This window comes from Ruminococcus turbiniformis (assembly GCF_020687545.1).
In the GTDB taxonomy this organism is placed as follows: domain Bacteria; phylum Bacillota; class Clostridia; order Lachnospirales; family Lachnospiraceae; genus Mediterraneibacter; species Mediterraneibacter turbiniformis.
The window spans coordinates 1-57,671 of the sequence record NZ_JAJEQX010000008.1 but is presented as its reverse complement, the minus strand read 5'-3'; the positions used below and the strand labels follow the sequence as shown (position 1 = coordinate 57,671).

Here is a 57,671-nt window from a genome sequence, read left to right as displayed (position 1 = left end):
ATCTCATCTTATTCTTCGCATAGTGGAATGATACACACAAAACGTATCTTTTCTGATCTCCTTTAATTTTCAGCTTTATATATACAAGTTTTCTGTTTATTTCTTTTCCGAATACAAAAAGAAGCGGTGGTTCCAAGTCATCCTTATCAATTTTAGTTTCCGAATATTCTTCGACAGTCAGTTCTTTCAGCCTGTCGGCAACATCCTTTATATCATAGTCTAAATCTAAAAGCGTATATGGTGTCGAATGTTCCAGGTCATCCTTCTTGTTTTTCCGTATTAAAATAAAATCAGTATCTATATTAAAGTCACCCTCTACAACCGGACATACGCCAATCTGGAAAAAGCGCTCGTCCAGATCGAGAACAATCTGCACACTCTTTACACCACCTGATGTTCCAGCCATTTCCCGCTTTTAAACCGCACTGTATTGACGATACACCGGATCGTCCAGTCAGTGAACATACCGATCCATACCGCCATGGGACCCATGCCGAACACTCTCGCGAGCACAATGGCGAGGCTGACCCTGCAGACCCACATGGAGATCACAGACACCGTCATGGTGAACCTCACATCCCCCGCGGCCCGGAATCCGTAAGCCGGGACAAAAGCCATCACCCAGACGAGAGGTTTGACCACCGTAATACATGTCACCATGAAGATACACATTTTCGCGCTCTCCGGCTCCATGCCTCCGAAGTAAACAATGGGGTGAAGGAGCGCGAACATGACAAGACAGGAGCCGATAATCACAAACTCCGCCACAACGCAGATCTTCTTCACATAGTAGACCGCCTCTTCCTTCCGCCCGGCGCCGAGCGTCTCGCCCACCACAGTCATAAGGCCCACGCCGATGCCGATTCCAAGTATTCCGTTCAGATTCTCTATAATATTTGTCATCCCCTGTGCCGCAATGGCCGCGGTCCCCATCAGGGAGACGGTGGACTGGATCGCCAGCTTTCCGAACTGGAACATGCTGTTCTCCACTCCGGATGGGATACCGATCCTTAAGATTCTCCTGACCTCTGTCCAGTCCGGGCGTATGGAGAGATATCCCGTAAGCGGCACGGTAAGCTTCGGGCTTCTCAGCTTATACATAACCGCCAGCATAGAGAAGATCCGCGCCGTCATCGTGGCGCAGGCCGATCCCGCCACACCGAAGTGAAACACCCACACAAAAAGAATATTGAGCACAAGATTCACCACATTTGCCGCCACCGAGATCATCATGGGGAGACTGCTGTTCTCCTGGGATCTCAAAATACACGAACCATCGTCATAAAGCGCGATAAACGGGTAGGACACCGCGGAAAACAGGAAGTAGATCCTGGCGTTTTCCATCACGGCATCCTCCACCTCGCCGAAGATGAGCTTTAAGACCGGCCCGTTGAATACCAGACAGAGGGCGGCAATTACCACAGACAGAATGAACGTAATAAATACAAGCTGCCGGGCCGCCTCCCTTGCGTGCCCTTCCTTCCCGCATCCCAGATAGTGGGAACAGACGACCGTACCTCCTGATGCCAGCGCAAAAAATGCCTGCACAATCAGCACGTTGATGGAATCTACAAGCGTGACCGCAGAGATGGCCGCGGAACCTAAGTTGCTCACGACAAGCGTGTCCACCGTTCCCATAAAGGAGTTCAAGAGCTGATCAATGGCAAGCGGTATAAGAAGCGCCGCCAGCTTTCGGTTGTCAAAAATTCTTTCCCGCATCATTTTTTCCTCATTCCTCTCACTGCCGCGCCGCGTCCCGTCCGGCTGCCGCGATGCGGCGCACACGCAGAGAAACGAAGCGGACACAGCATATCCGCTTCGTTTCTTTTTTACAGCCGGCAAGCCAGAGTCCGGGCCCGCACGGCAATACTCTGAGCTTTACTCAGTCTTGTCCTTTACTGTCTCGCGCTGAACTTTTTCCTCAATCTCTTTTCTGATCTGCGCGATAAACTCATCCAGGCCGCACTGCCCTTCATCCCCGGCGAACCTGCTTCTGACAGACACTTTTCTTTCTTCCTCTTCCTTCGCGCCTACGACCAGCATGTAGGGGATCTTCTTAAGCTGTGCCTCACGGATCTTGTATCCGATCTTCTCGGCGCGGTCATCGATCTGGGCGCGGATTCCCGCTTCTGCCAGAGCGTCCAGCACGCTCTGTCCATACTCCATATGCTTGTCGGAGATGGGGAGAACCTTTACCTGAACCGGCGCCAGCCATGTGGGGAACGCGCCCGCAAAGTGCTCGATCAGGATTCCGATAAAACGCTCGATGGATCCGAACACGACACGGTGAATCATAATCGGTCTGTGTTTCTCTCCATCTGCCCCTGTGTATTCCAGATTAAACCTTAAAGGAAGCTGGAAGTCAAGCTGGATCGTACCGCACTGCCATGTTCTTCCGATGGAATCCTCCAGATGGAAGTCGATCTTCGGGCCGTAGAATGCGCCGTCTCCTTCATTTACCACATAGGGAAGGCCGATGTCGTCAAGCGCAGCGCGAAGGGCATCTGTCGCCATTTCCCAGTCCTCGTCGCTCCCCATGCTGTCCTCGGGACGTGTGGAGAGTTCTACATGGTACTTAAATCCGAAAAGGCTGTACACCTCATCGATCAGCCTCACTACTCCTTTGATCTCATCCTTGATCTGTTCCGGCATCATGAAAATATGCGCGTCATCCTGCGTAAAGCAGCGCACTCTCATCAGGCCGTGGAGCTGTCCGGACTTCTCATGGCGGTGAACCAGTCCCAGTTCTCCCATTCTGATCGGCAGGTCACGGTAAGAACGGGGTTCTGACTCATATACAAGAATGCCTCCCGGGCAGTTCATCGGCTTGATCGCAAAATCTTCCTCGTCGATCACCGTTGTATACATGTTCTCTTTATAGTGATCCCAGTGTCCGGACGTCTCCCAGAGGTGACGGCTTAACATGATCGGCGTATTGATCTCCACATAGCCCGCTTTTCTGTGGATCTCTCTCCAGTAGTCAAGCAGCGTATTCTTCAATACCATTCCGTTCGGCAGGAAGAAGGGGAATCCCGGTCCCTCCTCACGCATCATGAACAGGCCCAGCTCTCTTCCGAGTTTTCTGTGATCGCGCTTTTTCGCCTCCTCGATCATGGTAAGGTACTCTTCTAATTCCGCCTTCTTCGGAAACGCGGTTCCGTAAATTCTCTGGAGCATTTTATTGTGCTCGTCGCCTCTCCAGTAAGCTCCTGCAAGGCTTGTCAGCTTAAACGCCTTCACCGGCTTTGTCGTCATCAGATGGGGGCCTGCGCACAGGTCGGTAAATTCACCCTGAGAATAGAAACTGATCGTCTCGCCCTCCGGCAGATCCTCGATCAGCTCCACCTTGTACGGCTCATCCTTCTCTTTAAAATACGCGACAGCCTCGTCTCTCGGCATGGTGTACTGCTTAATCTCAAGGTTTTCCTTTACGATCTTCTTCATCTCTGCCTCGATCTTCTCCAGATCCTCGGCTGTAAGAGGAGTTTCTCTGTCCACGTCATAGTAGAATCCGTCGGCGATGGAAGGGCCGATGGCAAGCTTTGTATCCGGGAACAGGCGCTTGATCGCCTGGGCCATAATGTGGGACGCAGTGTGGCGGAACGCCCCTTTTCCCTTCTCGTCATTAAATGTCAGGATATTGAGGCTGCAGTCGTTCTCAATGACTGTTCTCAAATCAACGATCTCCCCGTTCACCTCGCCGGCTGTGGCAACTCTTGCAAGGCCCTCGCTTAAGTCCTGCGCTATACCGATAACGCTCATCGGCTGCGCGTACTCTTTTACAGAGCCGTCTTTTAATGTGATCTTCATCCTTTTTCTTCCTTTCTCTTCTCTTTTTTCTTTTCGATCCTGTTTCCGTTTTTTATCCGTCCTTTTGCGAAGAAACGGCGCAGTCGCCGGAAATGCCCGACGGCACATTCCGGGATTGTAAGCGGTCGACAAAGTCCCGGGCAAGCCCGGACTTATGAGCGTCGCCTGTACAAAAAAAGCACTCCGAACGGAGTGCCTCTTGTTCACTGAACGATATATCCGCACGGAAACACTCCTGCAGGGACGGGATGTGCTCCCGCGGTTCCACCCTGCTTGTTTTCCATGGAAAACCTGCTCAATTCATCCGACGATAACGGAGTCACCGTGCCGTATTAAGGCCGCTTGGAGGTGGTTTTCAGTCAGCCCGTCCATCAGAACCCTCACACCGAACAGATTCCTCTCTGAGATGTCCGGACAGCCTACTGTCCTCGTCAACGCTTTGTCTACATCGGTTATTCTACTCCAGAGTACGCGCCCGTGTCAAGAACGATTTTCCCGCCTGCCCCGCAGAATTTTCCTTTTCGCTTCGCTCCTTTCTCTCTGCCGCATATCCCGCTTCCACTGTACAGACACACGCCGCAAGAGGAATCAGGCAAAGCCACGCCGCCGCGTATCCCATAAAATGAAGACCTGTCCACGCGAAGGCCACGCCGAAATGAAAGCACAGAAGCGTACCGCCGAAAAACTTTCCTTTCTTAAGCTTCTCGTTTCTCTCATCGTGCCTGCCCTTCTCTGTCAGGAAGTATTCCGAGAAAGACAGGACGGTCTGCTTTACATTGTTCGTGGAGAAAATCGTAGAGCACGCGTACCCGTCCGCCCCTTTAAACACACACCACTGAAATGACGTGACGAAAAAGACCGGATAGAGCGCCAGGATCGGATCCATATTCCCGGGCATAAAAGCGAGCGCGGCAATCGCAAGAAACTCAAAGAGGAACACAAGCCTCTTCAGGTTCCATTCTGTCTTTTCCGACAGCACTGCGAAAAGCACCATAGCACCCGCGTACAGTACAAGCGCTCCGCCCCTCAGGGCGATCTCTTTTGCGTCTCTTCCCAGCAGATCTCCCACAAGCTCGATCAGGTTCGCGGTCATGGCGGAACCGAAAACCTTCATTCTTCCGAATATCGCATATCCTCCGAAAAAACCTCCGCACACTGCCATGATAAAATGGGCGCGGACATCTGAATTGTTTTCCATTTCAATCTCAACTCTCCTTTGACCGCAATCCATTATAGCACCCTGTCCGGATTTGTAAAGATTTTCAGCAGAGGCTTTTTTACAAATCCGTCCTCTTTTTCAGAACGATATATGCCTCGTAGGGCTTAAGATTTTCCCCGGGAGTTCCCTCACAGTTGTGAATGAGCGTTTCTGCGTCCTTCCATTCTTCCGGCATCGTCCACTTCGCGGGTTCTCCCGAAAAGTTTGCGCATACAAGCATCCGGCTTTCATTATCCGTCCGCGTATAAGCGAAAATCTGCTCATCTTCCGGGAGGAGAAGTTCAAATTTCCCGTCCGCGAACACCTGGTACTCTTTTCTTAAACGGACGAGCTTCCGGTAAAAATGATACACCGAATCCGGATCTTTTCTCTCCGCTTCCGCATTAATCTCCCGGTAGTTCGGATTCACGGCGATCCACGGCGTTCCTTTTGTAAAACCGGCATGTTCCGTGTCATCCCACTGCATGGGCGTGCGGGCATTGTCTCTGCTCTTGGCGTAGATGGAGCGCATGACCTCTTCCTTTCCATATCCGGCTGCTGTGCGCTCCTCGTACAGGTTCAGCGTCTCGATATCCCGGTACTCGCTGATATCCTTAAATTTCACGTTGGTCATGCCAAGCTCTTCCCCCTGGTAAATGTAAGGTGTTCCCTGCATTCCATGGAGCACGGCGGCCAGCATCTTCGCCGACTCCGCCCGGTATTCCCCGTCGTCGCCCCAGCGGGAGACGATCCGGGGCAGGTCATGATTATCCCAGAACAGACTGTTCCACCCGGTTCCATACAGTTCTTCCTGCCATCTGGCAAGACACTTTTTGAGCTTAACAAAGGGAAGGGGGATGAGATCCCATTTTTCCTTTCCCTCCTCCTGATCCAGCATACTGTGCTCGAACTGGAACACCATGGAGAACTCGCTTCCGTCCGGACAGCTGTAGAGCTTCGCAAGCTCCGGCGTGGCGCCCCACGCTTCCCCAACGGTGATCAGATCGCCCTTCTGAAACGTCTCCCGGCTCATCTCCCGCAGAAATTCGTGGAGTCTGGGTCCGTTGTTTGTGATCCCCTTATCCGGCTCTTTTGCAATCTGGTCGATCACATCCAGGCGGAATCCGCCCACGCCCCGTTCCATCCACCAGAGAATCATGTCGTAGATCTCCCGGCGGACCTGTTCATTCTCCCAGTTTAAATCAGGCTGCTTTACAGAAAACTGATGGAAATAATACTGTTTTAACTCAGGCACCCACTCCCATGCCGGGCCTCCGAACGCCGCTTTCATGTCGTTGGGATATATGCCCTCCTCGCCGTCCTTCCACACATAGTAGTCATGGTACGGATTGTCTTTTCCCTTCTTCGCCTCCAAAAACCATCTGTGTTCGTCAGATGTATGGTTTAACACAAGGTCCATGATGATGCGGATTCCCCTCTTTTTCGCCTCCGCGATCAGTTCGTCCATATCGTCAAGCGTGCCGAACATGGGGTCAATGTCCTGATAATCGGAGATGTCATAACCGTTGTCATCCTGTGGGGAGCGGTACATGGGCGAGATCCACACCGCGTCGATGCCCAGATCTTTTAAATAATCCAGACGGCTTATGATTCCGCGGATATCCCCCGTTCCGTCCCCGTCCGTATCCTGAAAACTCTTCGGATAAATCTGATATACAACCGCGTCTTTCCACCAGCGGCGGCTGCCCTCCTCTCTCCCTTTGCGTCCTGTGTCCTGTATTTCTTCCATTGCTGCATGTTCCTTCAAAGTCATGAAATCCTCCTTACAAGCGTTCCGTTTTTCTCCAGTATGCCCTCTTTGTATCTGCGTGCGAAAAGAACCTCCCCGGATTCTCCCACATGCACACCCTCCCGGGAACAGTTGAGTACAATCTCCGTTTTCCCGCCTTCCCGGTCCAGCTTGATATACTCCACGCACCGGCGGTTTTCATACCGGTTCGGAAAGTGGAAATACGGACTCTTAAGCGCCGGGTATGTCTGCCGCATACGGATCAGCCTGCGCATCTGCGCGATCCGCTCCTGGTTCTCCCTGGAACCGATCTCATCCCACGGCATGCACCTCCTGCAGTCCGGGTCAAACCCGCCCTCCATGGCAATCTCCGTGCCATAGTAAATGCAGGGGCTTCCCGGCAGTGTAAACAGGATGGCGAGCTGCTGGTAAAAAATGTCCAGATCATGAAAACGGCTCATCAGCCGCTGTGTGTCGTGGGAATCCAGAAGGTTAAAAAGGACATTATTGCACTGCTGCATATACATAGTATAGCAGCGGTTTACCATGTACTCAAACTCTTTTTTGTCCATGGACTTATCCAGGAAAAAGTCGTGGATTCCGCTCATAAGCGGATAATTCATCACTGAGTCGTACTCGTCTCCCGCAAGCCACTGGCTTGCGTCATGCCAGATCTCACCCAGCAGATAGATATCCGGTTTTATTTTTTTGAGACGTTTTCTCATCCGCTTTAAAAACAGATGGGACACTTCGTTTCCCACGTCGAAGCGGATGGCGTCGATAGAAAATTCCCTGATCCATCTCTCGCATACGCCGCAGAAATAGTCAATCACTTCCTCATTGTTTGTGTTAAGCTTCGGCATCCAGTCCGCGAAGGCAAACGAGTAAAACCTGCCGTCCCTTGTGTCCCTTCTCTCCCTGAGGGCAGACCAGTCGTTGATCATAAACCAGTCCGCAAAAGGAGAGTCTTTTCCCTTCTCAAGTACGTCCTTCCACGGCGCGAAAGCCGTGCCGCTGTGGTTGAACACAGCGTCCACCATGACACGGATTCCTGATTTGTGGGCTTCTTCCACAACCCGGCGCATGTCTGCGTTATCGCCGAAGGAAGGGTCGATCTTCATATAGTCTGTCGTATTGTACTTATGGTTTGAATCCGCCTCCATCACGGGGTTTAAATAGATTCCCGTGACGCCAAGTTCTCTCAGATAGGGCAGCTTCTGACGGATCCCTTCCAGATTGCCGCCATATTTCTCCCGGTTTGTCACCGGACCGGTCTGCCAGGGCAGGACATCGGATGCGTTTTTATCCGGCGTACCGTTTGCGAACCGGTCCGGAAAGATCTGGTACCACACCGTATCATTGACCCATTCAGGCGTGCGGTTTATATCTGCGGAGTTCATCCACGGCACAATGAAATACTGGAGAATCCTCCCCGGCATGTCCATCTGTTCTTTTGTCAGGAATCCGTCCTCAAAACAGTACCAGACCTCGTCTTCTGTATGCAGTTCAAAGTAATATTTACATCTCTTATACGGAGGGACAAGCGTGGTTGTCCACCACATATGATGGGAAAGCCGTTTTTTGTACACGATCTCCTCTCTCGTCCCGTGCCATTTTTCACTTCCGCCGAGGATTCCCGCGTCGAAGGGATCACCGTGGACAATAAATACCTGCTTAACGTCAAATCCTGTCTTCAGGTTGATAATCAGTTCGTTTTCATTGAGTGCGTAGCTCATCTGCTCTGATGTCTTGTGATATACTGCTGAAAAATCCATACTCTTCTCCTAAGCCTTTTCAATCTCCCGGTATACTCTGAGAACCTCTCCCACACTCCACGCCTGGGCAAAACACCCTTTCGACACTGTGGGATTCCCTCCGTCGTAAATCTCGGGGAGCTGCCCGGCGCATCCTTCCCGCATGGCTCCCTCTAACGCGTCAAGCCCCTCTTTTACCTTCCTTAACGAGCGCTCGTCATATCCGCCGGCCCGCAGGCAGGCGATATAGAAGGCGCCCAGCGGAAAGACCCAGACTGTTCCCTGATGGTAGGCCAGGTCGCGATTAAGCATGCTTCCCGTGTAAACAGAATGAAACTCCGGGTCATCCGGCGCAAGAGTGCGGAGCCCGTAAGGTGTGTAGAGCTTTTCCTCTACTGTGTCCACCACCTGTCTGGCTTTTTCTCCCTCAAGGACGGGAAACGGCATGGACAGGGCCCATATCTGGTTGCATCGGATCTGAGTGTCCGCCGCCGTACCGGAGAGCACATCTTTCAGGCAGTGCCTCTCCTCCATCCAGAATTTCTCCTCAAAAGATTTCTTTACCTTCCGTGAAAGAGATTCATATTTTTCCCCGTCTTTTCCAAGCATCCGGCAGGCCCTGGACATAATCTCAAGAGCGTTGTACCAGTATGCGTTGATCTCCACAGGCTTGCCGTGTCTTGGCGTGGGGAGAATCTCTCCCGCGCGCACATCCATCCATGTCACCTGGTCCAGGCCGCTGCCCGCGCAGATCAGCCCGTCGCTGTCCATATGGATACTGAAGTCTGTCCCTTTTTCATAAGCGGCAACGATGCGTTCCATAACAGGAAACATTTCCTCAAGGAAGGAAATCTTCTCCGCGGAACACTGCAGCAGCCAGACACAGTTGATAAAAAGAAGGGCGGCGTCCGCCGTGTTATACATCGGCTCGCTCTTTCCTTCCGGAAACAGATTGGGCATCAGCCCCTTTTTCTCATACTGAGCGAATGTTCTCAGGATTGATTCTGCCTCTTCATACCTGTGTGTAGCGATGCACACCCCGGGAAGGGCGATCATCGTGTCTCTCCCCCAGTCTTCAAAGAAGGGAAAGCCCGCGAGTATTGTACTTCCTTTCGTCGACTCCCTGCGGGCAATAAACTGGTCTGCGCTTTTCGCGAGAAACGAAGCCGTCCTGTCGCGAAATCCCGCCTTTTCTTCCAGCATCCGACGCCTGCGGACCGTTTCTTCTATCACTGTTTTTGCAAGCCTGGCCGCCTCTGTATTTTTTGGGGCTTTTCCCCACTGTGCCCGGCAGGCTTCATCTGCGCAGAACACAAGGCAGAGTTCCTTTTCTTCTCCCGCTTCCACATCCAGGCCGATTTGAATACACGCTTTCGAAAGTCCCGTCTCTCTCCTGCCGTCGCAGACATCATACGCATATCTGTACGTCTCGGATATTTCCGGGATATCCTTCACCACCCCGTCCGTCAGGAAGGCCAGAGACATTTCTTCGCTTTTAATCATATTTCCGCTTCTGACAAATGTTTTCCCGGGAGGCATATCCTCCCCTTTTGGCATAAACTGAAAAAAGGGCGTCACGCGAAGCTGTATGCCGCTTCTCCTCGCGTTTCTCACACGGTAGCGCGCCACAACTGTATTCTCCCCATGCCTTAGGGCAGCCTCCTTCACCACCTCTACGCCGTCCGCGCAATAGGTCCAGACAGGATAATCCTCATAGCAGAATTTCCAAAGCAGGCGGTACCCTTCCTCTTTTGTCCCGTCGGCAAATTCCTGGGAGGAAAGCGTCCATGTGCCCCCGTCCCGGTCCGTAATTTTTTCAGACAGACGGTGCACCATGTTGACGCGGTTGTTCGGGGCGTGTGTGCAGGCCATAAGGAACGCGTGGTCATTGCGGGCCGCGGACCCTGCCGCGGTCAGGGAGGAAAAACCTCCCAGAGCGTTAGTCATAAGATAACAGTTTTCCTGTGCCCGCTCTAGTGTCTGATAATCCTGTCTTCCATAAATCCATTTCATGCCCATGGGTTTTTTCTCCTTGATAATACAATGTTATAATCTGCCGCAATCACACCGCCTTAAGCGTGTTTTGCGCCGCGCGCATCCGGGGCCTCCCGAGAATCAAAACGCTCTGGGGAAGAATCCGCGTTTCTCCCTCCACGTATCCCGGAGACTGCCAGAGCCTGCTGTCTCTGCCGTCGCAGAGCACCTCCCACTTTTCTCCTCCCAGGGAAACCTTCTTCGTCTTTCTGCTGCTGTTGTAGACAATCTTCAATATGCTCCATCTCTCCTGCGGACGGTTATCCACAAGAAAACTTACAGCCCCCTCCTCCTTTGCTATACCAAAGATCCGCGCGGAAGCCTCTTCTGACTTGTCACAGAGGCCCGGAAGCTGTTTCCTTAAGGCGATCAGTCCCTGATAGTATTCCACGAGAGAGCGGTTTTCCCACGCCTGCTCCCAGTCCAGCCTGTTCAGGCTGATCGGCGCGTTATATGAGTCTTCCATCCCTTCCTTTGTCCGGGCAAACTCTTCGCCGGAGAGAAGGAACAAAGTTCCCTGGCATGTCATATAGAGAGCCGCCGCCATACGGTTAAGCCGCATCTTTTCTTCCCTGTCCGATCCTGGCATGGTCTCGGTCAGTTTATCCCAGAGTGTCTGGTTGTCGTGCGCGGACACGTAAGTAATCACCTGGGAAGGAGCTTTCACCCCGTACTTTTTCCCCGTCTGTTCCCCGCACCACGCCCCGGCGCTGCTTATAATATCCTCTTCTTTTTCCTCCGCTCCGTTTATAAATCCGGGCTTTTTAACTTTAAGCGCGGAACCTTTTACAGCGTCCCGCGTATCATCGCAGAACATGCCTATATTTTCGTCCAGAAGGGAAATGTTTTTCTTAAGCGCAGGGACGGCGCCGCCTTCCATGGCAGTCTCCCCGGCCGCCCAGGGTTCTCCGAAAAGCAGTTTTTCCCCTTTACCGTACCTCTCATCCAGTTCCCTTCTAATCCGGTTCATCAGCCCTACATCAAGAAGCCCCATCAGATCAAAGCGGAACCCGTCAATATGGTACTCCTGCGTCCAGTACAAAACCGACTGGAGAATATAGTCCGCGCACATCTCCCGCTCGCTTGCCACATCATTTCCGCAGGCAGAGCCGTTGGAGATCCGCCCGTCATCAAACACGCGGTAGAAGTACCACGGCGCCGTCCTCTGAAACCAGGAATCCAGAGAATAGGTATGATTATACACCACATCCATAATCACTCTGAATCCGCGGGCATGAAGCGCCTGTATCATCTCCTTCATCTCCCTGACGCGTACCTCGCCGTGAGCCGGGTCTGAGGAATAGGAGCCTTCCGGCACGTTATAATTTACCGGGTCATATCCCCAGTTAAACTGTGTATCCTCACCCTCTTCGTCCACGGAACCGTAATCGTACGCGGGCATAATCTGAATGTGGGTCACTCCTAAGCCGCGCAGATAGTCAAGGCCCGTGGGGTGTATCCCATCATGGTAAAGCGTCGTGCTGCCGCATGTGAACGCTTTATACTTTCCTCTTACCTCCTCCGGAAAACCTCCGGAAGCATCCCAGGAAAATTCTTTTACGTGCAGTTCATAGATAACCTGCTCAGGCCCTTTTTCCGGAGATCTGTCAAACTCCCATCCATCCGGGTCCGTTAACCTTAAGTCCACAGCCATGCTTCTGCGCCCGTTGATTCCGCACGCCTTTGCGTACGGGTCCGCGCTGGTAACCGTCTCATCTTCAATCACAAGTGTGTAGTCATAATAGACTCCATGCATGTTTTCTTTGGCCGCGAAACTCCACACGCCATTTTCCTCTCCGGACATGGGAATATGCGCATACGCTTCTCCCGCGCTTCCTTCCCTGTACAGATTCAGGGTGACGCTGTCTGCCGAAGGACTCCAGAGCTTAAATAAAGTCCTCCCGGCCGTGCAGCTCACCCCCAGGTCATTTCCTTTATATATGTAATTTTCCCTGAACGAAGGGCTTTCATAATACTTTTTCCATTCCAGTGGTGTCTTCATAATCAGTATGCCTTTCTTCTGTTTATTGCAAAGCGTTCCCTCTGTCCGCCTTGATGCCCTGCCGGCCGGAAAGCCGCCCATTCTGCGGTAGACATAAGCCTGCAGGATGGATACTGCCGTCGGCATCTATCCTGCAGGCTTTCATATTTACATTGCAGACAGGCGTTATCCTTTGACCGCGCCGGACATTCCGTCCACATAGTATCTCTGCATATACAGGAACAGTGCGGCGATCGGAATCGAGATCAGCACCGCCCCTGCCGCAAAGCAGGTGTACCAGCTGTCTATGTATTCTTTCTCGAGCATCCTCCAAAGTCCGATGGCAATTGTATACTGGTCAGAGTTTGCCCGGCATATCACCTTTGCGAAGATGAAATCCAGCCATGGGGACATAAAGGAGGTAAGTACTGTATACACGACGATCGGCTTGCTTAAAGGAAGCGTGATCTTTGTAAATATCTGCCATCTTGTACACCCGTCCAGAATTGCCGCCTCATCCACCGCCATGGGGATGGTGTCAAAGAATCCCTTGGCAATCTGGAAAGAGAGCCCGGCTCCGCCCGAGTATACAAGAATGAGCGCCAGCTTGATCAGATTTCCTTCTGTCATTCCCAAAGCCTTTAAGATAAAGTATACTGCGATCATGGACATAAATCCGGGGAACAGTCCCAGAATCATAGCCATGTTCATATATGGTTTCCTCAGCTTAAAGCGAAGCCTTGACAGGCAGTAGGACACGGCCAGCACATAGAACGTCGCCAGTATGCAGGAGCAGATGGCGATAAACAGTGTGTTCATAAACATCTGCGGGAAGTTTAAAATCGTTGTATCTGTAAACAGCCTGATGTAATTGTCCAGTGTATAGGACTGGGGAAGGAACGTGGACACGTAGGAACCCTTCTCCGCGCGGAAACTGGTCAGGATCACCCACACGATGGGAAATACCCAGATCACGGCCAGGACTGCAAGAATCACATGGACAATCGTGTTGTTAATAAAACGCTTTCTGCTAGCGGACTGCATTTTCTTTCCAGCCATGTCTTAGAACCCTCCTTCTTCTTTGTATGATTTACTGTTGCGGTATGTAAACAGCGCGCCGATCGCCAGAATAATAAATGTCAGAATACCGATAACCGCGCCGATATTGTAGTATTGCTTGTCGACCGTCAGCTTGTACAGCCATGTGACAAGCAGGTCCGTCTTACCTGCCGTGGACGACAGATCGGTGACAGGATCGCCTCCCGAAAGCAGATAGATTACGTTGAAGTTGTTGACATTTCCTGTAAATGTAACAATCAGGTACGGAGTTGTCACGTACAGCATATACGGCAGCGTAATCTTCGTAAATGTCTGAATCGCGTTGGCTCCGTCCACCTGGGCCGCCTCGTAGAGCTCTCCCGGGATATTCTGGAGTACACCGGTAAGCTGAAGCAGTGTATAAGGTACGCCGACCCAGATATTTACAACGATGACCGTCACTCTCGCCCAGGTGGGGTCTGTAAAGAACGGAAGGCTTGCGTCTGAAGCGATCAGCCCCAGGTTCCTTAACAGGACGTTGACAGCCCCTTCCGGCTGAAGCATTGTCCTCATGATCAGAAGCGAAACAAACATGGGCACCGCGCAGGAAAGGACAAAGCAGAATCTCCAGAACCCTTTCGCCCTCGTTCCCTTCCGGTTGATCATAAGTGAGATGATCATTCCGAAGATATAGTTGGAAAATGTCGCGAAAAACGCCCACACAAGCGTCCATCCAAGTACAGACCAGAAGGTGCTTCCAAGAATACTGCTTGAGTCAAACAGAGCCTTGAAATTGTCAAGACCTACCCAGTCAAAAAGCATCAGATGGCTGTCAATTTTACTGTAGTTTGTAAATGCCATACAGATCATAAAGATCAGCGGCAGGATTGTGAACGCGCCGATGAAAACCATTGGCGGCGTCATGAGAAGCCGGTGCAGGTTCTCATGGAGGAGCGATTTTAAATCCTCTCTGAAACTGTTTACATGCCTGCCTTCCCTTGCCAGGCACTCTGCCTTGTACGCGCTTCTGAGAGAACACATCCAGGCACATACCATCAGTCCGGTCAGAATCACTGTTGCCACACCGTAAAGAAGAATCAGTACGGACTGGTCTCCTCCCGTATACACGTAAATCTGCTGTGCCTCATCCCACACTTCCTTCTGCTCCACTGAGCCGAGTGAAGGAAGCATTGCCAGGAATCCCGCGCCGTTTACAATCATAAAAACCACATATGCCACTTCCACAGCCAGGAAAAGAAGGCCCTTTACAATCTGGCCGTGCACCATATTTCCGAAACCCATGAGCACCATGGTAAGCTTTGTCGCCATATCGCCTTCACTGACTGCTCTTCTGCATGTATAGGGAGTCGGAAAATCATTGACTCTTTTTTTCAAAATTCCCATCCTCTTCACCTCGTCATATTCTATTGCATTCTCACGCGCCGGATCAGATACCGTCGCTGTTCATCGCTTCGTTCATCTGCTCCGTCTGCTCTTTCGCGTTGTCGTGGGTTACAGACCCGTTTCTGATTCCCTTGCCCATATTTTCAACCGGAGTCCAGCAGTTGTTCATCTGGTTTACAAGAGGCTGTATGATCGAAGTGTAGCTGAATGTATTGTTCTGTGCCGTCACAAGTTCATCTGACATAATATCCTCTTCCTCAAGCAGTTCCGTATTGCAGGGTACAACCTGGCGAAGTTCATAGTGGAGCCGCTGAGATTCCGCATTGCCGAGCCAGATGGCAAGCTCAACCGCCTGCACCATGTAATCGCTGTGGGTGTTCACGCCGATTGCCTTTGTGCCGGCATACGCGTACATCTGTTTTTCCTCTCCGTTTAATGTATAGGTAGGAAGTGCGGCTACGCCTATGTTGTCTCCCAGCGCCTCCTTCACTGCATTGGCATCCCATGAACCGGAGAAGAGGGCATTCACGCTTCCGTCTCTCAAGCCCGCCAGGCCGGAGCCCAGGTCATCAATCCTGAAGTTCGGGTTCTGTTCGAGATCGATGAGATAGTTGGTAACTTCCACCGCATTTTCTCCTCCGAAATCCACGCCTGCCTCCTCATCTTTTCCGTCCTCGCCGAACAGGGTACATCCGTTTCCGAGATAGAAGGCCGGCAGATACCATGAGTTCACGAACGGGAAGGATACAACTCCTTTCTCAAGCATTGCGTCGAGACTTTTAATATCCTCTTCCGAGAATACACTTTTATCGTAATACATAAACCATGTATTTGTTGTAAACGGGATACCGTACAGATTGTCATCCATAATCAGCGTATCCAGAACCTCCTGGCTGTTTGTGGACTCTATCTGCTCCCGGTACTTTCCTCCGAATCTTACAATCGCGTCCGCGTTTCTCATAGGTTCAAGAGAGTTGTTCGCGTACATAAATACGTCGGCGCTTGCATCCGGGTCCTGGGCAACCTGTTCTCCCGCGCTTGCCTCATCCATTACTCCATACACAAAAGTGATATCCCATTCCGGATGCGCGTCCGCAAACGCCTCGCAGCAGGTCTGCAGCCATTCTCCGCTGTCCTTAGACTGGTCTTCCGAAGGAGACCACACCATCAGACGGACGCTCTCCCCTCCTTCGCTGCTGCCGCATCCGGTAAGCCCTGTGACTGCCAGGCCGGACATCATAAGCGCAGCGAGCAGAAGTGACACCGCTCTTCTTCTCATCTTTACATCCTCCTTTAATATTGTTTCGTATTGTTTCGCTATCCTCATCATAGGCTTTCTTAACAAAATCGTCAATATTTTTTTACATATTTTTTATTTTTATCTGTTTTATACAATTTCCTTTTGTGAAATTTGTGCAATATTTTTTCATATCTCTATAATCGCCCACTCCCCGTTTTTCCTTTTTCGAAACTTTTCAAAACCGTAATATTCTGCAATGCCTTCAATATAGAAACAGCATTGAATTTCGTTTCTCTTTTCTATATAATAATAGGAGTAAAAGGCAGGGATTTTCTATGACAACAATTCAGGATATTGCTGATAAACTGGGAATTTCAAAGGGTACTGTTTCAAAAGCTCTGAACAATGCTCCTGATATCAGCGAAACATTACAAAAACAAGTGCTCGAAACAGCCGTCGAGCTGGGATATACAAGGCTCCGCCGCTATAAAAAGCCAACACGCAGGCTGTGCGTGATCGTCCAGAAAGACAACATTGAATATCTTGAGCCGCACCATTTCGCGTACGACATCATCATGGGCTTCAGGCAGATGGCCGAGCCGGCCGGATATGAGGTAGAGATCATTCCTCTGGACGTAAAATTTCAGCGTGAAATCACTTATGATATCTTCATGCTGCAAAATGACTTCGCCGGCTCCTTCATCCTCGGATTTTCTCTGGGAGAACCGTGGATGAAAGAGTTTTCATCCAGCCGCACTCCTGCCGTTCTGTATGACAATCATATGATCGGGAACCCGAATACGGCATATGTCGGGATCGACAATAACGAAGGAATGGAACTGGCCGTCGGATATCTGAAAAAACTGGGGCACCAGAAGATCGGCTATTTAAGCAGTGCTCTCGGGTCACATATCATGCAGGTCCGCCACAGGGCTTTTTTTCAGGCCATGCACAGCCACGGCCTGAAAGCTGACTCTTCTTACGCCGGATGTTCCTACTATCTCTCAGAATGTATGGAAAAGCATCTTCCCCGGCTTTTAAAGGAAGGGATGACCGCCGTCATCTGCTGCCAGGATACTTTCGCCAGCGCAGCTATCACCCAGTGCCAGCAGATGGGATACCAGGTGCCGCGGGATATCAGCATTGTCGGCTTCGACGATATTCCTCTCGCTCCCTATACGTCCCCTCCGCTGACTACTGTGCGGCAGGACCGGACTGAACTTGGGAAAAGCGGTTTCTATGCGTTAAGCAGCCTGTTAAACGGCGTGTCCATCGGCACGATGCTTCTCCACGCAGAACTGATGGCGCGGCAGTCTACAGCTCCGGTAAGATCCGAAGAGCAAGACAGGAGAATGGCAAAGGAATGACGGAAGAATGGCTGAGAAACAGACGGGGAACGGACATGCAGGCATGTCCGCTTGGCTCGTTGCCCGCGGGAATAAAGGAGGAAGCAAGAATGGACAGACTCCGGATTGCACAGGCTCAGATGCCCGTGATCACTGACCGGGACACTCTGGCGGATTATCTGAAGAAGACAATGGAAACATGCACAGAAAAAAACGCAGAGCTTCTCGCTCTGCCCGAGATGTTCTGCTGTCCCTATGATATAAAGTCGTTCCCCGTATTCGCCGAACCGGAAGGCGGCTCTGTATGGCAGCTCTGTTCGGATCTGGCACGTTCTTTCCATATCTGGCTCTCTGCCGGCACGATCCCCGAAAGGACGGCAGACGGGAGGATTTACAATACGGCATACGTCTTCTCCCCTGACGGCAGACAGGCCGCAAAGCACCGGAAAATGCACCTTTTCGATATCGGCGTAAAGGGCGGACAGCATTTCCGGGAATCTGACATACTCTCGGCAGGAGATTCAGTCACCGTCTTTTCCACCGAGTTCGGCCCCGTCGGCCTTGCCGTCTGCTTTGACATCCGCTTCCCGGAGCTTTTCCGCCTCATGGCGCTAAAAGGCGCGCGGATAGTTCTTGTACCCGCAGCCTTCAATCTGACGACAGGCCCCATGCACTGGGAGCTTCTCTTCCGCTCTCAGGCAGTGAATAATCAGCTCTTCGTCGTCGGAACATCCTCCGCCCGGGACGAATCGGCCTCCTATGTGTCATGGGGCCACAGCATTGCCGCTGATCCGTGGGGACGGATACTTTCCCAGGCAGACGCCGGGGAAGAGCTTGTATTTACGGAGCTGGATCTTACAGAAGTTGAAAAAGTCCGGGAGCAAATTCCGGTGATGAACAGTTTAAGGACGGATGTGTACCAGGTGAGGGAGGAGTCAGACCTCTGAGAGGAACTCACTGACAAAAGGCAGGGCTGCCCCGATCGCAACCGCATGCTTCCGGTCTTTACTGTCATATCCGTGTCCGTCCGTGTTCCACTTATACTTTCCTTTCGCGATCTTCAGATCCCGGTACATCGTGTAGATATTGTATGCCTGGAATGTTCCGTAAATGGCAATGTTTTTCGGGCATTCCTTCATACAGTACGCGCAGGCCGTACATGGAACCTTCGGATAGGAATTATATTTCTCCCGCGCCGAGGCGATCGCCTTATATTCTTCCTCTGTCAGCGGCTGAAATTCCTTCATATAGGAAAGGTTGTCCTCCATCTGCTCCAGATTGGACATCCCAGAGAGCACTGTAATAATGCCGTCCAGCGACGAGGCGAAACGGACCGCCCAGGAAGACGGCGACGCGTCCGGATTCACCGCTTTCAGAATATCCGAAACCTCCTTTGGCGGTTCGGAAAGGGAACCGCCCTTCACCGGTTCCATTATGATGATCGGCTTTCCGTGCTTTCTTGCCACCTCATAGCATTTGCGGGATTCGATGGTCGGATCTTCCCAGTCTGCATAGTTGATCTGAAGCTGAACAAACTCCATCTCCGGATGGGCGGTCAGGATCTCGTCCAGTACATCCGCCTTGTCATGCATGGAGAATCCCACGTGGCGGATCAGCCCCTCTTTTTTCCTCTCCTGCACAAAATTCCAGATATCATAGTCATCGAAGAAGTGGCTTCTCTGCCTCCTCCTTTGACTTTGCTCCTGCCCAGGCCGGAAGCTTCGTTGCCAGCAGATAACGGTCTCTCGGATAGCGGTCCACGAGGGCTTCCTTTGCCGCGGCCTCCGACTCCCCGTCATTATACCCGTAGGCTGTGTCAAAGTAGCAGAACCCTTCTTCCAGAAAACGGTCTACCATCTTTTTTGTCAGTTCCACATCAATGTGCTCCCCGTTCATGGGAAGACGCATCATCCCAAATCCAAGTTTCGGAATATTTTCGCCGAGATATGTTTCCATTTTTCTCCTCCTGTTCACACAATGCATTGTTTTGCTCTATTTCTGATGAATCTCTGTCTTTCTGCAAAGTTCAAACCACTGGCATCCGGCACAGATCCTCTGAAATTCATCTGTCTCAAAAATCCGCTTCCTTGCTCTCGATGACAGCTCAGCCCACGAAGCGCTCTCCCCGTAAGCGAAATCACAGACACGAAGAACAGCGTCGTCCATCCGCTCCACCTTCCCGCAGGAGGTGCAGACTCCGTCCTCATTGTTCGGGCATGCTTTGCAAAGATCATCGCACCCGTGCGCCGCCGTAATCTCTGTCCCGGGATTTTTCGCAAGCTCAGACACAGCACGGCTCATATGCGCAGTAAATTCTTCATTGTATCCGTGCCCCGTAAACTTCTGAATACAGAGAATGTGATGTGGCCTTATATACATGCCGCCTGCTCTTTTCTTCCGTTTTGCCCCGCGCACATACCCCACAAGGTTTTCTTCAAGCTCTTTCATTGTCTCTTCTGTTTCCGGATTGGAATAGGAAATCCTGTGTATAATCTTTCTCACATAGTCATTTTCTTCCACAATATCCAGACTTTCCCGAAAATTCAGATCATAAAAATACGCCAGATAAGAGATCCAGTAATCCATCGGCGTAACCCGGTCGGCAGATCTGATACTCCGGCCGGCAAGCGCGTCCTCCCTCACCTTCGGCGAGACTTCCGAAGTCCCGATCACATCCTCCGGCGCGTCCATGAATGTTTCAAAGGCGTCCTCAAGCTTTACTCTGCAGTTGTCCAGCTTGTCCGCGTCCCGGATGATTCTGGCATGAAGAAGCGTCCTCTCATCCAGGCCTTCCGTCTCATCCAGGGCGAAATCACTGTGTCTGGCGATGGCGGTCCGGATGATCTCATCCCATTTCTCTTCCGGGACAAACTCCCGGATCATCCCTGTTCTGCCGCTGTCTTCGTCTCCGAAAAGGATCTGTACGCCGTACGCCGCATGATCCATCGTATCGGGAAGAAAGCTGTCAAACCGCTTTAACTGTTCAAACCGTCCGATATCATGCAGAAGGGCGATCACCCTCGCCAGCTCCCTGTCCTCTTTTGAGAGGCCCATGCGGTCCGCAAGAGCCGTGCTCTGAGCCACCACGCCGTATGTATGAACGATCTTCAGCCTTACTTTTCCGTCCTCCCGGTCATAGTGATCCAGATATTTCTCAAATACTTTCTGCGCACGGCCGTAGTCCGGACCTTCCTTTTCTCTTTTTATCACAGCATCCATAATTCTGCTCTCCACTTAAACTATCTCTTTTTTCAACTCAGGGCATCCCCTGAGTTTTAAAAAAGAGACCGAAACTCTACCCCTCTGAACATAACTGGCTGGTAAAATTCCGATCTCTCTTTGTTTTTGCTGCCGATTTGCGGATGAAACTTCCAATTGGAAGACACAGCGCGTGACAAAGGGTATCGCGCAGCAGGCCGTAAAGAACGCCGGCATTTAGAGCGCGTCTTTTGCGCTCTTACGTGCCGCTGCGTTCGTCCCGAGCGAAAGCGGGCCTGCGAGTGATACTCTTTGTCACGCGCGTTACTTTCCATACAGCAGTTTCACCCCGCAAATCCGCAGCTACTTCCCAAGCAGATGATCCATCATCCGGTATCCTTCCGCAATCACCACACCTGTTTCCCGTCCGGTCCGCTCACAGTATGTCTCTTTTCCGGCCGCTTCCTTCGTGCTGTCATAGAGCATATACGGCACCGGGTCTGACACATGGGTACGCACCCGCACCGGCGTCGGATGATCGGGAAGCACAAGCATTCTGAAATCAACACCCGCTTCCTTCAGGGCATCCGCCACAGGTCCGATGACCTGACTGTCAATTGACTCAATCGCCTGGATCTTGTCCGGAGCACTGCCCTGGTGTCCCATCTCATCCGGAGCCTCGATATGGACATACACAAAGTCAAATCCTTCCTCTGTCAGCGCCTTCACGGCAGCCTTGCCCTTGCCGGCATAATTCGTGTGAAGTCCTCCGTTTGCCCCTTCCACTGTAATATTGTGCATACCCGCGCCCACCGCGATTCCCTTTAAAAGATCCACCGCGGAAATCATCGCGCCTTTTACCCTGTTCTTCTCCTCAAAGGAGGTCAGTGCAGGACGTGTTCCCGCGCCCCAGAACCAGGCGGAGTTTGCAGGATTTTTCCCCTCCTGACGACGTTTTACATTAATCGGATGGTCTTTCAGGATCTCATAGCTTCTGATCATCATATCCCGAAGCACAGGATCTTCCGGCAGATACTCTCCGATTCTCTTTGTGAGAATATCGTGGGGTGCCGTCAGTTCTGTGACTTTACCATCCTTTTGAATGAGCAGATGCCGGTAGCTTGTTCCGACATAAAACCGGTATCCGTCCCGCTCCAGCTCCTTTTTCAGCGCATCGATCAGGACCGCCGCGTCCTCTGTCGGGATTTCTCCCGAACTGTGATCCAGAATCCTGCGGTCCTCATACGCCTCTTCCTCCTCGGAAAGAGTAACAAGGTTGCACCGGAAGGAGACGTCCTTCTCTCCCATCTGCGCGCCGATGCTGAGTGCTTCCAGCGGGGAGCGTCCGGAGTAATATTTTCTCGGATCATATCCGATCACAGACAGATTGGCGGTGTCGCTCCCCGGCGCCATTCCCTCTGGCACCGTGCGCACCATACCGATCTCCGATGTCTTTGCCAGGCGGTCCATATTCGGGGTATGCGCCGCCTCCAGAGGAGTCTTCCCTTCAAGCTCCTCCAGCGGCTCATCCGCCATACCGTCACACAAGATCACGACATATTTCATCTTATCCACACCTTCGTCCTCTCTTTACGCCTACGCCTCTGCGCCCTGCTCCTCAAAACGGATCATGTGCAGGATTCCGCTGATCTGCGCCGCTTTCTTTCCGTACTCGCCCTCGGTCATCACTTCTGTGATAAATCCGAATTCTCCGTCAAGCCCGCTTACTCTGACAATCTCTACCGGCCCGAAGAGCGCTTCCACTTCCGCTTTCCGCGCATCCGCGCCGCCTTCCATGCGGACAAAGAACCGCTTGCTTGTATCCTCAATCGGAAGAAGCTCCAGCTTCTCGTTTTTCCACATTGTCATAATGTTTCTGTGGAGATGTTTTGCCTCGTCCACAACATCCGCGACAACCGCGCTTGCCGTCGGCAGCTTGCCGGCTCCGCTTCCGTAGAACATGGCGTCTCCCAGCATGTTTCCGTGTACGAACACCGCGTTGAATACGTCGTCCACGCTGTAGAGCGGATGTTCTTTGTTCAGAAGCGCCGGGGCCACAATGGCGTGGAGATGGCTTCCGTGGCGCTTGCTGGAGGCCAGAAGCTTGATCGTCATCCCCATCTCTTTTGCGTACATCATATCCTCTCTGGTGATCTTTGTGATTCCTTCTGTATAGATATCCTCAAAATCAACCTGCTGTCCGGAAATCAGGGAAGACAGAATCGCAATCTTGCGGCACGCGTCATATCCCTCCACGTCCGCCTCCGGATTGCGCTCCGCATACCCGTTGTCCTGCGCCTCTTTGAGCACTTCGTCATAGTCGGCGCCCTCGTAGAACATCTTGCTCATCATGTAGTTTGTCGTGCCGTTTAAGATTCCGGTAATCTCTTCGATCCGGTCAGCCGTAAGGCTTGAGTTCAGCGCGCGGATAATCGGAATACCGCCGCCCACGCTGGCCTCAAAGAGGAAGTTTAAGTTTCTGTCCCGCGCGATGGAGAGAAGCTCGGCTCCGTGCTTTGCCACGAGTGCCTTGTTGGATGTGGCAACGCTCTTGCCCGCCTCAAGGCAGCGCTTCACAAATGTGTACGCCGGCTCAATGCCTCCCATCACTTCCACAACAATGCGGATCTCCGGGTCATTGATAATGATATCCACATCATGAACGATCTTCTCCTGAATCGGGTCCCCAGGGAAATCTCTTAAGTCGAGCACGTATTTGATGTTGATCTCATCGCCTACGCGCTGGTTGATGATGTCGCCGTTCGCCCGGATCACTTCCACAACTCCGGATCCTACTGTTCCGTATCCCATTACCGCTATGTTTACCATTGTTTTCTCCTTTTTGTATCTTTCTTTTTATGTAGCCAAAACAGGCTCCCGGCTTATTTATCCGGGCGCCTGTCTACATATTTGCACTCAAATATGCGTTGATAAACGGATCGATATTGCCGTCCATAACTCCATTCACGTTGCTGACCTCGGCGTTTGTCCGGTGATCCTTAACCATTGTATACGGCTGCATGACATAGGACCGGATCTGGTTGCCGAAATTGATATCCCGGACTTCCCCCCTGATATCCGACATCTTCTCCGCCTGCTCCTGCTGCTTCATCAGATACAGCTTGGACTTGAGCATCTGCATTGCCTTGTCTTTGTTCATGTGCTGAGAACGCTCGTTCTGACACTGAACGACGATGCCGGTCGGGAGATGGGTGATCCTGACAGCGGACGAAGTCTTGTTGATATGCTGCCCGCCTGCGCCGCTGGAACGGTATGTGTCGATCTTCAGGTCATCGTCATTGATCTCGATGTCGATATCCTCCTCAATATCCGGAATTACATCGCATGACGCGAACGAAGTCTGACGCTTGCCCGCCGCGTTGAAAGGCGAAATGCGCACAAGGCGGTGAACTCCCTTCTCCGAACGCAGATAGCCGTAGGCATTCTCGCCCTTCACCTCGAACGTGACGCCCTTGATTCCCGCCACATCTCCTTCCAGATAATCCAGTTCCTCGACCTCGTATCCCTTTTTCTCAGCCCATCTTGTATACATGCGGTAGAGCATCCCCGCCCAGTCGCATGATTCCGTTCCGCCCGCGCCCGCATGGAGCGTGACGATGGCATTGTCCCTGTCATAGGGACCTGTCAGAAGCGTACTGATACGCAGCTCCTCGAACGTTTCCTCGAACTGCTTCAGCTCTTCTTCCAGTTCCTGCGCTGTCTCCTCATCCGGTTCTTCCTCTCCCATCTCAATGAGAAGAAGCATGTCATCGTAATCAGAATACAGCTGTTCAATCTGTTTCACAGAGTCCTGAAGGTTCTTCAGTTCCTTCATCACCTGCTGGGACGTTTCCGGGTCGTCCCAGAACCCCGGTTCCTCCAGACGTTTCTGGAGTTCTTCCACTCTCAGCTTCTTTGAAGCCAGGTCAAAGTGAATCCCTCAAATCTTTCAGCGGTTCTTCATATGCAGTAAGTCTTGCTTTTAACTCATCCAGTAAAACCACCTTAATCACCTCTTTCATCATTTAAAATTTATTATTCATTCTGTTCCCGGATTTACGCCGACTGTTTCCGGCCGCAGCACTGTTTGTATTTTTTACCGCTTCCGCACGGACACGGATCGTTCGGATAAATCTTCTTCTCCGCTCTCTTCTTCGGCGCCCTCACGGAACTTTCGTCCTTGTTCGTACCGGTAACTTTCGCCACTTCCTCACGCTCTACCTTCTGCTCCACGCGGACGTTAAACAGCGTGCGGATCGTTGTCTCCGCGATCATGTTCGTCATCTCACCGAACATATTGTAGCCCATCATCTTGTACTCCACGAGCGGATCTCTCTGGCCGTACGCCTGAAGTCCGATACCCTGGCGCAGCTGATCCATATCATCGATGTGATCCATCCACCTGGCGTCGATTACTTTCAGCAGGACAACGCGCTCGATCTCACGGATCTGTTCCGGTTCCGGGAATTCTGCTTCTTTCGCCTCATACGCCTTGACCGCGCGCTCCTTTAACATATGCTTTAACTCTTTCTGGCGGATATCCCGGTATTCTTCCTCTGTCGGGAGCGGAAGCTGCGGAATTACATTGTGAAGATTCACGCCGAGTCCGGTCATATCCCACTCCTCGGAATCCACGTCGGGGGAGGCGAACCGGTCTGTCACATTCTCCACATACTCTGTGATCATGTTGTAGATCGTGTCCCGCATGCTCTCGCCGTCCAGCACCCGGCGCCGCTCGCCGTAGATGATCTCCCTCTGCTCGTTCATGACCTGGTCATACTCAAGCAGGTTCTTACGGATGCCGAAATTATTGATCTCCAGTTTCTTCTGTGCGGATTCGATTGCGTTGGAAAGCATTTTGTGCTCAATCTGCTCGCCCTCTTCTACGCCGAGCGCGTTGAACACGCCCATCAGCTTCTCGGAACCGAACAGGCGGAGCAGGTCATCTTCCAGAGAGATGTAAAAACGGGACTCTCCGGGGTCTCCCTGACGTCCGCTTCGGCCGCGGAGCTGGTTGTCAATTCGTCTTGACTCATGGCGCTCCGTACCGATAATCTTAAGTCCTCCGGCCTCTCTCGCCTCGTCATCCAGCTTAATATCCGTACCACGGCCCGCCATGTTCGTGGCGATAGTCACAGCACCATGCACACCGGCGTCAGCCACGATCTCCGCCTCCTGCTCATGGTACTTGGCGTTGAGTACATTATGTTTGATGCCCTCTTTCTTAAGCATGCCGCTTAAGAGCTCGGACACCTCGATAGTGATTGTTCCGACGAGCACCGGCTGCCCGGTGGCATGTGCCCGCTTTACTTCCTCCACAACCGCTTTGTACTTCTCTTTCTTTGTCTTATACACGGCGTCCTCAAGATCCACCCTCTGGACCGGTCTGTTTGTCGGGATCTCGATAACATCCATTCCGTAAATATCACGGAACTCCTTTTCCTCTGTGAGAGCCGTACCGGTCATACCGCTCTTCTTATCAAACTTGTTGAACAGGTTCTGGAATGTAATGGTTGCCAGAGTTTTGCTCTCCCTGCGCACCTTCACATGTTCCTTCGCCTCAATTGCCTGGTGAAGTCCGTCCGAATACCGGCGTCCCGGCATGATTCGTCCGGTGAACTCATCGACGATCATAACCTCGCCTTCCTGGTTGACCACATAGTCCTGATCCTTGAACATCAGGTTATGGGCGCGGAGGGCAAGAATGATATTGTGCTGAATCTCAAGGTTCTCCGGATCGGCAAGGTTGTCGATGTGGAAGAACTTCTCCACCTTCTTCACACCGTCCTCAGTCAGGTTTACCGTCTTCTCTTTCTCATTGACAATAAAGTCTCCTGTCTCCTCGATCTCCTCACCCATGATGGCGTTCATCTTCGAAAACTCGCCGCTGGCCTCGCCTCTCTCCAGCTGTCTCGCCAGAATATCGCACGCCTCATACAGTTTCGTGGACTTGCCGCTCTGTCCGGATATGATCAGCGGTGTTCTCGCTTCATCAATGAGAACTGAATCCACCTCGTCGATGATTGCAAAATGAAGTCCTCTCTGCACGAGCTGTTCCTTGTAGATGACCATGTTGTCTCTTAAGTAGTCAAATCCAAGCTCATTGTTCGTCACATAAGTGATATCGCAGTTGTATGCGGCGCGGCGCTCCGTATTTTCCATGCCGTTTAACACAACACCCACAGTCAGGCCGAGAAATTCATGTACCTTTCCCATCCACTCTGCGTCACGCTTTGCAAGGTAGTCATTGACTGTGACAATGTGCACGCCTTTGCCCTCCAGGGCATTTAAATATGCCGGAAGCGTGGACACGAGAGTTTTTCCTTCACCGGTCTTCATCTCGGCGATGCGCCCCTGATGAAGGATAATTCCTCCGATAAGCTGAACGCGGTAATGCCGCATTCCGATACTTCGGAAAGCCGCCTCGCGCACAACGGCAAACGCCTCGGGAAGAATGTCATCCAGTGTCTCCCCCTCTTCCAGGCGCTCCCTGAACTCCCTTGTCTTTCCGCGAAGTTCGTCATCTGACAGCGCCCTCATCTCCGGGTCCAGTGCCTCAATCCTGTCCACAATGGGATAGATGCGTTTCAGTTCATTTTCGCTGTGCGTGCCGAAAATCTTCTCTATAAAACCCATATTACACAATTAACTCCTTATTGATAGATTGATTGAAATCTGGCATCGGCAAAGAATTCCGAAGCCACTTATGTTTTCCATTTTAACACTAACTGTCAGGTAATTCAACCAGTTTTGCCAAGCCGCATTCCCTGCACATTCCCTGCACATTTCCTGCCTATTTTCCGGAACCGTACTTCTTCACCGTTTCATAGGGAATATTTCCCCCGAAAAGATCCAGCGCGCTCCCGACTGTAAAGTCCACTTTTCCCCTGCCGGAGTGCTGCAGCTTTTCGATATCTTCCAGGGAACTGATTCCGCCCGCATATGTAACCGGGATTCCGTCCCAGCGCCCGAGCATCTCCACGAGTTCTTCATCCATTCCGGAACGCTTTCCCTCCGCGTCCACCCCGTGAATCAGAAATTCATCGCAGTATCCGGACAGAAGCTCCAGCGTCTCTGTGTTCACCTCAGTCTCCGCGAAGCGCTGCCACCGGTCCGTCACCACACGGTACACACCGTCCTTTTTCCGGCAGCTTAAGTCCAGCACGATATGTTCTCTTCCTACGGCGCGCACAAGTTTTTCCAGATTTTCCCTGTAAAATTTCCCGTCGCGGAACACATAGGACGTGACGATCACATGGCTGGCTCCCGCCCGCAGATACTCTGCGGCGTTGTCCGCCGTGATCCCCCCTCCCGCCTGCATTCCGCCGGGATAGGCATGAAGCGCCTCCTCTGCCTGCCGCTTCGTTTCGCAGAAGTACTCGGAATCCGGGTGATTCAGAAGAATGATATGTCCGCCCTTTAATCCGTCCTTTCTGTACATCTCCGCGTAAAAGGCAGCTCCCATCTCCGAGGAGAAATTCGTCTGCGCACGGTCTCCCTCATCCCGGAGGCTTCCTCCGACGATCTGTTTTACCTTTCCGTTATGTATGTCAATGCATGGTCTGAATTTCATTTGTCTCTCCTTTTGCCTCGGGCAGGCCCGGGCTTTGGCTCGTCGCCCATACAAGTACTGCCGCAGCGCCGGGTATTTCCGGTGTGCGGCAGCCTTGCCTGCTTCGTCAGTTTCCGGCCGTATTGTTCTTCGTTCCGTTGTCATCCGTCAGCTCATCTGCTGCCCGATCGACTCCGTCCGTCACATCGTCTGTCACGCGGTCCACTCCGTCTGTCACATCGTCCACCGCATCATCCAGGATGCCGTCCCCTTCCGTGGCATCATTCACATTGCTCTCACTGCTTCCATTGCCGTCATTTGAAGCGTTGTCGTCCATCGTGGACTGATCCGCTCCGTTATCCGCGTTATTGCTGTCCGCACAGGCTGTCGTTCCGAAAAGTACAGCCAGGCATGTCATGAGCAGCAGAAGTTTTTTCACTCTTTTCATAAGATCGTCTCCCTTTCCATAAAAATTGTTGTATGAATACTATCTGCACATGGAACAATATTTATGCATCGGGAGCTGCTGATTTTTTATTTCGTGCCTTTTCTGAGCTTCTCCATCGCTCTGGCTTCAATCTGGCGCACCCGCTCTCTCGTCACGCCGAGTATTTCGCCGATCTCCTCCAGCGTGTGCGTGCTCTCATCCCCGAGTCCGTACCGCATGCTGATGACCTGCCGCTCTCTTTCCGTAAGCTTTTCAAGCAGGTCTCTGACTTCCTCTCTCTGGGCGAGCAGATTCATGGCGTCCTCGGGCGTCGTCTCCGACCGGTCCTCCACCATATCCCCGAGACTGTTCTCGCCGTCGTCTCCCACCGGAGTTTCCAGAGAAACGGGATTCTGAAGATAAGTAAGAATATTTTTTACGTCTTCCTCCGAGCGGTCGCCGAGATTCTCCGCGATCTCACGGGGCGTCGCATCCCTTCCAAGGGTCTGCTGCAGTTCCTTCGCAGCGCGCTGGACCCGTTTCATATTTTCCGCTACGTGAACCGGCACCCGTATTTCCCGCGACTGCTGGTCGATAGCTCTCTGCATTGCCTCCTTGATCCACCAGGAAGCATAGGTAGAAAACCGGTTTTCCTTTGTGTAATCGTACTTCTCAGCGGCACGCATCAGTCCCATGTTTCCCTCCTGGATCAGGTCCATAAGCGGGACACCCCTTCCGGTATAATGTTTTGCCAGCGATACAACCAGGCGCAGATTGCCTTCTTCCAGCTTTTTTCTGGCAGAGTCATCCCCCGCTGCAATCTGTCTGCCCAGCTCCCTCTCCTCCGATTCATCGAGGAGCGGAATCTGGCCGATCTCTCTTAAATAAATCTGAAGCGGTTCCGACACTTCTTCGTTTCCAAACTGCTGTTCTCTCTCCATGATTCCTTCTCTTTCTTTGTTGTCTGCAGCCTGTTCCTCTGTCGAAGGCCTACAGCTTTTCCGTAATTTCACCGTTTCGGTACGCCTCCAGCAGACGTTCCAGATCCTGCACCTGTTCTTTCAGTATCCGTCCGGTATCCGTGTCGCCGACAAGCCTGCGCTTGACAACCCTCTTTACAACCATAAGCTCGGAATGAATGTCGCTTTCCTTTTCAATGGCAGCCTCTTCCGATTCAAAAGGCTCATGGGCCACCAGCAGGAGGCCGTATGAGTTGTCGATAAGCGTATATCCCGCAATCCCGGTCTGTTTCTGGTAAGCGCGGGAAAATCCGCCGTCGATCACCATCACCTTGCCCCCGCATTTGATCGGGCTCTCGCCGTCCTTTTTCTTCACCGGCACATGGCCGTTTATGATATGGGCCTCTTCCGGATCCAGTCCGAACTCCCGCAGAATGCCGTTCACAACCTTCTCATCCTCCAGCATGGAATAGTAGGCATTCTTTTTCTCGCCGTGGGTTTCTTTCTCCGCAAGGAAATACCGCTCAAAAGTAGCCATTTTGTCCTTGCCGAAAAGCGGGGAATCGGGGTGAAGCCAGATATACCACATAATATCCTTTCCCTCGGTCCGCTCTTTCTCATCCAGCGCGAAAAAGCCTTTCCGCACATAGGTCTCCAGGGCGTCATACAGTGCCTTTCCCCTGTACTTCTTCCCGTACACTTCGGTCTCCCTCATCTCTCCGTCTTTTGTAAGCGGCACACATCCGTGATACAGAAGATTGTTGTTGTAAACCTTATACAGACTTCCCTTCGAGAGGAGAAGTCTCATATGTTCCTGCAGCTTTTCGCATCCCGTGAACGCGTTTTCAAGCCGCTCCATAATCTCTTCTTCCTCTTCGGTCAGCGCATAGGGATCGGAGGGATCCACTGTTGGGAAATTCGTATCCAGAAGCTGATACTCTTTTCCGTCGAGAAGAATCGTTCCTTTCTCATAATCAATCCTGTGGAGTAAAGCGCGGTTTTCCAGGCCGAATGATTTTCTCCTCCGGATGATCTGCCCCTCCACCTTGAACTGAATGATGGAGATCGCCTTGTGAATCCGCAGGTTCATCTGCATTTCCTGGGAATCCGGCCGCTCCGGCACTTTCAGTTTGAAGCAGGTGCACGGATCATCCTTATATTCTCTCAGCGCAAATGTGGCAAGAGGCAGAAGATTGATCCCGTATCCGTCTTCCAGAATATCCAGGTTGCCGTACCGGGCACAGATACGGATGACGTTCGCGATGCATCCCTTCTGTCCCGCCGCTGCTCCCATCCAGAGCACGTCATGGTTTCCCCACTGAATGTCCAGCGAATGATACTTCATCAGCTTGTCCATGATAATATGCGGGCCCGGCCCTCTGTCATATATATCTCCCAGAATATGCAGGTGATCTACGATCAGCCGCTGGATCAGCTCCGAGATCGCCACAATAAACTGCTCTGCCCGTCCGATTCTTATGATCGTGGAGATGATCTCATTATAATAGGAATCCTTGTCATTCACTCCCGGCTTCTCCGTAATCAGCTCCTCTATCACATAGGCAAAGTCTTTCGGAAGCGCCTTCCTCACCTTGGATCTCGTATACTTGCTGGCCGCGCGTTTGCTCACCTCGATGAGCAGATAGAGGTGGACGCGGTACCAGTCCTCCATGTTCGTCTCCGTCTGCCTTACCATGTCCATCTTCGCCTTCGGATAATAGATCAGAGTCGCAAGAGACTGCTTGTCCCTCACACTCATCGTATTTCCGAACACATCCTCGATTTTCCTCCTCACAGATCCGGATCCGTTTTTAAGCACATGGGAAAACGCCTCGTACTCTCCGTGGATATCCGTCAGGAAATGCTCGGTTCCCTTCGGAAGATTCAGAATGGCCTGCAGGTTGATAATCTCTGTAGACGCCGACGCAATGGTCGGATACAGGTCAGACAGGCGCTCCATGTATCTTGTTTTCAGTTCTCTCATATTTCCTTTTTCCCTCCTGCCCCTCCGGGGCCTTCCGCTCCCGCAGAACATCCCCGCATTCCTTCTGTTTCGGGCATTGAAAAAGGCACGGCGGCTGTTCTGCGTTTCCCTGTCCGGGACTACAGTCCGATCACATCGCTCATATCATACATTCCGGCTTCCTTCCCCACAAGGAATTTTCCGGCTTCCACTGCACCCTTTCCAAACACGCTTCTCGAATAAGCCGAATGTTTGAACTCAATCACCTCATCCGTGCCGGCAAAGATCACTTCGTGATCCCCTACAATCGAGCCTCCGCGGACCGCTGAGATCCCGATCTCATGACTGTCCCTCTTTGCGCGCACCTGGCTTCTGTCATATACATAGCGGTACTCTCCTCCCAGCGCCTCGTTTACCGAATCCGCAAGAGCCAGCGCTGTTCCGCTTGGAGCGTCCAGCTTCTGGTTATGATGCCGCTCTACCAATTCGATATCGAATCCGGCAGGCGCCAGCACTTTTGCCGCGTTTTTAAGAAGTCCCATAAGCAGGTTAATTCCGAGAGACATATTGGCAGACTTCAGCACCGCGATCTTCTTTGAAGCCTCATCCACCTTCCGGAGCTGCTCTTCGGAAAGCCCGGTTGTACAGAGAACAACCGGAAGTCCTTTTGACACACAGTAGTCAAGAAGGCCGTCCACTGCCCCTGCGTTGGAAAAATCAATCACCACGTCCACATCCACATCGCACTTTTCGACAGAATCGAACACCGGATAGTCATTTGCAATACCTGTGTAGGAGTCCACGCCGGCAGCAATCACCGCATTTTCCTCATTCCTTACGATCTCCGTGATCATCCTGCCCATCTTTCCGTTGCAGCCATGCATCATCATTTTTATCATAATGTACCCTCCTGTTTCTCAATGACATATGAAATGATGCTGGGTTCCCAGGCTCTTTTCCCGCTTATGAGCAAGCTCATGCCGGTTCATGCCTTTTGCCGCTGGCATCATATAAATAAGGATATCATATAAGAGAATGAATCTCAATACATGATATCCTTTTAACATACTAAGGATCAGTCATCCATACACTCCAGTTTGCTCACCGACACCTCATATGCGGTCCTTGTTTCCGTCTCCGTCTCGGAAAGCTTCTTTATATATTCTCTGCTCTGAATCCTTCCGAGAATCCGCACATGTTCTCCTACTTCAAATCCTGCCGCGTATCTGGCGTTGCGCCCCCAGCAGATACACGGTATATAGTCCGACTTTCCGTATGGACGGTTCACCGCTAAAAGCAGATCGGCGATCTCACGCCCAAGAGGGGTCTTTCTGTACACCGGACGCTTGCACATGTACCCTTCCAGAAGAATATGATTCGTCCTCGCCCCGTCCGGCTCCTCGTCGATAAACTCGATCTCCCGCGCAAACACTGAGAGCACCAGCCTGTTTCTCTGCTCTTCATGGCGGTTGTACGACCGGAACTGCCCTGTTACCATAATGCTCTTTCCCCTGTAGTCCTGCGTCACATCGATGAGCCGCTCCGATACCATCACCGGGATCGTGTCATTTGAACTGCTCAGCCTCTTTACAAGGATATCGACCATGTAAAACCCTTCTCCGAATACCTCGTGGCTGTATGTAAACTCCGATACCACCGCTCCAATGACTGTTACCTGATTGTTCTCAATAATCTTATCCGACATAACTGTAGTTCTCCCTTCCTCTTACCGGTATTTTTGAGTCACTACTAAATGTATGAGCCTTGCCCGCCTGATAGAACTCTGTATGCGCGGAATCGTTCGACATGTTTCCTGAGAAGCACCGACATATTTTTTGCACCCTTGTAAATTTCGGATTTTATGATAAAATAAAAAAGTTGCAGTTATTTTTCAGTTCCAAAGAAAGAGTGCGAAAAACTATGAAGACAAAACGTGAAGATGTAAGAAATATTGCGATTATCGCCCATGTCGACCACGGCAAAACAACGCTTGTCGACGAACTTTTAAAACAAAGCGGAGTGTTCCGTGAAAACCAGGAGGTTGCCGAGCGCGTCATGGACTCCAACGATATCGAGCGCGAGCGCGGCATCACCATCCTGTCCAAAAACACAGCCGTTCACTACAACGGCACAAAAATCAATATCATCGACACCCCCGGACATGCCGACTTCGGCGGCGAGGTAGAGCGCGTGCTCAAGATGGTAAACGGCGTAATCCTTGTCGTTGACGCTTTCGAGGGCGCCATGCCCCAGACAAAGTTCGTTCTGAGAAAAGCCCTGGAGCTCGACCTTCCGGTCATCGTATGCATCAACAAAATCGACCGTCCCGAGGCACGTCCCGAGGCTGTCATCGACGAGGTGCTGGAGCTTCTGATCGATCTGGGCGCCTCCGACGAGCAGCTGGAATGCCCGTTTGTGTTTGCCTCCGCAAAGACAGGCGTGGCGTCACTGGATCCGGCGGAAGAAGGAACGGACATGAAGCCTCTGTTCGAGACAATTATCGACTATATCCCCGCGCCGGAAGGAGATCCGGAAGCCCCCACCCAGGTACTGATCAGCACCATCGACTACAATGAATATGTAGGCCGGATCGGGATCGGAAAAGTGGACAACGGCACCATCTCCGTGAACCAGGATATGATCCTTGTCAACCACCACAATCCGGATAAACAGGAAAAGGTAAAGATCAGCAGGCTCTACGAGTTCGACGGGCTGGACAAGGTGGAAGTAAAGGAGGCGACCATCGGCTCCATCGTTGCCATCTCCGGCATTTCGGATATTTCCATCGGAGATACTCTCTGCTCACCGGAAAATCCGGTTGCGATTCCGTTCCAGAAGATCTCTGAGCCCACGATCGCCATGCAGTTTATTGTAAACGACAGTCCCTTTGCCGGACAGGAGGGCAAATATGTAACATCCCGTCATCTGCGCGACCGCCTGTTCCGTGAGCTCAACACAGATGTGAGCCTCCGTGTGGAAGAGACGGACAACACCGACAGCTTCAAAGTGTCCGGGCGCGGAGAACTCCACCTTTCCGTCCTCATCGAAAACATGCGCCGGGAGGGCTATGAATTTGCGGTGAGCAAGGCTGAAGTTCTCTACCATACCGACGAAAACGGCAAAAAGCTCGAACCGATGGAAACCGCGTACATCGACGTTCCGGATGAATTCACAGGCGTGGTGATCGAGAAGCTCGGCCAGAGAAAAGGCGAGCTCAAAAACATGGGCCGTTCCAACGGCGGCTATACACGCCTTGAATTTTCCATCCCGGCCAGAGGGCTGATCGGCTACCGCGGTGAATTTCTCACCGACACAAAGGGAAACGGTATTCTGAACACAAGCTTTGACGGCTATGCGCCGTACAAGGGCGATATCCAGTACCGGAAACAGGGATCCCTCATCGCCTTTGAGACCGGCGAATCCGTAACTTACGGATTGTACAGCGCGCAGGAGCGTGGTACACTGTTTATAGGACCCGGCGAGAAAGTGTACGCCGGAATGGTCGTCGGACAGAACGCAAAAGCGGAGGATATCGAGCTCAATGTGTGCAAGACAAAGCACCTGACCAACACCCGTTCTTCCAGCGCGGACGAGGCTTTAAGGCTTACGCCGCCGCGGATTTTGAGTCTGGAGCAGGCGCTTGATTTCATCGACACGGATGAGCTTCTGGAAGTCACCCCGATCTCTCTTCGAATCCGCAAGAAAATTCTCGACTCAAGAATGCGCAAGCGCAGCAATATGAAATAACAGTACAGAACCGTACATGAAAAGAATGAAAGTGTCAGATTCCGCCGGCCAAATTTACGAATCAAGGGAGGTCCAAATGGGAAAATACGCAATCTTATTTCTCACCTATCTTACAAGAGTTTTGGAGTTCATCATTGCCGTGCTGCTGGCCTGCGGAATCATCATTATGACATTTGACATGGCTGTTTCCATCGATGCGCTCACCAATCTCTCCATCTACCCGAACTATGATGATCTGCTGACAGGATGCTTCAACCTGATTATCGGAGTGGAGCTCATCCGCATGCTTTACCTGCACACGCCGATCACTGTCTTTGAAGTGCTCCTGTTCGCCATCGCCAGACAGATCATCGTGGATCATTCTTCGCCGCTGAACAGCCTGCTCGGCGTCATCGCCATTGCCATTCTGTTCGCCACAAGACGTTTCCTCTTCTCACCCTTTGACGAAACAGACAAGACGATCTTCCGCTCCAGCCAGAAAGTGTACCAGGTCAACCGCCTGTTCGGACTTTCCATCCCCTATGAAGAAAAGAGCGACAGTCTTCTCGATGTGTTTCTTGCCAAAGCCAATGAGGAGGGCGCGGATATCGGGACCGGCGCGTGCGTTTACTTTTCCGATTTCGGTCTGCGCATCGCAAAGATGAGAGACGGAAAAATAACGCGAATTGAAGTGATTCGTTCTATACAACAATGACTCCGCATGTTATAATATTTACATAATATAAACATAGATTTTACACATGTTTATGTTAAGTATGAACAAAAAGGAGTTGAACAGCATGAATTTTATCATCAGTGGAAAAAACATTGAGGTGACAGCCGGACTCAAAGATGCAATTGAGCAGAAATTAGGAAAACTTGAAAGGTACTTCACTCCTGAAACAGAAATCAACGTGACGCTCAGCGTGGAAAAAGAACGTCAGAAAATCGAGGTGACAATCCCCGTAAAAGGCAATCTCATCCGTTCCGAGCAGACAAGCAGTGACATGTACGTCTCCATTGATCTTGTGGAGGAAATCATTGAGCGCCAGCTCCGCAAATATAAAAACAAGCTGGTCGCAAGAAATCAGGGACACCCCACAGCGTCTGTTCCTGCCGGAAGCATCAAAAAAGAATTTATTGAATCCGAGGAGGCTTCCCCCGAAGACGATGAGATCCGCATCGTCCGCACAAAAAGATTCGGCGTCAAGCCCATGTATCCGGAAGATGCCTGCCTCCAGATGGAGCTTCTCGGCCACTGCTTTTTTGTATTCTCCAACGCCGAGACGGATGAAGTCAATGTTGTATATAAAAGAAAAGACGGCTCTTTCGGACTGATTGAACCGGAATTTTCCTGATTTTACACACAGGATGGAGGGACAACCAAAAAAAGAAAGCCGCCCCGTCTGTAAACAGACAGCTGGCAGAGCGGCTGATATCCCTTGTTTTACGGGCCAGCGTCTTGAGACGCTGGCCTTTACTGTACCCAGACTGCCGCCTGAATTCTTGTTTTTCAGGCAAGGCAGCGTATTCCCGAAAATGTGCAGGAGGATTTAATTATGAAAGCCCTATTTATCGGAGGAACCGGAACTATCAGCGCAGCAATTACGGAGCTTGCTGTCAGACAGGGGATCGAGCTGACACTCCTTAACCGCGGCCGGACAGCATGCGAGCTTTCCGGGAATGTCCGGGTAATCCATGCGGACATCAACGAGGAAGAGGAGGCTTCAAAGGCTCTGAAAGATGAATCTTTTGACGTGGTTGCGAATTTCATCAGCTTTACACCCGGGCAGGCCCGGCGCGACATCCGCCTGTTCTCCGGCAGGACGGATCAGTATATTTACATCAGTTCCGCGTCAGCCTATCAGAAGCCGTGCTCCCATTATCTGATTTCAGAGAGTACGCCATTGTCCAATCCATACTGGACCTATTCACAAAATAAAATCATCAGTGAAAACATCCTCCTGGATGAATATCGGAAAAGCGGATTTCCCGTCACAATTGTCCGTCCGAGCCATACCTATGGCCGTACAAAGATTCCTGTCGCAGTGGACGGCAGAAACGGAGGCTGGCCAGTTGTCTCACGAATCATGCGCGGCAAGCCTGTTATCATCCACGGCGACGGTCTTTCTCTGTGGACCTTTACCCACAATACTGATTTTGCACGCGCTTTTCTCGGCCTGATGGGCAATTTCCATGCGATCGGTGAGGCCGTGCAGATCACTTCCGATGAGACGCTTACCTGGAATCAGGCATATGAAATCATCGGGCGCCATATCGGGAAAGCACCCGAGATCGTTCATATGTCGGTAGACTTTCTTGCAGCTTCGAATCCGGAATACCGCGCGTCACTGACTGGCGACAAGGCAAATTCCGTAGTATTTGATAACAGCAAAATCAAGCGCCTTGTTCCGGGCTTCCATGCAGATGTCCGCTTTGACCAGGGAGTGGGGGAATCAATCCGCTATATCCTTGCCCACCCGGAATATCAGAAGGAAGATCCCGGGTTTGATGTCTGGTGCGATCGCATGATCGATATATATCGGCGCGCCATGCAGGAAGCTTCCCAAATTAAAATGTAGCGGAACCCCTGTTTTTATGTCTAAACCAAAGGTTCCTTCGGATAAATCTTCAGTCCGTCCGGGGTGTCCGCGAACCAGCATTCGTCCAGTTTTTCCATCACTGCCCGGCCTCCCGTCGCTTCCATAAGCTCTTTTTCCACCGCGCTTTTCTCCCCGCTTTGAATCAGGGCATATATTTCAACGCTGTCCGTATAAAGCGTATCAAGCAGTGCGGTGCCGCGCTGCGCGAGAAGATGCTGGATTTTTCCGAGCCCCGTGTAGTCTGTCTTAATCTTCACTCTCACCCCGTAAATTTTCGTGATAATCTTTGCGTTTTCAAACGCTTCTCTGGCTGCTGAAGTGTATGCCCGCACAAGTCCTCCCGTTCCCAGCAGTGTCCCGCCGAAATAGCGGGTTACGACTACAAATACATCCGTCACGCCATACCCTCTTATCACTTCGAGAATCGGTTTTCCCGCCGTCCCCGCCGGCTCTCCGTCATCGCTTAATCGCTCACTTACCGGATTTCTTCCGGTCACATAGGCCCAGCAGTGGTGCCGGGCATCCCAGTACCGTTTTCTGATTTCCTCCAGGCACTCCATCGCCTCTTCTCCGGATGAAACAGGTATCACTTCCGCGATAAATCTGGATTTTTTCATTGTAAATTCCCCGTCTGCCCTGCCGTATACTGTACGGTATTCCATGACTTTTCCTCCTAATGTGCAGTTTCCCGCTGCCTTTTTCCGGAAGGCAGCACTGTCTCTTCACCTTATAATACAGATGCGTCTGATTGTCAATAGAAACAGATCTGCTTAACACTTATAAGGAATAATTTCCTCATTGGAAACAGAAAATAATTCTTTAGAAAATATGAAGATTTTATTTTTTCCTTTATTTAGGCTGCTATCTCTGGTATAATCTATAGGAATTGAAAAGGAGGATGCTATTCGTGAATTACGGAAAAAATAATCTTTCCCGAAAGAAGAAACGTATCTCATCCAAAAAAAGGATGAAACAGAAACGGGTTGGCGTACGTTTTTTTAAGGCCATCGTAATCTGCATGATCCTTCTGGCGGTAATCTGTGTCGTCGGTGCCGGTATTTTCGCAAAAAAGATCATCGACAATGCTCCCGCCGTATCGGCTGAAGATATTCTTCCGCAGGGATACACAACAAATATTACGGACCGGAACGGTACTGTAATCGAAACGCTGAAAGATTCCGACTCAAACCGTGTATACAAGACATACGAAGAGATTACGGCGAACTCGGAATATCTTCCTCACGCTTTTGTAGCGATCGAGGACGAGCGTTTCTACGATCACAACGGAATTGACCTGCAGGGTATTATCCGTGCCGGACTTGTAGGTATTACGAACGGATTTAACTTCTCGGAAGGAGCCAGTACGCTGACGCAGCAGCTCATCAAGAACAATTTATTTCCGGACTTTGTCAATGAGAAGACGTTTTTTGACCGTCTGGAGAGGAAACTTCAGGAGCAGTATCTTGCCCTTGAGTTCGAGAAGGAAATGAGCAAAACCGAGATTCTGGAAGCCTACATGAATACGATTAATCTGGGCCAGGGATGCCTCGGTGTACAGACCGCTTCCCTGAGATATTTCAACAAGGATGTGGCGGATCTTACGCTCTCTGAGTGCGCGGTCATCGCGGCAATCACCCAGAATCCGACAGAATATGATCCCGTTGTCTATCCGGAGGCCAACTCCGAGAGACGTGCGGTCGTTCTGAGCAACATGCTGGAACAGGGTTATATTACCCAGGCGGAATATGATGAGGCAATTGCTGATCCGGTTTACGACCGGATTCTTCAGACATCCACTGTCACGGAAGATACGACTCCTTACTCCTATTTTACGGACGCGTTGATTGAGGACGTCATTCAGGATCTGATGGATGAAAAGGGCTATTCCGAAGCCCAGGCCTACAATCTTCTGTACAGCGGCGGGCTTACAATTCAGTCCACGCAGGATACTTATATCCAGCAGATATGCGACACCGTTGTCGCGGATGAGTCCAACTATCCGATTACAGAATACGGCATCGAGTATGCCCTTACCGTGTACTGGGCTGACGGAACCGTGGAAAACTACAGCAAAGAAAACCTTGCCTCGTACCTATCGTCCACATACGGCGATTCAAACCCGCTCGTGTTCAGCAGCCAGGATGAAGCTTACGCGGCTGTCGAGGAGTACAAAAGCTATCTCGGCATCAACACAGAAGCCGGCGACAGCGTCGATGAAAACATCAATGTCACGCTTCAGCCGCAGGTTTCCGTCGTTGTGATGGATCAGTATACCGGACAGGTCAAAGCCATCGTAGGAGGACGCGGCGAGAAGACGACAAGTCTTTCCCTGAACCGCGCCACAAGCACCACAAGGCAGCCGGGATCCTGTTTCAAGGTTCTGTCCACTTACGCGCCCGGACTCAACGAGTGCGGTATGACACTGGCCACAACAATCAAGGACGAGCCCTATAAATACGCCAGCGGCCAGCAGGTCAACAACTGGGACGGCGTATACCGCGGAGACACCCGTGTCAGATACGCGATCGAGCACTCCATGAACGTATGCGCAGTCCGTACGCTGACAGAGACGGTCGGCCTGGAAAAGGGCTATGAATACCTTCAGAATTTCGGATTTACGACGCTTGTCAACGATGATCCCGATTATCCGGGCATGTCGGATATTGCGCAGTCTACTGCTCTTGGCGGAATCACGCGGGGCGTATACAATCTTGAAATGACTGCCGCATATGCCGCCATTGCCAACGGAGGGACTTATACAGAGCCGACACTTTACACACAGATCCTGGATCACGACGGGAACGTGCTCATTGACAACACTTCACCGGCCACCCACGAAGTAATCAAGGAATCCACCGCTTATCTTCTGACAAGCGCCATGGAGGACGTAATCAACCGGGGAACCGGTACAACCGCAAGATTAAGCGGTATGTCCGCGGCCGGGAAAACCGGTACGACAGAGAACAGCACCGACCTGTGGCTTTCCGCATTCACACCGTACTACACAGCTTCCGTATGGGGCGGATACGATGAGAACAAGCATATGGAAAGCATCAGCCAGTCATGGCATATGTCCATTTGGAGACAGATCATGCAGCAGATTCATGAGGGACTTTCAGATACCGGCTTTGAAGTGCCTTCCTCGGTTGTGCAGAAAACGATCTGCACACAGACAGGTAATCTGGCAGTAAGCGGATGCCCGACACTGACCGAATATTTTGATGTGGACAATGTGCCTACCCAGAGCTGTGCGGGTCACAGAACCACGACCACGGAGGAAGAGGAAGAGGATACGGATAAAGAAAAGGAAGAAACAGATACTTCCGATTCTGAGACAGAAAATACGGATCCGACGACGCCGACTGATCCGTCAACTCCGACGGACCCGACAACTCCGACCGATCCGACGACACCGACGGACCCAACCGATCCGACCGATCCGACGACGCCGACCGATCCGACAACTCCTCCTGAAACAACAGGATAAGAGAGAAAGGGCGCTGCCGCAGAATTCTGCGGCAGCGCCCTCTTTCTTCTTTTCGTTTCATACTCTATTTCAAATCAGTCTCCGAGTACAAGCTTAGCAGCTCCGCAGATCCCGGCATCGTTTCCGAGCTTTGCCAGAACGAACCGGACATCCCTGTGAGCGAAAAACGCCTTCTCAAGATAAGGCTCCTTTATATAAGACAGGAGCACTTCTCCGGCCTTGGATACGCCTCCGCCGATAACAAACACTGCCGGATCCGCTACAGCCGCAATCGTGGCAAGTCCGTGGCCGAGATACCTTCCGAACGTGACAGCGATATCTTTTGCCACCTCGTCTCCTGCTTTCACGGCGTCAAATACATCCTTTGCCGTTACAGTCTCACGGTCCAGTATCGTGGAGCGTGTCTCATTCTCAAGCTGTCTCCGGGCAAGACGGACAATTCCCGTGGCAGACGCATACTGCTCCAGACATCCTTTGTTTCCGCAGCCGCATTTCTCCGTTTCCTCATAGTTCACGCAGATATGACCAATCTCTCCGCCGGCCCCATGCGCCCCCACAAGCATTTTCCCGTCTACGATAATTCCGCCTCCGACACCGGTGCCGAGGGTCACCATGACGACATTTTTCTCGCCTTCTCCGCCGCCCTTCCACATCTCTCCGAGAGCGGCCACATTGGCGTCATTTCCGACCTCTGTCCTTAACCCGGTCGACTCTTCCAGTTCTCTTTTGACTTCCTTGTATTTCCAGCCCAGATTTGCAGTTCCGTTGACAATCCCGGCTGACGTCACAGGTGCCGGGACTCCAACACCGATTCCCGCGATTTCCTCCTTTTTCAGTCCCCGCTCAGTAATTTTTCCGTTGATGGCAGATGCAATATCGGGAAGAATCGCCGCTCCTTCATTTGCGACGACTGTAGGGATTTCCCACTTGTCTAGTATCGTTCCGTTCTCCTCGAAGATTCCCATCTTCACTGTAGTGCCGCCTATGTCCACACCAAAACAATATTTCATGGATTCTGTTCTCCTGTTCTCTGTTTATCTTCTCTTTGCAAGATTTTCCTGAACTCTCTTGTAAAGTTCCTGTGCCGCGTTGTATCCCATCTGTTTCTGTCTGTGGTTGACTGCGGCTGACTCGACGATAATGGCCAGATTTCTTCCCGGACGGAGCGGAATACTGTGGCAGACAACTTTGTTCCCGAGGAACTCTGTATACTCTTCCTCAAGTCCCAGCCTGTCGTACTCTTTTTCCCTGCTCCAGTCTTCCAGGGTGATGACAAGATCGATATTCTGAGTCTCTCTGACACTCTGCACACCGAACATGGACTTGACGTCCACAATTCCGATTCCTCTCAGCTCGATAAAATGCTTCGTAATATCCGGCGCGGAACCGACAAGCGTCTCATCGCTCACCTTGCGGATCTCAACCACGTCGTCCGTGACAAGACGATGGCCTCTCTTGATCAGCTCCAGAGCCGCCTCGCTCTTTCCAATCCCGCTCTCTCCCATAATCAGGACGCCGATTCCGTATACATCCACAAGTACCCCGTGGATGGAGATGCAGGGCGCCAGTTTTACATTCATCCAGCGGATAATCTCCGCCATGAAGTCCGATGTCTGTTTTGGTGTCTTGAATACCGGCACTCCGTATTTTACCGCCAGTTTCAGGAACTGCTCTTCCGGATCCATATCCCGGCAGTACACAATGCAGGGAATCGGATGCTGGAGCAGCTTGTCATAAATTTGTACGCGCTCTTCCACCGGGCGTGTATGCACATAAGTATACTCCACATTTCCAATAATCTGCACCCGGTTCGAGTCAAAATGATCGAAAAACCCCGCCAGCTGAAGCGCCGGTCTGTTCACATCAGGCACATTGACTTCTTTCTCAAGCATATCCACTTCAGGGGTAAGATTTTTCAAATCCATCTTCTCAACAATTTCACTTAATTTGATCCCTTGTCCCATAAATTTTCTCCTTTTCCTTCTTATCTGACTTCTTTAATCATATCACTAATGAAAGAACTTGTACACTGATTCCGCCGCTTTTTCGTTCATGGAAGGAATAGCGGAGAGCTCCTCCACATTCGCCGCACGTATGGCATCCAGGCTGAGATAATGACGCATGAGTGCCTTCCTTCTGGCAGGTCCGATTCCCTCGATATCGTCAAGGACAGAGTGTACCTGCCCTTTTCCGCGCAGCTGGCGGTGGTACTCGATGGCAAAGCGATGGGCCTCGTCCTGAATCCGCGTAATCAGGCGGAATGCCTCGGAGGACTTGTCGATCGGTATCTCCTCGTTCTGATAGTACAGTCCCCTTGTCCGGTGATAATCATCCTTCACCATTCCGCAGACAGGAATATTCAGATGAAGGCTGTCCAGCACTTCCAGAGCCACGTTTACCTGTCCTTTTCCGCCGTCCATGAGAATCAGATCCGGGAACACGGTAAATTTTCCAAGCCCCTCATTTTCCTCCCTCTCTTTCAGGCCGTGGGTAAAGCGTCTTGTGAGGACTTCACGCATACTGCCGTAATCGTCCGCTCCCTTAATTCCTCTGATTTTGAATTTTCGGTAATCGTTGCGCTTCGGCTTTCCCTTCTCATACACAACCATAGATCCCACCGATTCAAACCCGTTCGTGTTGGAGATGTCGTACGCCTCCATGCGCACGATTCCTTCCAGCTCAAGAAGCGACGCCAGCTCTTTCACCGCTCCGATAGTACGCCCTTCCTCCCGCTTCAGCCTCTCCCTGTCCTTGGTCAGAACAAGGCGCGCATTCTCGGCGGCAAGCTCCACAAGCTTCTCTTTCGTTCCTTTTTTCGGAACTTTTATCACCACTTTCTGGCCCCGCTTTGCGCCAAGCCACGTCTCAAGAAGCTGCTGATCCTCCACTTCCTCCTGAAGCATAAGCTCTCCCGGAATATAGGGCGTTCCCGCATAGTACTGTTTGATAAAACTGTCCAGAATCTCTGCCCTGCCGTCTCCTTTCGAGATGCGCAGATAGAAGTGGTCCCGGCCGATCAGCCTGCCGCCGCGGATAAAGAACACCTGGACAACTGCGTCCTCTTCCTCGGATGCCACGGCAAGCACATCCCGGTCCTCCCCGCTGGAATCTGTGATCTTCTGCTTCTGAGCCACTTTCTTTACACTGTTTAGCAGCTCCCTGTATTCGATCGCGCGCTCAAATTCCAGCGCCTCGGAAGCAGCGTTCATCTTCTCTTCCAGCTCGCCCAGAATCAGGTCGTAGTTCCCGTTCAGGAAACGGATCACCTCATTAATGGCCTTCCCGTACTCTTCCTTTGAAATATACCCCTGGCACGGAGCATCACACTGATGGATGTGATAATTCAGACAGGGCCTTTCCTTCCCGATATCCCTCGGGAGATTTCTGCTGCAGCTTCTCACATGGTACAGTTTGTGAATCAGATCAATCGTGTCTCTGACCGCCTGTGCGCTCGTGTACGGACCGAAATAGCGTGACCTGTCCTTCAGCATCTTCCTGGAAAGCAGAACACGCGGAAAGTCTTCTCCCGTCGTCACCTTGATAAAGGGATACGTCTTGTCGTCCATAAGCATTGTATTGTATTTCGGTCTGTGCTCCTTGATCAGATTGCACTCCAGTACAAGCGCTTCCAGCTCCGAATCTGTCACAATGTACTCAAACCGCCGGATATGCGTCACCATCTGTTCGATCTTGACTCCTTTGTTCCGGCTGCTCTGAAAATACTGGCGCACCCGGTTTTTCAGACTGACCGCCTTTCCCACATAGATGATGCGATCCTGCTCATCGTGCATAATGTAGACCCCTGGCCTGCCGGGGAGTTTCTTCAGTTCTTCCTGTATATCAAAATTATTATTTTCCATGCTCTTTATTATACTTGTCTCCCTGAAAAATACAAGTTCGTTTGTATGTTTTATGGAAAAAGAAGGCAGGAATTTTCCTCCTTCTGCCGGCAGCAAAAACCCCCGGCATTCCTGCCGGGGGCTTCCTGTCATTCTTCTGTATTTCTCACTTCAGTACATTCTTCTGCAGGCTGCTCCTGCTGCGTATTCTCCGCTTCAGAATTTTCCTCCGCAGGCTGCTCCTGCCCTGCATTCGCCGCTTCGGGAGTTTCCACTGCAGGCTTCTCCTGCCCTGCATTCGCCGGCTTCATGGCAATTCTCTGCTTGTGTTCTGCTTCCGTTTCCCCGTCTTCTTCATCAGGTTCCGGAATTCCCTTTACCTCCCGGAATATTTTCATAAATTCTTTTCCGGTGATGGTCTCCTTCTCAATCAGGAATGCGGCGATCTTATCCAGTGCATCTCTGTTCTCCGACAGAAGTCTCTTGGCCTCCGCATAGGCGGCCTTTAACATCTTCATAACTTCCTCGTCAATCTCGCCTGCCGTTGCGTCTCCGCAGTTTAACACAGCTCTTCCGTCCAGATAACGGTTCTGAATCGACTCAAGGCCCATCAGCCCGAACCGCTCTGACATACCGTACTGTGTGATCATGGCACGAGCGATCTTGGTTGCCTGCTCAATATCGTTGGCCGCTCCTGTCGTCACAGTGTCAAATACAATCTCCTCCGCCGCACGGCCTCCAAGTGCCACCACGATCATCGCCTCAAGTTCTTTCTTCGTATTCAGGAACTTCTCTTCCTCCGGAGTCTGCATGACATATCCGAGGGCTCCCATCGTCCTTGGTACGATCGTAATCTTCTGCACCGGTTCGGTATTTTTCTGAAGAGCGGTCACAAGCGCATGTCCTACCTCGTGATAAGAGACAATTCTGCGCTCCTCCTTGCTCATGATGCGGTCTTTCTTCTCCTTGCCGACAAGGACAACTTCCACCGCCTCAAAGAGATCTTTCTGGCTGACTACCTGTCTGCCGTGCTTTACCGCATTGATGGCCGCCTCATTGATCATGTTCGCCAGATCCGAGCCTACCGCTCCGGATGTGGCCAGCGCGATTGCCTCAAGGTCCACGCTCTCATCCATCTTCACGTCTTTCGCGTGGACTTTCAGGATGTCGATACGTCCTTTCAGATCCGGTTTGTCTACGATGATCCTCCGGTCAAACCGTCCCGGACGGAGAAGCGCCGGGTCGAGAATCTCCGGCCGGTTTGTAGCCGCCAGAATGAGGAGTCCCTTGTTCGTGTCAAATCCGTCCATCTCCGCCAGGAGCTGGTTCAAAGTCTGTTCACGTTCATCATTTCCGCCCAGGGCAGAATCTCTCGTCTTTCCGATGGCATCAATCTCGTCGATAAACACGATACACGGCGCCTGCTGCTGCGCCTGCTTGAACAGATCACGCACACGGGACGCGCCCACACCCACATACATTTCTACAAACGCAGAACCGGAGAGCGAGAAGAACGGCACTTTCGCCTCTCCGGCAACCGCCTTGGCAAGAAGCGTTTTTCCGGTTCCCGGCGGTCCCACAAGAAGCGCTCCCTTCGGAAGCTTCGCTCCGATACCGCTGTATTTTCCCGGATTATGCAGGAAATCCACCACTTCCTGAAGAGATTCCTTCGCCTCATCTTCTCCTGCCACATCCTGGAATGTAACTCCGGTCTCTTTCTCCATGTACATCTTGGCATTGCTCTTTCCGATGCCCATCATGCCGCCGCCCTTTGACATTCTCCTGAAAACGAACGACAGAAGCAGCGCCATCAGTCCGATGGGAAGAATCAGTGTGATGAACAGTTCCAGGATCAGCTGTCCCATCGTATCCGCAGGCTGGCTTCCGAACTTCACGCCCGCGTCGTTCAGCGTCTGCACCAGTGTATAATCGTTGACGTAACCGGTATAGTAATCCGGGTCCGAACTGCCCGTGCTTTCCGGGTCCGCCGCAGAGTCGGAGCTTCCCGAATCCGTACTTTCCGACGAACCGGAACCGTTCTGAAGCTGTTCCTCGATCTGCCCCATAATACTGTCTATGCTTCCGGACTGGCTTTCCTCACTCTCCGCCCGGGAGTTTCTCGCCTCATCGGTAAGCGTAATGTAGATCCGGTCGCTGTTTAATGTGACTTCCGCCACTTCCCCGTCTTCGACCATAGTCAGGAATTCATCATAACTGATCTCTTCCGGACCTGATCCCTGCATCAGGGAATAAAAACCCATCACCATAAAAGTGACCAGCAGGGTTGTAATGAGGATGATCCCCCAGCCCTGCCGGTTATGGTTCGGATTATTCTTATTATTCTGATTGTCCATTCTTTTCCTCCTAAAATCCGCTATTTTCATTATAAAGACAGGTTTTGCATAAATCAATAAAAAGATTATGAAAATATTGTAAAACCATGAGTTTTTATAGTATACTGGGTACGAAATATGTCCTGCGGCATGCCGCTTATTTCCATACTGCTGCAGCCCGGACAGACAACAGACAAAATCAGAACAAGTGGGGAATGAAAAGAAATGAGAATCGGTTTCGACAACGAAAAATACCTGAAAATGCAGTCCGAACACATCCGAAACAGGATTGGCCGCTTTGACAACAAGCTCTATCTGGAGTTCGGCGGAAAACTTTTCGACGACTATCACGCATCCCGCGTGCTTCCCGGATTCGCACCGGACAGCAAGCTGCGGCTGTTAAAGGAATTGAGCAGCCAGGCGGAGATCGTCATCGTCATCAGTGCGAAAGATATTGAGAAGAACAAAATCCGCGGAGATCTCGGAATCACCTACGACACGGACGTACTCCGTCTGATCCAGACATACCGGGATCAGGGGCTTTATGTGGGAAGCGTCACAATCACGCAGTTCTCCGGCCAGGAGAGCGCCCTGCTGTTTAAAAACAGACTGGAAAATATGGATATTCCCGTATATCTTCACTATATTATTCCGGGATATCCGTCCAACATTCCTCTGATCCTCAGCGAGGAGGGCTATGGAAAGAACGACTATATCCGGACAAGCCGTCCTCTCGTAATCGTCACGGCTCCCGGTCCCGGAAGCGGAAAGATGGCAACCTGTCTTTCCCAGCTCTATCACGAGCACAAGAGAGGAATCCGGGCGGGATATGCCAAATTTGAGACATTCCCGATCTGGAATCTCCCGCTGAAGCATCCGGTCAATCTCGCGTACGAGGCTGCCACTGCGGACTTAAACGATGTCAACATGATTGACCCCTTCCATCTGGAGGCGTACGGGGAAACGACAGTCAACTACAACCGAGACGTGGAAATCTTTCCCGTGCTCAACACGATCTTTGAGAAAATCTACGGGGAAAGTCCATACAAGTCTCCGACCGATATGGGCGTAAACATGGCGGGCAACTGCATCTGCGATGACGAGGCGTGCCGGGAGGCTTCCTGCCAGGAGATCATCCGGAGATACTATGCGGCGCTCAACGCTCTTGTCAAAGGGGATGCGTCCGACAACGAGGCACAGAAAATTGAGCTTCTTATGAATATGGCGGGAATCACTCCGGCAGACCGCAGAGCCGCTGTGAGCGCCCTCGAACGTGCGAAGGAAACCGGCGGCCCCGCTGCTGCCATGGAGCTTCAGGACGGAACCATTGTCACCGGAAAAACAACCAATCTGCTCGGAGCATCCGCCGCGCTTCTGCTCAACGTTCTCAAAGTGCTGGCCGGAATCGATCACGAGCAGCACATCATATCGCCGGAATCCATTGAGCCGATCCAGAAGCTCAAAGTCGACTATTTAAAGAGCAAAAACCCGCGGCTCCACACAGACGAAGTGCTCATTGCCCTGTCTGCCAGCGCAGCCGCAAACCCGCAGGCAGAGCTGGCTCTTTCCCAGCTTCCCAAGTTAAACGGCTGCCAGGCCCACACTTCAGTGATGCTCTCCGACGTGGACATTAAGATTTTCAAAAAGCTCGGAGTACAGCTTACATGCGAGGCAGTATTTGAACACATGATCCTCTCATAATCTGAAGAAGTTTTATAAGATTGAAAAAACTGTTGTATTTTTTTCTTCTGCTGGTGTATACTATATAAGTATTTTTACTGTGAAGCTTATACAGTCTGACCATATGTGTGATATCGCCGCAACGGCGCGGCCCCATATCATGGTCAGACTGTACTCTTTTTTGGGGAAATAAGCGGAATTACAGTGTAAATTGCAGCTAAAGAAAGATTCTACAGGAGGGCGCTATTATGGCAGTTAAATATGTATTTGTAACGGGCGGTGTTGTCTCGGGACTCGGAAAAGGCATCACAGCCGCATCTTTGGGACGCCTCTTAAAGGCACGCGGCTACACCGTCACCATGCAGAAATTCGACCCCTATATCAATATTGACCCGGGTACAATGAATCCGGTGCAGCACGGAGAAGTATTCGTCACCGATGACGGTGCGGAGACAGACCTCGACCTGGGCCACTACGAGCGTTTTATTGACGAGAGCCTGACGAAAAATTCGAATGTGACAACAGGAAAGATCTACTGGTCCGTGCTTCAGAAGGAACGCCGGGGAGATTTCGGCGGAGGAACCGTTCAGGTTATCCCTCATATCACAAACGAGATCAAGAGCAGATTTTACCGCAATCCGGCAGCAGAGGAAACAGAGATCGCCATCATTGAAGTGGGCGGAACCGTAGGTGACATCGAGAGTCAGCCGTTCCTCGAATCCATCCGCCAGTTTCAGCACGAGAAAGGGCCGGAGAACGTCATCCTCATCCATGTCACACTGATTCCGTACCTGCGCGCTTCCCAGGAGATGAAGACAAAGCCCACCCAGGCAAGCGTGAAGGAACTGCAGGGAATGGGAATCCAGCCGGATATCATTGTGTGCCGTTCAGAGTATCCTCTTGACTCCGGCATGAAAGACAAGATCTCCCTGTTCTGCAATCTGCCCGCAAGCCATGTGCTCCAGAATCTGGATGTGGAATATCTCTACGAAGCGCCTCTTGCCATGGAAAAAGAGCGTCTGGCAGAAGTAGTATGCGAATGTCTCCATCTGGACTGCCCGGAGCCGGATTTAAAAGACTGGACCGAGATGGTGGAAAACCTGCGCCATCCCACCCAGGATGTGACCGTTGCTCTCGTAGGAAAATATATCCAGCTTCACGACGCCTACATCAGCGTTGTAGAAGCGCTCAAACACGGGGGCATCTACTCTCACACAACGGTGAACATCAAGTGGATTGACTCCGAGACCGTGACAGAGGAAAACGCAGACGAGCTCTTCTCTGACGTAAGCGGCATCCTTGTGCCCGGAGGTTTCGGCCACCGCGGAATCGAGGGAAAGATCGAGGCCATCCGCTACGCCCGCACTCATGGCATTCCCTTCCTCGGCCTTTGCCTTGGAATGCAGCTTGCCATCGTTGAATTTGCCCGCAACGTGATCGGTTACCATGACGCGCACAGTATGGAGTTAAAACCGGACACGACGCACCCGGTCATTCATATCATGCCTGATCAGGTCGGCGTGGAGGATATCGGCGGCACACTCCGTCTGGGCGCTTATCCCTGTATCCTCAAAGAAGGCTCTCTTGCCGAAAAGCTCTATGGCTCAAGAGAGATCAGCGAGCGCCACCGTCACCGCTATGAGGTAAACAATGATTACCGGGAAGTACTGGAAAAAAACGGCATGTCCCTGTGCGGGCTCTCGCCCGACAGCCGCATCGTGGAGATGATTGAGATACCGTCCCACCCGTGGTTTATCGCGACCCAGGCCCACCCGGAGCTCAAATCACGGCCCAACCGGCCCCATCCTCTGTTCAAAGGGTTCGTGGAAGCGGCGCTCAAAAAGCAAAACGAACATTAAAACCATTCACTTCCGAAAATGAGCGGACGTCTCTACGACAAAACAGTTTCCGGCAGGAAGAAAAAAGATCTCTCATGAACCTGTGTTGCATGAGCGGCGAGTGGAGCGCTCTTGCGCGACTTTGAGCAAGGGAATGCAATCACAGTTTCAGGAGAGATCGTCATATAAGCCATATTCAGTTTCTATTTCCGGAGGGCAGTTTACCGGTCGGACAAAGACAGCTTCCCCCACATCTCCTCCACAATCCTCTCATACACGGCACATTTTTCCGCCTTCTTTATTTTCTTGGCGTATTTTGCGGAGTCTTCAAATATGGGTGCCAGGTAGCTCCAGAGTTCCTTCATCTTATAGAGGATCGTCCGGTCTCCGGACATCTCCCTGCAGTACCCCTCGTAAACCATATCATGGAAGCGGCGCAGTTCCTCCTTGTCCGCACTTTTTCCTCCCTTCATCTTCCGGGCAAGAGCCGGATCGGCGAGAACGCCCCGCCCGGTCATGATACCGGCAACCTCCGGATACGCTCCGGCAATGCGTTTTGCATCCTCCGGCGTTCTGATATCCCCGTTATAGCAGACCGGACTGCGGCTCGTTTCGTATGCCAGCGAAAACGCCTCCATATTTGGCGTATTCTTATAAAAATCTTTCTGAACCCTCGGGTGTACGATCAGTTCCGCAAGAGGGTATTGGCCATAAATTTCCAGCAGCCGCAGAAATTCTTCCGCATCTTCCATCCCGATCCGCGTCTTGACCGAGATGCGCAGACTGCACTTTTCAAAAACCTCATCGAGAAAACGGTTCAGCTCCTCCGGCCGGGCAAGGAATCCTGCTCCCCTTCCCTTTGTAACCACCGTCTTCGAGGGACATCCGAGATTCAGGTTGATCTCCTCATATCCGTAACATTCCAGTTTCTCCGCCGTGCGGATAAAATCCTCCGCCCGGTTTGTAAGGATCTGGGGAACCGTCTTCATTCCCTGATTATGTTCCGGCATGATGTCCTTCTTCTCACGGGCGCTTAAATGTCCCATCTGGTTCGGTCTGATAAACGGCACGAAATATTTGTCAAACCCGCCGAAACACTCGTGCAGTGCCCGCCGGTATATCCATCCTGTAATGCCCTCAAGGGGCGCCAAATAAACTCTCATGTCCCTAAGGTATTACAGCAGACATCTCCTTGTCAAGCAGAAAATGTTATGCTAAGATAGTTGCAGGCCGAAAACATCCGGGGAAACCCGATCCGAAAAATTTTCTAAAGGAGAGAGAAAATGCATACAATCAGAAAGTTCATAGACTACTATGCGCCGTATAAAGCGGTCTTTTTTATTGACCTTTTCTGTGCGGCAGTCATCAGCATCGTGGACCTCGCCTACCCGCAGATCCTCCGCACGATGACAAATACACTCTTTACAGAGGACAGCAGCGCCATACTGAAAGCCCTGCCGCTTCTTGCCGCGGGCCTTCTCATCATGTACATCGTGCAGAGCCTCTGCAAATATTATGTCAGCTACCAGGGCCACATGATGGGCGCCAACATGGAGCGCGACATGCGCCAGCAGCTTTTCGACCACTATGAGAAGCTTTCCTTTTCCTACTACAGCCGCAATAATTCCGGACAGATGATGAGCAAGCTCGTATCCGATCTGTTCGATATCGCAGAGTTCGCCCACCACGGGCCGGAAAACCTGTTTATCTCTGTGGTAAAGATCGTGGGATCTTTCATCTTCCTCTTCCTGATCAACTGGCGGCTCGCGCTTCCGCTCATTGTACTTGTGTTCTGCATGTTTGTGTTCTCTGTCCGCCAGAATCAGCGGATGCAGGAGACGTTCATGGAAAACCGGCGCAAGATCGGCGATGTCAACTCCAGTCTTCAGGATACGCTGGCCGGAATCCGCGTCGTTCAGTCTTTTGCCAACGAGGACATTGAGAGGGAAAAATTCAAAAAAAGCAACCACGCGTTTCTCATTTCAAAGAAAAACAATTACAACTGCATGGGAAGCTTTATGGGATGGAACCTGTTTTTCCAGGGCATGATGTATCTTGTGACGCTCGTATACGGCGGTTATCTCATCGCCAACGGTCTTATGGAGCCGGTGGATCTTGCCATGTACGCCCTGTACATCGGCATCTTTATCAGCCCCATCCAGATCCTTGTAGAGTTGATTGAGATGATGCAGAAAGGTCTGGCCGGGTTCCGCCGCTTCCTCGATGTAATGGATACTGAGCCGGAGATCGTAGATGCGCCGGATGCAAAGCCCCTCACAGACGTAAAAGGGCGTGTATGCTATGAGGACGTATCCTTCCACTACAGCGATGACGACACGCCGGTTCTCTCCCACGTATCCTTTGAGATTCCCGCCGGGAAGTCCATCGCCCTTGTAGGGCCTTCAGGAAGCGGAAAGACGACGATCTGCTCTCTTCTGCCCCGCTTCTACGATGTGACCGGCGGACGGATCACCATCGACGGAAAAGACGTGCGCACACTGTCCCTTAAGAGCTTAAGAAGCCAGATCGGCATGGTACAGCAGGATGTATACCTTTTCTCCGGCACGATCCGGGACAATATTGCCTATGGAAAACCGGGAGCGTCCATGGAGGAGATCATCACCGCGGCAAAGGAAGCCAACATCCACGACTTTATCCAGGAACTTCCGGACGGATACGACACCTTTGTCGGCGAACGCGGCGCCCGTCTCTCCGGCGGCCAGAAACAGCGCATCTCCATCGCCCGCGTCTTCCTGAAAAACCCGCCGATTCTCATTCTGGACGAGGCCACGAGCGCCCTTGACAATGAGAGTGAGCGCTGGATTCAGCAGAGCCTCGAGGAGCTGTCAAAAGACCGGACAACGATCACCATCGCCCACAGACTGTCCACCATACGGAATGCGGACGAGATCATCGTGATCACAGAGGACGGCATCGCAGAGCGAGGAACCCACGAATCTCTTCTCGAGAAAGGCGGCATCTACGCGCGCTATTACAATATGTAAGATTCTGTCAAACGGGTACAGGTTTCGATCCTGTACCCGCTTTTTGTACAGGCGACGCTCAGAAGTCCGGGCTTGCCCGAGACCTTGGCGGCCGCTTACGACTCATATCTGACCATCTCCCTTTTGAGTCTCTGCATGATTTTCTTCTCCAGCCGGGAAATATACGACTGGGAGATGCCGAGCATGTCTGCCACCTCCTTCTGCGTCTTCTCCTTCCCCTCCGGATTGTCCAGCCCGAAGCGCATCTTCACAATCAGTTTCTCCCGGCTGCTTAACTTGTTAAGCGCACGGACAAGCAGCCTTCTCTCCGCTTCATTTTCCAGATCCCGGTAAATCGTATCCTCGTCTGTTCCCAGTATATCGGAGAGAAGCAGTTCATTTCCATCCCAGTCCACATTGAGCGGCTCGTCAATGGACACTTCCAGCCTTGTCTTGCTGTTGCGCCGCAAATACATGAGAATCTCATTCTCAATACAGCGCGAAGCGTAAGTCGCAAGCTTGATCTTCTTTGTCGGATTGAATGTGTTGATGGCCTTGATCAGCCCGATCGTTCCGATGGAGATCAGATCCTCCACCCCGACTCCTGTATTGTCAAATTTTTTAGCTATGTATACAACCAGCCGGAGATTATGTTCGATGAGAGTCTTCTTTGCCTCCTCGTCATACTCTGTTCCCAGCCTGCGGATCATCTCGCTCTCTTTTGCCCCTTCCAGCGGAGGCGGGAGTACTTCCGTCCCTCCAATGTAGTGTATCTCTCTCCCGTTCCCGAATAACAGGCTTCTGATATCCGGTATGACCCGCATTTTGAACTGCTGCGGAACAGCTGACTTAACCACCATCTTTTCTCCTCCTAAACTCTTATTGAACGGCACATGGCTTTTATATCTCTTATTCTGACAGCAGCTCCGGATTCAGAATCATCTCATATGCTCCGTCTCCGGACAATGTCTCTTCTCCCACTCCGACAAGCGGATTCATGATCCATCTCTCCTCTTCCATGTGGATGCACATTTTCTCAATCCGGAAGACCTTCATCACACTCTCCCCTCCAACGCATCGGTATGGTATCACATGAAACCCTCTCTCCTTCTCAGGGTTCTCTGTGATCTCTTTTACAAGCTCCGGATCAAGAATACTGACGGGGTCTCCTGACACAAAATCTCTCAGGCTGTTTCCGGTGTCCAGAAGCGCGCTCACTTCTGTTTCTCCGCATCCCGTGCAGAGTGTCACGGTCCTCAGGCTGCTCTTCTGTACACACAGGCGGGACATCACTTTCCAGCTTCCGAGAAAAAGGAAAAATCCAACAGCGGCCGCAGCATAAAAGATACTGGCATACCGCATATACGGGCGGAGGATCTGCATAATTCCTCCCATGAAGACAGCAGACACATACAAAAGCAGAAACGCTCTCACAAAGCCGGCTGCGCCTTCATACCCCAGCCCGATCAGCAGCATCAGACTGTTTACCACAAGATGGAACAAAAGCATTCTGGCAGCTGCCGGGAGGGGTAACGCAATTACAAAGCAGGTCAGTACGCTGCCCGACGCTCCGCCGAGCATCAGACGCCAGTACGGCTGCCCGCGTTTGAGCACTCTGTTTACAGCTGTCAGAAGCAGACTGTCAATCATGAAATTTTCAAGAAAGAAAAGATCGATGTACAGCTCATAGTACATGGCTCACCTTCTTTCCCAGCTTCTGCCGGTTCGGGTTTTATTATATAGCTGTGACTGTCTGAAATTTGTCAGATGATGACAGATTGGAAAAAATATATTTCGACAAAGATGAAGACGGATAAGAGAAACGATTTTCCGGCAAAGGAACAAAAAGCTCTGCAGAGGAATCCTTTTCCCCGCAGAGCTTTTGAAAATCATATGAACATGTCAGCCTGTCCCGCTTATTTCTTAAAGAAATCCGGAATCTTGATGGACTGCTCTTTTACATTACTGGACGGTGTTCTCGGCTGCAGTGTCGGCATTGTTCCGCCCTGCGGTCTTGCCGCTGTCCGGTTCTCATTATCAAGACGGCTTCTCACCGGTGATTCTCCTGACGGAAGAATGGAACCGACTTTCTGCTGTCCCTCCAGTCTCGCTTTCAGCTTGGATGCGCTGCCGCCCACATTATGTAAGCCGGTCGCGATAACTGTGATTGTACATTCGTCTGACTTCGTGTCGTCGTACATCGCACCGAAGATAATGCTTGCGCCTTCTCCTGCCAGCTCCTGCACATAATCAGCTGCATCTGATGCATCCATAAGTGTAATATCACCGGATACATTGACAATGACATTGGACGCGCCCTGGATCGTCGTCTCAAGCAGCGGGCTTGCAACCGCCTCTTTCGTCGCCTCAAGCGCCTTGTCGTCACCTCTTCCGGATCCGATACCGATATGAGCAATACCCTTGTCCTTCATAACAGTCTGGATGTCCGCAAAGTCGAGGTTGATCAGGGACGGAACATTGATCAGGTCTGTGATACCCTGGATACCCTGCTGAAGCACTTCATCCGCTTTCTTGAGCGCTTCCGGCATGGTCGTGCGTCTGTCCACAACTTCGAGAAGCTTGTCATTCGGAATTACAATAATTGTATCTACATTCTCTTTTAATTTATCAATACCTGTAAGCGCATTCTGCATTCTTGTCTTGGACTCAAAACGGAACGGCTTTGTCACAACTCCGACTGTCAGAGCGCCCTGCTCCTTCGCAATACGAGCGATTACCGGCGCTGCACCTGTACCGGTTCCGCCGCCCATACCGCATGTTACGAACACCATGTCCGCTCCCTTTAATGCGGCTGAGATCTCCTCTGAACTTTCCTCTGCTGCCTTCTCTCCTACTTCCGGCTGCGCTCCCGCGCCCAGTCCCTTAGTAAGTTTCTCTCCGATCTGCATAAGAGTCGGTGCCTTACAGAGCTGAAGCGCCTGTTTATCTGTATTTACTGCGATGAATTCCACGCCCGCGATCTGTTCGTCGATCATGCGGTTCACAGCGTTATTTCCGCCGCCGCCCACTCCGACAACAATAATTCTTGCGGCCGCTTCTGATTCGTTGGTCTTAATTTCTAACAAGAGTATTTCCTCCTTTGTCGTCTTATTAATTTCTTATACATCCCTGATATTGAACGCTATAATCCAATAAGTATATAATATAGTTTTTTTTGCAAATAATCAATAGATTTTTTCCTGTTTTACTGATTTTTTATACAACAGTTCAGCCATAGAAACACTTGGGAGCAGAAAGCATGCTTGCATGGTTTCTCTCCTGAGTGTTTCTATGGACTGAGCGCCTTCTTATGAGCAAAGCTGCGGCGTATGCCGCGGGAAGCACGCCAGTGCGGCTTTGCGAATGGCGCGGCTGAACTGTTGCTCCCTCATCCAGCCCTGAAACACTTGGGAGCAGAAAGCATGCTTGCATGGTTTCTCTCCTGAGTGTTTCTATGGACTGAGCGCCTTCTTATGAGCAAAGCTGCGGCGTATGCCGCGGGAAGCACGCCAGTGCGGCTTTGCGAA

The 57,671-nt window shown here is 51.5% G+C and carries 43 protein-coding genes (1 of these 43 running past the window's edge); 10 read left to right on the top strand and 33 right to left on the bottom strand.

The window, feature by feature from the left end; all coding sequences use genetic code 11:
• The 11 genes from LKD70_RS06125 to LKD70_RS06075 form a co-directional block, all read right to left on the bottom strand.
• Positions 1 to 406, bottom strand: partial view of a hypothetical protein gene (locus tag LKD70_RS06125; RefSeq protein ID WP_227707150.1) — the 5' portion only. It extends 14 nt beyond the left edge of the window; 406 of the gene's 420 nt are visible here — the first part of the coding sequence; the start codon lies at positions 404 to 406; its stop codon lies off the left edge, out of view.
• A complete protein-coding gene (locus LKD70_RS06120; RefSeq protein WP_407690917.1) occupies positions 382 to 1,719 on the bottom strand; it encodes an MATE family efflux transporter in 1,338 nt (445 codons plus the stop codon). Before LKD70_RS06120 ends, LKD70_RS06125 begins: the two co-directional genes overlap by 25 nt.
• 159 nt (positions 1,720 to 1,878) lie before the next feature.
• Positions 1,879 to 3,810 carry a threonine--tRNA ligase gene (thrS, locus tag LKD70_RS06115; protein WP_227707148.1) on the bottom strand — a complete coding sequence of 644 codons (1,932 nt, stop codon included), beginning with the start codon at positions 3,808 to 3,810 and terminating at the stop codon, positions 1,879 to 1,881.
• A 457-nt stretch (positions 3,811 to 4,267) separates the two neighbouring features.
• Positions 4,268 to 5,008 (bottom strand): YoaK family protein, encoded by a 741-nt coding sequence (locus tag LKD70_RS06110; protein WP_227707147.1) that lies wholly within the window; start codon positions 5,006 to 5,008, stop codon positions 4,268 to 4,270.
• A 79-nt stretch (positions 5,009 to 5,087) separates the two neighbouring features.
• Positions 5,088 to 6,758, bottom strand: a complete 1,671-nt coding sequence (locus LKD70_RS06105) for a glycoside hydrolase family 13 protein (RefSeq protein ID WP_227707215.1) — start codon at positions 6,756 to 6,758, stop codon at positions 5,088 to 5,090.
• A gap of 20 nt (positions 6,759 to 6,778) precedes the next feature.
• Positions 6,779 to 8,533, bottom strand: coding sequence for a glycoside hydrolase family 13 protein (locus tag LKD70_RS06100; RefSeq protein WP_227707146.1), 1,755 nt, complete (start codon positions 8,531 to 8,533; stop codon positions 6,779 to 6,781).
• A 9-nt stretch (positions 8,534 to 8,542) separates the two neighbouring features.
• Entirely contained in the window at positions 8,543 to 10,531 is a 1,989-nt protein-coding gene (locus tag LKD70_RS06095) for an amylo-alpha-1,6-glucosidase (RefSeq protein WP_407690916.1), read from the bottom strand.
• Positions 10,532 to 10,574: 43 nt separating this feature from the next.
• Positions 10,575 to 12,674, bottom strand: coding sequence for a type I pullulanase (gene pulA / locus LKD70_RS06090; protein ID WP_407690915.1), 2,100 nt, complete (start codon positions 12,672 to 12,674; stop codon positions 10,575 to 10,577).
• A gap of 39 nt (positions 12,675 to 12,713) precedes the next feature.
• The gene (locus LKD70_RS06085) at positions 12,714 to 13,586 is read right to left on the bottom strand and encodes a sugar ABC transporter permease (RefSeq protein ID WP_227707145.1); all 873 of its coding nucleotides are present in this window, start codon (positions 13,584 to 13,586) and stop codon (positions 12,714 to 12,716) included.
• Between the two features lie 3 nt (positions 13,587 to 13,589).
• The gene (locus LKD70_RS06080; RefSeq protein ID WP_227707144.1) at positions 13,590 to 14,969 is read right to left on the bottom strand and encodes a carbohydrate ABC transporter permease; all 1,380 of its coding nucleotides are present in this window, start codon (positions 14,967 to 14,969) and stop codon (positions 13,590 to 13,592) included.
• Between the two features lie 43 nt (positions 14,970 to 15,012).
• Entirely contained in the window at positions 15,013 to 16,248 is a 1,236-nt protein-coding gene (locus LKD70_RS06075) for an extracellular solute-binding protein (RefSeq protein WP_227707143.1), read from the bottom strand.
• Between the two features lie 296 nt (positions 16,249 to 16,544).
• Here LKD70_RS06075 and LKD70_RS06070 point away from each other — a divergent pair, with 296 nt between their 5' ends.
• A complete protein-coding gene (locus LKD70_RS06070; protein WP_227707142.1) occupies positions 16,545 to 17,576 on the top strand; it encodes a LacI family DNA-binding transcriptional regulator in 1,032 nt (343 codons plus the stop codon).
• Positions 17,573 to 18,502 carry a carbon-nitrogen hydrolase family protein gene (locus tag LKD70_RS06065; protein WP_227707141.1) on the top strand — a complete coding sequence of 310 codons (930 nt, stop codon included), beginning with the start codon at positions 17,573 to 17,575 and terminating at the stop codon, positions 18,500 to 18,502. Before LKD70_RS06070 ends, LKD70_RS06065 begins: the two co-directional genes overlap by 4 nt.
• Here the strand turns inward: LKD70_RS06065 and LKD70_RS06060 are convergent.
• The 13 genes from LKD70_RS06060 to LKD70_RS06000 form a co-directional block, all read right to left on the bottom strand.
• The gene (locus LKD70_RS06060; RefSeq protein WP_407690914.1) at positions 18,491 to 19,195 is read right to left on the bottom strand and encodes an aldo/keto reductase; all 705 of its coding nucleotides are present in this window, start codon (positions 19,193 to 19,195) and stop codon (positions 18,491 to 18,493) included. The genes LKD70_RS06065 and LKD70_RS06060 overlap by 12 nt on opposite strands.
• A 19-nt stretch (positions 19,196 to 19,214) precedes the next feature.
• Positions 19,215 to 19,511 (bottom strand): aldo/keto reductase, encoded by a 297-nt coding sequence (locus tag LKD70_RS18730; RefSeq protein WP_407690913.1) that lies wholly within the window; start codon positions 19,509 to 19,511, stop codon positions 19,215 to 19,217.
• A gap of 36 nt (positions 19,512 to 19,547) precedes the next feature.
• Complete coding sequence (locus LKD70_RS18725; RefSeq protein WP_407690912.1) at positions 19,548 to 20,789, bottom strand: DUF1284 domain-containing protein; 1,242 nt, start codon at positions 20,787 to 20,789, stop codon at positions 19,548 to 19,550.
• 327 nt (positions 20,790 to 21,116) lie between these two features.
• Positions 21,117 to 22,319 (bottom strand): cofactor-independent phosphoglycerate mutase, encoded by a 1,203-nt coding sequence (locus tag LKD70_RS06045; protein ID WP_227707211.1) that lies wholly within the window; start codon positions 22,317 to 22,319, stop codon positions 21,117 to 21,119.
• 30 nt (positions 22,320 to 22,349) lie between these two features.
• Positions 22,350 to 23,582: a homoserine dehydrogenase gene (locus LKD70_RS06040; protein ID WP_227707140.1), complete on the bottom strand. Its 1,233-nt coding sequence runs from the start codon at positions 23,580 to 23,582 to the stop codon at positions 22,350 to 22,352.
• Positions 23,583 to 23,655: 73 nt separating this feature from the next.
• Positions 23,656 to 24,757, bottom strand: a protein-coding gene (gene prfB / locus LKD70_RS06035; RefSeq protein WP_227707139.1) for a peptide chain release factor 2 whose coding sequence is annotated in 2 segments (ribosomal slippage) — positions 23,656 to 24,693 and positions 24,695 to 24,757 — 1,101 coding nt in all. Because the reading frame shifts where the segments join, the coding sequence is not laid out codon by codon here.
• A 52-nt stretch (positions 24,758 to 24,809) separates the two neighbouring features.
• Positions 24,810 to 27,389 (bottom strand): preprotein translocase subunit SecA, encoded by a 2,580-nt coding sequence (secA, locus tag LKD70_RS06030; protein ID WP_227707138.1) that lies wholly within the window; start codon positions 27,387 to 27,389, stop codon positions 24,810 to 24,812.
• A 157-nt stretch (positions 27,390 to 27,546) separates the two neighbouring features.
• Positions 27,547 to 28,326, bottom strand: a complete 780-nt coding sequence (hisA, locus tag LKD70_RS06025; RefSeq protein ID WP_227707137.1) for a phosphoribosylformimino-5-aminoimidazole carboxamide ribotide isomerase — start codon at positions 28,324 to 28,326, stop codon at positions 27,547 to 27,549.
• A 106-nt stretch (positions 28,327 to 28,432) separates the two neighbouring features.
• Positions 28,433 to 28,753 (bottom strand): hypothetical protein, encoded by a 321-nt coding sequence (locus tag LKD70_RS06020; protein ID WP_227707136.1) that lies wholly within the window; start codon positions 28,751 to 28,753, stop codon positions 28,433 to 28,435.
• Positions 28,754 to 28,839: 86 nt separating this feature from the next.
• Positions 28,840 to 29,673, bottom strand: coding sequence for a sigma-70 family RNA polymerase sigma factor (locus LKD70_RS06015; RefSeq protein ID WP_227707135.1), 834 nt, complete (start codon positions 29,671 to 29,673; stop codon positions 28,840 to 28,842).
• A 49-nt stretch (positions 29,674 to 29,722) separates the two neighbouring features.
• Positions 29,723 to 31,675, bottom strand: coding sequence for a fructose-1,6-bisphosphatase (locus tag LKD70_RS06010; RefSeq protein ID WP_227707134.1), 1,953 nt, complete (start codon positions 31,673 to 31,675; stop codon positions 29,723 to 29,725).
• A 119-nt stretch (positions 31,676 to 31,794) separates the two neighbouring features.
• A complete protein-coding gene (gene dapB / locus LKD70_RS06005) occupies positions 31,795 to 32,553 on the bottom strand; it encodes a 4-hydroxy-tetrahydrodipicolinate reductase (protein ID WP_227707133.1) in 759 nt (252 codons plus the stop codon).
• A 176-nt stretch (positions 32,554 to 32,729) separates the two neighbouring features.
• Positions 32,730 to 33,359: a single-stranded DNA-binding protein gene (locus LKD70_RS06000; protein WP_227707132.1), complete on the bottom strand. Its 630-nt coding sequence runs from the start codon at positions 33,357 to 33,359 to the stop codon at positions 32,730 to 32,732.
• A gap of 215 nt (positions 33,360 to 33,574) precedes the next feature.
• On the opposite strand from LKD70_RS06000, the gene typA reads away from it, so the two are divergent.
• From typA to LKD70_RS05980, 4 genes are all read left to right on the top strand, one after another.
• Positions 33,575 to 35,401: a translational GTPase TypA gene (gene typA, locus LKD70_RS05995; protein WP_227707131.1), complete on the top strand. Its 1,827-nt coding sequence runs from the start codon at positions 33,575 to 33,577 to the stop codon at positions 35,399 to 35,401.
• Positions 35,402 to 35,477: 76 nt separating this feature from the next.
• A complete protein-coding gene (locus tag LKD70_RS05990; RefSeq protein WP_227707130.1) occupies positions 35,478 to 36,095 on the top strand; it encodes a transporter in 618 nt (205 codons plus the stop codon).
• A gap of 85 nt (positions 36,096 to 36,180) precedes the next feature.
• A complete protein-coding gene (hpf, locus tag LKD70_RS05985) occupies positions 36,181 to 36,738 on the top strand; it encodes a ribosome hibernation-promoting factor, HPF/YfiA family (RefSeq protein ID WP_227707129.1) in 558 nt (185 codons plus the stop codon).
• A 201-nt stretch (positions 36,739 to 36,939) separates the two neighbouring features.
• On the top strand, positions 36,940 to 37,962 hold the full coding sequence (locus LKD70_RS05980) for an SDR family oxidoreductase (protein ID WP_227707128.1): 1,023 nt from the start codon (positions 36,940 to 36,942) through the stop codon (positions 37,960 to 37,962).
• A gap of 20 nt (positions 37,963 to 37,982) precedes the next feature.
• Here the strand turns inward: LKD70_RS05980 and LKD70_RS05975 are convergent, their stop codons facing one another.
• Positions 37,983 to 38,645, bottom strand: coding sequence for a YigZ family protein (locus LKD70_RS05975; protein WP_227707127.1), 663 nt, complete (start codon positions 38,643 to 38,645; stop codon positions 37,983 to 37,985).
• A gap of 245 nt (positions 38,646 to 38,890) precedes the next feature.
• Here LKD70_RS05975 and LKD70_RS05970 point away from each other — a divergent pair, with 245 nt between their 5' ends.
• The gene (locus LKD70_RS05970; protein WP_227707126.1) at positions 38,891 to 41,470 is read left to right on the top strand and encodes a transglycosylase domain-containing protein; all 2,580 of its coding nucleotides are present in this window, start codon (positions 38,891 to 38,893) and stop codon (positions 41,468 to 41,470) included.
• A gap of 74 nt (positions 41,471 to 41,544) precedes the next feature.
• Here LKD70_RS05970 and LKD70_RS05965 read toward each other — a convergent pair whose 3' ends face one another.
• The 4 genes from LKD70_RS05965 to ftsH all read right to left on the bottom strand — a co-directional run bounded on the left by LKD70_RS05965 (position 41,545) and on the right by ftsH (position 47,663).
• Positions 41,545 to 42,480 (bottom strand): ROK family glucokinase, encoded by a 936-nt coding sequence (locus LKD70_RS05965; RefSeq protein ID WP_227707125.1) that lies wholly within the window; start codon positions 42,478 to 42,480, stop codon positions 41,545 to 41,547.
• Between the two features lie 24 nt (positions 42,481 to 42,504).
• Entirely contained in the window at positions 42,505 to 43,434 is a 930-nt protein-coding gene (hprK, locus tag LKD70_RS05960) for an HPr(Ser) kinase/phosphatase (protein WP_227707124.1), read from the bottom strand.
• 45 nt (positions 43,435 to 43,479) lie between these two features.
• Positions 43,480 to 45,330, bottom strand: a complete 1,851-nt coding sequence (uvrC, locus tag LKD70_RS05955; protein ID WP_227707123.1) for an excinuclease ABC subunit UvrC — start codon at positions 45,328 to 45,330, stop codon at positions 43,480 to 43,482.
• Between the two features lie 128 nt (positions 45,331 to 45,458).
• Positions 45,459 to 47,663: an ATP-dependent zinc metalloprotease FtsH gene (gene ftsH / locus LKD70_RS05950; protein WP_227707122.1), complete on the bottom strand. Its 2,205-nt coding sequence runs from the start codon at positions 47,661 to 47,663 to the stop codon at positions 45,459 to 45,461.
• Between the two features lie 204 nt (positions 47,664 to 47,867).
• Here ftsH and LKD70_RS05945 point away from each other — a divergent pair, with 204 nt between their 5' ends.
• Positions 47,868 to 49,343 (top strand): DUF1846 domain-containing protein, encoded by a 1,476-nt coding sequence (locus LKD70_RS05945; protein WP_227707121.1) that lies wholly within the window; start codon positions 47,868 to 47,870, stop codon positions 49,341 to 49,343.
• Between the two features lie 227 nt (positions 49,344 to 49,570).
• The gene (locus tag LKD70_RS05940) at positions 49,571 to 51,181 is read left to right on the top strand and encodes a CTP synthase (protein WP_227707120.1); all 1,611 of its coding nucleotides are present in this window, start codon (positions 49,571 to 49,573) and stop codon (positions 51,179 to 51,181) included.
• A gap of 200 nt (positions 51,182 to 51,381) precedes the next feature.
• On the opposite strand, the gene LKD70_RS05935 is transcribed toward LKD70_RS05940, so the two are convergent.
• On the bottom strand, positions 51,382 to 52,323 hold the full coding sequence (locus tag LKD70_RS05935; RefSeq protein WP_227707119.1) for a tRNA dihydrouridine synthase: 942 nt from the start codon (positions 52,321 to 52,323) through the stop codon (positions 51,382 to 51,384).
• Between the two features lie 120 nt (positions 52,324 to 52,443).
• On the opposite strand from LKD70_RS05935, the gene LKD70_RS05930 reads away from it, so the two are divergent.
• Positions 52,444 to 54,165, top strand: coding sequence for an ABC transporter ATP-binding protein (locus tag LKD70_RS05930; protein ID WP_227707118.1), 1,722 nt, complete (start codon positions 52,444 to 52,446; stop codon positions 54,163 to 54,165).
• Between the two features lie 95 nt (positions 54,166 to 54,260).
• Here LKD70_RS05930 and sigE read toward each other — a convergent pair whose 3' ends face one another.
• The 3 genes from sigE to ftsZ all read right to left on the bottom strand — a co-directional run bounded on the left by sigE (position 54,261) and on the right by ftsZ (position 57,230).
• Positions 54,261 to 55,004: an RNA polymerase sporulation sigma factor SigE gene (sigE, locus tag LKD70_RS05925; protein ID WP_227707117.1), complete on the bottom strand. Its 744-nt coding sequence runs from the start codon at positions 55,002 to 55,004 to the stop codon at positions 54,261 to 54,263.
• Positions 55,005 to 55,053: 49 nt separating this feature from the next.
• A complete protein-coding gene (locus tag LKD70_RS05920) occupies positions 55,054 to 55,839 on the bottom strand; it encodes a sigma-E processing peptidase SpoIIGA (RefSeq protein WP_227707116.1) in 786 nt (261 codons plus the stop codon).
• A 221-nt stretch (positions 55,840 to 56,060) separates the two neighbouring features.
• A complete protein-coding gene (gene ftsZ, locus LKD70_RS05915) occupies positions 56,061 to 57,230 on the bottom strand; it encodes a cell division protein FtsZ (protein ID WP_227707115.1) in 1,170 nt (389 codons plus the stop codon).
• Positions 57,231 to 57,671: the final 441 nt, after the last annotated feature.

Bases quoted from the DNA above. Each gene is read 5' to 3' on its own strand.
- LKD70_RS06120 (WP_407690917.1), bottom strand. From the start codon at position 1,719: ATGCGGGAAAGAATTTTTGACAACCGAAAGCTGGCGGCGCTTCTTATA.
- thrS (WP_227707148.1), bottom strand. From the start codon at position 3,810: ATGAAGATCACATTAAAAGACGGCTCTGTAAAAGAGTACGCGCAGCCG.
- LKD70_RS06110 (WP_227707147.1), bottom strand. From the start codon at position 5,008: ATGGAAAACAATTCAGATGTCCGCGCCCATTTTATCATGGCAGTGTGC.
- LKD70_RS06105 (WP_227707215.1), bottom strand. From the start codon at position 6,758: ATGGAAGAAATACAGGACACAGGACGCAAAGGGAGAGAGGAGGGCAGC.
- LKD70_RS06100 (WP_227707146.1), bottom strand. From the start codon at position 8,533: ATGGATTTTTCAGCAGTATATCACAAGACATCAGAGCAGATGAGCTAC.
- LKD70_RS06095 (WP_407690916.1), bottom strand. From the start codon at position 10,531: ATGGGCATGAAATGGATTTATGGAAGACAGGATTATCAGACACTAGAG.
- pulA (WP_407690915.1), bottom strand. From the start codon at position 12,674: ATGCCGACGGCAGTATCCATCCTGCAGGCTTATGTCTACCGCAGAATG.
- LKD70_RS06085 (WP_227707145.1), bottom strand. From the start codon at position 13,586: ATGGCTGGAAAGAAAATGCAGTCCGCTAGCAGAAAGCGTTTTATTAAC.
- LKD70_RS06080 (WP_227707144.1), bottom strand. From the start codon at position 14,969: ATGGGAATTTTGAAAAAAAGAGTCAATGATTTTCCGACTCCCTATACA.
- LKD70_RS06075 (WP_227707143.1), bottom strand. From the start codon at position 16,248: ATGAGAAGAAGAGCGGTGTCACTTCTGCTCGCTGCGCTTATGATGTCC.
- LKD70_RS06070 (WP_227707142.1), top strand. From the start codon at position 16,545: ATGACAACAATTCAGGATATTGCTGATAAACTGGGAATTTCAAAGGGT.
- LKD70_RS06065 (WP_227707141.1), top strand. From the start codon at position 17,573: ATGACGGAAGAATGGCTGAGAAACAGACGGGGAACGGACATGCAGGCA.
- LKD70_RS18730 (WP_407690913.1), bottom strand. From the start codon at position 19,511: ATGGAAACATATCTCGGCGAAAATATTCCGAAACTTGGATTTGGGATG.
- LKD70_RS06045 (WP_227707211.1), bottom strand. From the start codon at position 22,319: ATGAAATATGTCGTGATCTTGTGTGACGGTATGGCGGATGAGCCGCTG.
- LKD70_RS06040 (WP_227707140.1), bottom strand. From the start codon at position 23,582: ATGGTAAACATAGCGGTAATGGGATACGGAACAGTAGGATCCGGAGTT.
- secA (WP_227707138.1), bottom strand. From the start codon at position 27,389: ATGGGTTTTATAGAGAAGATTTTCGGCACGCACAGCGAAAATGAACTG.
- hisA (WP_227707137.1), bottom strand. From the start codon at position 28,326: ATGAAATTCAGACCATGCATTGACATACATAACGGAAAGGTAAAACAG.
- LKD70_RS06020 (WP_227707136.1), bottom strand. From the start codon at position 28,753: ATGAAAAGAGTGAAAAAACTTCTGCTGCTCATGACATGCCTGGCTGTA.
- LKD70_RS06015 (WP_227707135.1), bottom strand. From the start codon at position 29,673: ATGGAGAGAGAACAGCAGTTTGGAAACGAAGAAGTGTCGGAACCGCTT.
- LKD70_RS06010 (WP_227707134.1), bottom strand. From the start codon at position 31,675: ATGAGAGAACTGAAAACAAGATACATGGAGCGCCTGTCTGACCTGTAT.
- dapB (WP_227707133.1), bottom strand. From the start codon at position 32,553: ATGATAAAAATGATGATGCATGGCTGCAACGGAAAGATGGGCAGGATG.
- LKD70_RS06000 (WP_227707132.1), bottom strand. From the start codon at position 33,359: ATGTCGGATAAGATTATTGAGAACAATCAGGTAACAGTCATTGGAGCG.
- typA (WP_227707131.1), top strand. From the start codon at position 33,575: ATGAAGACAAAACGTGAAGATGTAAGAAATATTGCGATTATCGCCCAT.
- LKD70_RS05990 (WP_227707130.1), top strand. From the start codon at position 35,478: ATGGGAAAATACGCAATCTTATTTCTCACCTATCTTACAAGAGTTTTG.
- hpf (WP_227707129.1), top strand. From the start codon at position 36,181: ATGAATTTTATCATCAGTGGAAAAAACATTGAGGTGACAGCCGGACTC.
- LKD70_RS05980 (WP_227707128.1), top strand. From the start codon at position 36,940: ATGAAAGCCCTATTTATCGGAGGAACCGGAACTATCAGCGCAGCAATT.
- LKD70_RS05975 (WP_227707127.1), bottom strand. From the start codon at position 38,645: ATGGAATACCGTACAGTATACGGCAGGGCAGACGGGGAATTTACAATG.
- LKD70_RS05965 (WP_227707125.1), bottom strand. From the start codon at position 42,480: ATGAAATATTGTTTTGGTGTGGACATAGGCGGCACTACAGTGAAGATG.
- hprK (WP_227707124.1), bottom strand. From the start codon at position 43,434: ATGGGACAAGGGATCAAATTAAGTGAAATTGTTGAGAAGATGGATTTG.
- uvrC (WP_227707123.1), bottom strand. From the start codon at position 45,330: ATGGAAAATAATAATTTTGATATACAGGAAGAACTGAAGAAACTCCCC.
- ftsH (WP_227707122.1), bottom strand. From the start codon at position 47,663: ATGGACAATCAGAATAATAAGAATAATCCGAACCATAACCGGCAGGGC.
- LKD70_RS05945 (WP_227707121.1), top strand. From the start codon at position 47,868: ATGAGAATCGGTTTCGACAACGAAAAATACCTGAAAATGCAGTCCGAA.
- LKD70_RS05940 (WP_227707120.1), top strand. From the start codon at position 49,571: ATGGCAGTTAAATATGTATTTGTAACGGGCGGTGTTGTCTCGGGACTC.
- LKD70_RS05935 (WP_227707119.1), bottom strand. From the start codon at position 52,323: ATGAGAGTTTATTTGGCGCCCCTTGAGGGCATTACAGGATGGATATAC.
- LKD70_RS05930 (WP_227707118.1), top strand. From the start codon at position 52,444: ATGCATACAATCAGAAAGTTCATAGACTACTATGCGCCGTATAAAGCG.
- sigE (WP_227707117.1), bottom strand. From the start codon at position 55,004: ATGGTGGTTAAGTCAGCTGTTCCGCAGCAGTTCAAAATGCGGGTCATA.
- LKD70_RS05920 (WP_227707116.1), bottom strand. From the start codon at position 55,839: ATGTACTATGAGCTGTACATCGATCTTTTCTTTCTTGAAAATTTCATG.